Source organism: Moheibacter sediminis, assembly GCF_900176425.1.
GTDB lineage: Bacteria > Bacteroidota > Bacteroidia > Flavobacteriales > Weeksellaceae > Moheibacter > Moheibacter sediminis.
The window spans coordinates 1-57671 of sequence record NZ_FWXS01000006.1; the positions used below are offsets into that span (position 1 = coordinate 1).

The 57671-nt window shown below is 35.1% G+C and carries 41 protein-coding genes and 1 tRNA gene (1 of these 42 running past the window's edge); 24 read left to right on the forward strand and 18 right to left on the reverse strand.

Going from position 1 to position 57671, the window contains the following annotated elements; all coding sequences use genetic code 11:
* The first annotated feature begins 420 nt into the window (after positions 1-420).
* From murA to B8977_RS09650, 16 genes are all read left to right on the forward strand, one after another.
* The gene (gene murA / locus B8977_RS09575) at positions 421-1668 is read left to right on the forward strand and encodes a UDP-N-acetylglucosamine 1-carboxyvinyltransferase (RefSeq protein WP_084017496.1); all 1248 of its coding nucleotides are present in this window, start codon (positions 421-423) and stop codon (positions 1666-1668) included.
* Between the two features lie 2 nt (positions 1669-1670).
* The gene (locus B8977_RS15290; RefSeq protein ID WP_084017497.1) at positions 1671-2204 is read left to right on the forward strand and encodes a serine O-acetyltransferase; all 534 of its coding nucleotides are present in this window, start codon (positions 1671-1673) and stop codon (positions 2202-2204) included.
* Positions 2201-3505, forward strand: a complete 1305-nt coding sequence (locus tag B8977_RS09585; protein ID WP_084017498.1) for a flippase — start codon at positions 2201-2203, stop codon at positions 3503-3505. Before B8977_RS15290 ends, B8977_RS09585 begins: the two co-directional genes overlap by 4 nt.
* Entirely contained in the window at positions 3502-4356 is an 855-nt protein-coding gene (murB, locus tag B8977_RS09590; protein ID WP_084017499.1) for a UDP-N-acetylmuramate dehydrogenase, read from the forward strand. The genes B8977_RS09585 and murB overlap by 4 nt, the downstream gene beginning before the upstream one ends.
* Positions 4308-5267, forward strand: a complete 960-nt coding sequence (locus tag B8977_RS09595; RefSeq protein WP_084017500.1) for a glycosyltransferase family 2 protein — start codon at positions 4308-4310, stop codon at positions 5265-5267. The genes murB and B8977_RS09595 overlap by 49 nt, the downstream gene beginning before the upstream one ends.
* Entirely contained in the window at positions 5264-5779 is a 516-nt protein-coding gene (locus B8977_RS09600; RefSeq protein ID WP_084017501.1) for an acyltransferase, read from the forward strand. Before B8977_RS09595 ends, B8977_RS09600 begins: the two co-directional genes overlap by 4 nt.
* A 44-nt stretch (positions 5780-5823) precedes the next feature.
* Entirely contained in the window at positions 5824-7245 is a 1422-nt protein-coding gene (gene wzy / locus B8977_RS09605; RefSeq protein WP_084017502.1) for an O-antigen polysaccharide polymerase Wzy, read from the forward strand.
* A 12-nt stretch (positions 7246-7257) separates the two neighbouring features.
* Positions 7258-8373, forward strand: a complete 1116-nt coding sequence (locus tag B8977_RS09610; RefSeq protein WP_084017503.1) for a glycosyltransferase — start codon at positions 7258-7260, stop codon at positions 8371-8373.
* Complete coding sequence (locus B8977_RS09615; protein ID WP_084017504.1) at positions 8370-9557, forward strand: glycosyltransferase; 1188 nt, start codon at positions 8370-8372, stop codon at positions 9555-9557. The genes B8977_RS09610 and B8977_RS09615 overlap by 4 nt, the downstream gene beginning before the upstream one ends.
* 3 nt (positions 9558-9560) lie before the next feature.
* A complete protein-coding gene (locus tag B8977_RS09620; RefSeq protein WP_084017505.1) occupies positions 9561-10712 on the forward strand; it encodes a glycosyltransferase family 4 protein in 1152 nt (383 codons plus the stop codon).
* 2 nt (positions 10713-10714) lie between these two features.
* Complete coding sequence (locus B8977_RS09625) at positions 10715-11323, forward strand: sugar transferase (protein ID WP_084017506.1); 609 nt, start codon at positions 10715-10717, stop codon at positions 11321-11323.
* A 5-nt stretch (positions 11324-11328) separates the two neighbouring features.
* On the forward strand, positions 11329-11925 hold the full coding sequence (locus B8977_RS09630) for an acetyltransferase (RefSeq protein ID WP_084017507.1): 597 nt from the start codon (positions 11329-11331) through the stop codon (positions 11923-11925).
* Between the two features lie 64 nt (positions 11926-11989).
* A complete protein-coding gene (locus tag B8977_RS09635) occupies positions 11990-13099 on the forward strand; it encodes a DegT/DnrJ/EryC1/StrS family aminotransferase (protein ID WP_084017508.1) in 1110 nt (369 codons plus the stop codon).
* Between the two features lie 103 nt (positions 13100-13202).
* Entirely contained in the window at positions 13203-15029 is a 1827-nt protein-coding gene (locus tag B8977_RS09640) for a polysaccharide biosynthesis protein (protein ID WP_317043202.1), read from the forward strand.
* Positions 15030-15066: 37 nt separating this feature from the next.
* Entirely contained in the window at positions 15067-15837 is a 771-nt protein-coding gene (locus tag B8977_RS09645) for a polysaccharide biosynthesis/export family protein (RefSeq protein ID WP_084017680.1), read from the forward strand.
* A gap of 12 nt (positions 15838-15849) precedes the next feature.
* Complete coding sequence (locus B8977_RS09650) at positions 15850-18267, forward strand: GumC family protein (RefSeq protein ID WP_084017509.1); 2418 nt, start codon at positions 15850-15852, stop codon at positions 18265-18267.
* 4 nt (positions 18268-18271) lie between these two features.
* Here the strand turns inward: B8977_RS09650 and B8977_RS09655 are convergent, their stop codons facing one another.
* From B8977_RS09655 to B8977_RS09680, 6 genes are all read right to left on the reverse strand, one after another.
* Positions 18272-19492: a bifunctional folylpolyglutamate synthase/dihydrofolate synthase gene (locus B8977_RS09655; protein WP_084017510.1), complete on the reverse strand. Its 1221-nt coding sequence runs from the start codon at positions 19490-19492 to the stop codon at positions 18272-18274.
* A 1-nt stretch (position 19493) separates the two neighbouring features.
* On the reverse strand, positions 19494-20624 hold the full coding sequence (gene nhaA, locus B8977_RS09660; protein ID WP_084017511.1) for a Na+/H+ antiporter NhaA: 1131 nt from the start codon (positions 20622-20624) through the stop codon (positions 19494-19496).
* Between the two features lie 25 nt (positions 20625-20649).
* Complete coding sequence (locus B8977_RS09665) at positions 20650-22515, reverse strand: tetratricopeptide repeat protein (protein WP_084017512.1); 1866 nt, start codon at positions 22513-22515, stop codon at positions 20650-20652.
* Between the two features lie 284 nt (positions 22516-22799).
* Positions 22800-23330, reverse strand: a complete 531-nt coding sequence (locus B8977_RS09670) for a DUF6252 domain-containing protein (protein WP_084017513.1) — start codon at positions 23328-23330, stop codon at positions 22800-22802.
* A gap of 98 nt (positions 23331-23428) precedes the next feature.
* Positions 23429-24079 carry a response regulator gene (locus tag B8977_RS09675; RefSeq protein ID WP_084017514.1) on the reverse strand — a complete coding sequence of 217 codons (651 nt, stop codon included), beginning with the start codon at positions 24077-24079 and terminating at the stop codon, positions 23429-23431.
* Between the two features lie 20 nt (positions 24080-24099).
* Complete coding sequence (locus tag B8977_RS09680; RefSeq protein WP_084017681.1) at positions 24100-25152, reverse strand: anhydro-N-acetylmuramic acid kinase; 1053 nt, start codon at positions 25150-25152, stop codon at positions 24100-24102.
* Between the two features lie 93 nt (positions 25153-25245).
* Between B8977_RS09680 and glyA the strand changes: the two genes are divergently transcribed.
* Together glyA and B8977_RS09690 are read left to right on the forward strand one after the other, a co-directional pair.
* Positions 25246-26517, forward strand: coding sequence for a serine hydroxymethyltransferase (gene glyA, locus B8977_RS09685; RefSeq protein WP_084017515.1), 1272 nt, complete (start codon positions 25246-25248; stop codon positions 26515-26517).
* A 201-nt stretch (positions 26518-26718) separates the two neighbouring features.
* Positions 26719-27195: a hypothetical protein gene (locus B8977_RS09690; RefSeq protein ID WP_084017516.1), complete on the forward strand. Its 477-nt coding sequence runs from the start codon at positions 26719-26721 to the stop codon at positions 27193-27195.
* Positions 27196-27221: 26 nt separating this feature from the next.
* Here B8977_RS09690 and B8977_RS09695 read toward each other — a convergent pair whose 3' ends face one another.
* Positions 27222-28868, reverse strand: coding sequence for a helix-turn-helix domain-containing protein (locus B8977_RS09695; RefSeq protein ID WP_084017517.1), 1647 nt, complete (start codon positions 28866-28868; stop codon positions 27222-27224).
* Between the two features lie 221 nt (positions 28869-29089).
* Between B8977_RS09695 and B8977_RS09700 the strand changes: the two genes are divergently transcribed.
* The gene (locus tag B8977_RS09700) at positions 29090-32704 is read left to right on the forward strand and encodes a GEVED domain-containing protein (protein WP_084017518.1); all 3615 of its coding nucleotides are present in this window, start codon (positions 29090-29092) and stop codon (positions 32702-32704) included.
* Between the two features lie 55 nt (positions 32705-32759).
* Here the strand turns inward: B8977_RS09700 and B8977_RS09705 are convergent, their stop codons facing one another.
* Positions 32760-33113, reverse strand: coding sequence for a DUF4260 domain-containing protein (locus B8977_RS09705; protein WP_084017519.1), 354 nt, complete (start codon positions 33111-33113; stop codon positions 32760-32762).
* Positions 33114-33218: 105 nt separating this feature from the next.
* Between B8977_RS09705 and B8977_RS09710 the strand changes: the two genes are divergently transcribed.
* Positions 33219-36665 (forward strand): hypothetical protein, encoded by a 3447-nt coding sequence (locus B8977_RS09710; RefSeq protein ID WP_143736435.1) that lies wholly within the window; start codon positions 33219-33221, stop codon positions 36663-36665.
* A 172-nt stretch (positions 36666-36837) separates the two neighbouring features.
* Here B8977_RS09710 and B8977_RS09715 read toward each other — a convergent pair whose 3' ends face one another.
* The 6 genes from B8977_RS09715 to B8977_RS09740 form a co-directional block, all read right to left on the reverse strand.
* Positions 36838-37533 carry an IS1 family transposase gene (locus B8977_RS09715; RefSeq protein WP_084017521.1) on the reverse strand — a complete coding sequence of 232 codons (696 nt, stop codon included), beginning with the start codon at positions 37531-37533 and terminating at the stop codon, positions 36838-36840.
* A gap of 261 nt (positions 37534-37794) precedes the next feature.
* The gene (locus tag B8977_RS09720; protein WP_084017522.1) at positions 37795-38259 is read right to left on the reverse strand and encodes a hypothetical protein; all 465 of its coding nucleotides are present in this window, start codon (positions 38257-38259) and stop codon (positions 37795-37797) included.
* 26 nt (positions 38260-38285) lie between these two features.
* Positions 38286-38750 (reverse strand): hypothetical protein, encoded by a 465-nt coding sequence (locus B8977_RS09725; RefSeq protein ID WP_084017523.1) that lies wholly within the window; start codon positions 38748-38750, stop codon positions 38286-38288.
* Between the two features lie 5 nt (positions 38751-38755).
* Positions 38756-42415, reverse strand: a complete 3660-nt coding sequence (locus B8977_RS09730) for a DUF6443 domain-containing protein (RefSeq protein ID WP_159447479.1) — start codon at positions 42413-42415, stop codon at positions 38756-38758.
* A 44-nt stretch (positions 42416-42459) separates the two neighbouring features.
* Positions 42460-45369, reverse strand: coding sequence for a hypothetical protein (locus tag B8977_RS09735; protein ID WP_143736437.1), 2910 nt, complete (start codon positions 45367-45369; stop codon positions 42460-42462).
* 1 nt (position 45370) lies between these two features.
* Positions 45371-46990 (reverse strand): T9SS type A sorting domain-containing protein, encoded by a 1620-nt coding sequence (locus tag B8977_RS09740; protein WP_084017526.1) that lies wholly within the window; start codon positions 46988-46990, stop codon positions 45371-45373.
* Between the two features lie 435 nt (positions 46991-47425).
* On the opposite strand from B8977_RS09740, the gene B8977_RS09745 reads away from it, so the two are divergent.
* Together B8977_RS09745 and B8977_RS09750 are read left to right on the forward strand one after the other, a co-directional pair.
* Positions 47426-48607 (forward strand): helix-turn-helix domain-containing protein, encoded by a 1182-nt coding sequence (locus B8977_RS09745; RefSeq protein WP_084017527.1) that lies wholly within the window; start codon positions 47426-47428, stop codon positions 48605-48607.
* A 151-nt stretch (positions 48608-48758) separates the two neighbouring features.
* Positions 48759-53096 carry a carboxypeptidase regulatory-like domain-containing protein gene (locus tag B8977_RS09750; protein ID WP_084017528.1) on the forward strand — a complete coding sequence of 1446 codons (4338 nt, stop codon included), beginning with the start codon at positions 48759-48761 and terminating at the stop codon, positions 53094-53096.
* Between the two features lie 99 nt (positions 53097-53195).
* On the opposite strand, the gene B8977_RS09755 is transcribed toward B8977_RS09750, so the two are convergent.
* A tRNA-Leu gene (locus B8977_RS09755) sits at positions 53196-53279 on the reverse strand.
* 47 nt (positions 53280-53326) lie between these two features.
* A complete protein-coding gene (locus tag B8977_RS09760) occupies positions 53327-54109 on the reverse strand; it encodes an MBL fold metallo-hydrolase (RefSeq protein WP_185116606.1) in 783 nt (260 codons plus the stop codon).
* Between the two features lie 40 nt (positions 54110-54149).
* Between B8977_RS09760 and B8977_RS09765 the strand changes: the two genes are divergently transcribed.
* Positions 54150-55580, forward strand: a complete 1431-nt coding sequence (locus B8977_RS09765) for a nicotinate-nucleotide adenylyltransferase (protein ID WP_084017530.1) — start codon at positions 54150-54152, stop codon at positions 55578-55580.
* 68 nt (positions 55581-55648) lie between these two features.
* Here B8977_RS09765 and B8977_RS09770 read toward each other — a convergent pair whose 3' ends face one another.
* Positions 55649-56620 (reverse strand): DUF3078 domain-containing protein, encoded by a 972-nt coding sequence (locus B8977_RS09770; protein ID WP_084017531.1) that lies wholly within the window; start codon positions 56618-56620, stop codon positions 55649-55651.
* 60 nt (positions 56621-56680) lie between these two features.
* A complete protein-coding gene (locus tag B8977_RS09775; protein WP_084017532.1) occupies positions 56681-57250 on the reverse strand; it encodes a nitroreductase family protein in 570 nt (189 codons plus the stop codon).
* A gap of 165 nt (positions 57251-57415) precedes the next feature.
* Between B8977_RS09775 and B8977_RS09780 the strand changes: the two genes are divergently transcribed.
* On the forward strand, positions 57416-57671 hold the 5' end (the start) of the coding sequence (locus tag B8977_RS09780) for an aminodeoxychorismate synthase component I (protein WP_084017533.1). The gene runs 701 nt beyond the window's last position; the window shows 256 of its 957 coding nt (coding positions 1-256); the start codon lies at positions 57416-57418; its stop codon lies beyond the right edge, outside the window.

The following is a 57671-nucleotide window of genomic DNA, read 5'->3' on the forward strand; positions in this document are numbered from 1 at the left end:
ACTTCTGAAAAACAAAGTCGTATTTGACGGTCGAAATATCTATGATGCAGAATATCTGAAAGAAGAAGGGTTTGTACATTATGGAATTGGGATGGCTGAAACGAAATACGATTAAAATGAATTGCATTTAATCAAAATATTATATAATCATCGAAGGAAAATTTGCAGGTGATTTCATATTATGATGATAGACGATAATAGTAATGGCAACGATGTAGTTGAAATATTTTCGGTTTAAGAATTTAAAACTTAATAAGAAAGTATTACAATAAATTATTTAAAAATTTTCTACTCTAGAATATTTTAAACTTATAAAGTGGACTAGAAAAGTAAAAATGTCATGAATATAATAATGATTTAAAATCATTAAAAAGTATAGGGTTTTTTGAAATGGTATAAGGGTATTATAGATAAATATTTATGGAAAAAGATTTGGTAATCAGAAAAGCGGTTTTAAATGGAAAAGTAAAGATAAGCGGAGCAAAAAACAGTGCTTTACGTTTACTTGCAGCAGCAATGCTTACTGACGAAACGGTAGAACTGAACAATTTTCCCAATGGCTTGTTAGATGTTCAGATCCATCTGGATATGCTTAAAGTATTAGGAAAAGATATTTACACGATTGAAGACAATGTGGTTATAAAAGAGACGCAATCTGAAATAACTTCATTAGATTGGACAGAACGTTCTATAAGAAATACATTACTTATTTTGGGAGCACTAGTCACTCGTTTCGGAGAAGGAAGAGTTCCTTTACCGGGAGGATGTAAGTTAGGCGAAAGAAAATATGATTTACATGTTATGCTTTTAGAAAATCTTGGAGCAGAAGTATGGGAAGAAGAACCGGGATTTTTGTGTGCTAAAGTAAAAGTAGGAAAACGACTAACGGGTTCTGAAATTCATTTACCGATGCGTTCTACAGGAGCAACAGAAAACTCTATTCTCTGTGCATCTTTAGCCAAGGGAACCACTACCATTTGGAATCCGCATATTCGCCCTGAAATTATGGACTTAATTGATATGCTAACCAAAATGGGAGCTAAAATTAAAGTATATGGGCAGAAATGTATTGTAGTTGAAGGCGTAGAAAAACTTTCTGCTGTAAAACATGCCGTAATTCCTGATAATATGGAAGCTCTGACGTGGGCAATAGGTGCAGTAATTACAAATGGAGAGGTAGAAATAGAGAATTTTCCGTTTGAACACCTTGAAATTCCCATGGTTTATTTAAGAGAAAGTGGAATGAAGTTCTACAGAGGAGAAAACAGCTTGATTGTAAAAGGAGGAACACCTTATCCTGTTGAAATTAGTACTGGGCCTTATCCAGGAATAAACTCTGATATGCAGCCACTTTTTGCCGTATATGGAGCCATGTGTCAGGGAGAATCCAAAGTAGTAGATTTAAGGTTTCCGGGACGTTACGGTTACGCAGAAGAGTTGGCAAAGATGGGAATGAAATACCAGGTACAAGGTGATATGTTGGTAATTGAAGGGGGAACTTCGCTAAAAGGGGCAACCGTTACCGCTCTGGACTTAAGAGCAGGGATTGCATTATTGTTAGCAGGATTGACGGCAGAAGGCGAAACCATTATCGAAAGTTCATGGCAGATTCATAGAGGGTACGAAAATTTGTTTGGTAAGCTGAGGCAATTAGGAGTAAACATTTAAAGATGGCCTCAATAAAACAAACATTCAGAGATATAAAAAATGATTTTCCTAAAGGAAAAATAAGTTTGCGATTATTCATTACTTACTATTTATATAGTCCAAGATTCAGAATTTTACTTAACCATAGATTAGGAAAATTCTTTTCAAAAAGTAAGAATATTTTGATTAGACAAATCGGAAGTTATTATAAAACAAGAATGATTATTAAGAGGAATTGTGATTTCTCATATAATGCCAATATTGGTAAGAATTTTAAAATGCCACATCCTATAGGTATTGTTATAGGTGATGGAGTTATTATTAAAGATAATGTAATGATTTTTCAGCAGGTAACTATTGGAAGTCATGGGAAAAAAGACGAAGAAATGAAATATCCAGTAATAGAGTCTGGAGTTAAAATTTACGCAGGAGCTAAAATTATAGGAGGAATTAGAATTGGAGAAAATGCTATCATTGGAGCCAATGCTGTGGTGAATATTGATGTTCCCTCTAATACAACTGCCGTTGGCATTCCCTGCAAAATTATAAGGAAATGATAGTAAAGTCGTCATTTATAAAAGACGTTCTTAGGGTAGGTGTTTCCCAAGGTTTGATGATTATCTTTGGGCTTACTGCTTCTATAATTACTGCCCGTTATATAGGTCCGGAGGGAAATGGAATTATAGCAGGACTTGCTGTGTACCCCTCTTTGTTTATGACAGTTGGGTCATTGGGAATCAGACAATCAACAACCTATTTTTTGGGAAAAGGAATATTTTCTGAAGAGCAAATCAAAACAGCCATCACCCAAATATGGATGATGACAACAGTTGTTTCTTTGTTGGTCTGCTTTGTTTTGATGTACTATTTCAGTAACTCAGGCTCTAATTTGATATTGGTGATATTAGCTTTATTACCCATTCCTTTTAGCTTATTCAATACCTATAATTCGGGAATATTTTTAGGAAAGAACGATATTAAAACCTTCAATAAGATTAATTGGATTCCGTCCTTAATTGCTTTATTAGGAACTGCTCTTTTTGTAATATTACTTCAGTGGGATGTAGAGGGAGCTATGGTTGCCTCAATATGCGGACCGGTTTTTATGTTTGTAATACTGTTGTTTAAGAATAAATTTTTGCAATTCTTTTCTTTACAATATAATTGGGTAATTATTAAACAAATGCTTTCTCTTGGGATTATTTACGCCCTGTCTTTATTTGTTATAAATCTAAATTATAGAATTGATGTTATATTGCTAGATAAACTTAGCAACGCATACGAATTAGGAATTTATGCCAAGGGTGCAAGCATTACCCAATATCTATGGCAGATTCCAATGCTATTGAGCACTGTTGTTTTTGCCCGAAGTGCTGTATCCAAGAATGACAAAGGGTTTTCATTAAAAGTGGCTCAGTTGTTAAGAATTTCTTTTATAATTATTGGAATTGTTTCTATCGGATTGTTGTTGTTTTCCGAATTGATAATCGTAGTTATGTACGGAGAGAGCTTTAGAGATAGCTCTTCGGTATTGCGTTATCTTTTACCTGGAGTTCTTATACTTACTATTTTTAAGGTTATGAATATGGATTTAGCAGGAAAAGGTAAGCCTTGGATAGCCATGAAAGCTATGATTCCTGCCCTTATAATAAACGTGGTGATGAACATACTACTTATCCCAAATTTGGGAGCAGAGGGAGCCGCTATTTCTTCTACGGTAAGCTATGGAGTCGCAGGTATTTTATTTTTATTTTTTTACAGCAGAGCAGTAAACATAAGTATGAAGGAAATCATGGTGTATAAAAAAGCAGATTTTGACCCTATATTGGATGTGTTGAAAAAACTAAAGAAAAAATGAAAATTTATAATAATTTTGAACTTACCAATTATAATTCATACAATGTAAAATCACATTGTAAGACTGCTTATTTTCCCGAAAATGAAAATGATGTCATTTCTTTTTTTTCAAACCATAAGGATTTTATTTTATTAGGTAGTGGTCATAATATTATTTTCTCAAAAGAATATTATGAAAAATCGGTATTGATTTTCAATGGAAATTATAATGCAATTAGCTTGTCGGAAGACAGTCTTTTAGAAATAGAGGCCGGAGCCATGATGTGGGATGTTGCCAAATTTGCGCTTGATCATTCATTACAGGGTTTAGAAATATTCTGGGATATACCCAGCTCTCTTGGAGGAGCAGTTGTAATGAACGCAGGAGCAAGCGGAGAAGAAATAAAGGATGTTTTGGTCAAGGTGCGTTATCTGGACTTAATTGATTATGAAGTAAAAGAAATAGCTAAAGAAGATATCTCTTTTGAGTACCGTAATAGTTTTTTTCAAAAAAATACTGACAAAATAGTACTCAAGGCGTGGCTACAATTGCAAAAAGCAAATAAAGATGCTATTTATGAAAAAATGGAAACCATAAAAACACAACGTTGGGCAAAACAGCCTAAAGAATTTCCAAATGGGGGTAGTGTTTTTAAGCGACCAAAAGGGTACTATGTAGGAGCAATAATGGACGAGTTGGGATTAAAAGGTTTTACAGTTGGAGGAGCAAAAATTTCAGAAAAACACGGAGGATTTATTATAAACTATAATAATGCTACCGGACAGGATATTTTAGATATTATCAGAGAAGTAAAACGGCAGGTATGGGAGAAATATCAGATAGATTTGGAAGTAGAACAAAGAGTGATATGATTATGAAACCAAAAGTGGCGGTTATTACCTTATATTACAATAGAAGAGACCATGTCGTAGACTCTATCAATAGTTTATTAAACCAGACATATGAAAATTTAGAAATTATCATAGTAGATGATTGTTCTAAAGACGATACATACGAAATCATTCAAAAAACCGTAACTAACTCTTCAAGAGTAAAATGCTTAAAAAATGAACACAATAAAGGATTTACTCAGACTTTGATCGACACAATTAATAATACTGAAGCAGAATACATAGCGATTCATGGAGCAGGAGATATTTCACTCCCCACTCGTATCGAAGAACAAGTAAAACATTTAGAAAACAATCTACAAGTTGGAGTAGTTACGACTGATATAACCAATTCAAAAAAATCAAAATTTCATAAAACTGAAATTACACTCGATGATTTACTCCAAAAAAACCGAATAACCCACGGTGCTGTAATGTTTCGAAAAAAACCTTACGATGAGGTAGGTGGTTACAGAACATTTTTTACAACAAGACAAGATAAAGATTTATGGTTTAGAATGAGTTTGATAACAAAAATTCATTTTCTAAATAAAAAGTTATATGAGTTAGTAGAAATAAAAAAATCAGTATCTCAAACGGCTTCTTTGACTGGAATGCCCACACTCATATCAGGATTTGCAAAATTTTTGATACTTGAGAGAATAAAGACTGGGACAGATTCATTAGATTTGTTTGGAGCCAGTGGAGCTTTATACTATAATCCATCTACAGCAAACACACTTTTTTATAAAAATTTAAGAATAAATATACTTCAAAAGAATATAAATAATGTTATTTCATATTTAAATATTTTGATTAAAATCAATACCAATAGATTTTTAATTGCAGCCTATAAGATTTTTAGAAAACTTTTAATTTATTCGAAACGATGATAAATAGACTTTTAAATAAATACCGTAGAACCTTTTGGCCTGCAGAAAAATATGCACGTTTTGTAGGGGTGAAAATTGGAAAAGATTGTCTTATATCTACCAAGAATTTTCCAACTGAAGCTTATTTGGTAGAAATAGGGGACCATTGTAGGATAGCTTCGGATGTTACATTTTTTACCCATGGGGGATTATGGTCACAAAGAAAAAAACATAAAAACTTAGATTATTTTGGCAAGATAAAAATAGGTAATTATACATATGTAGGAGAAGGTTCTAAAATAATGCCAGGAGTTGTTATAGGGAATGATGTCATTGTGGGAGCTGGAACTATAGTAACAAAATCAGTTCCTGATGGTATGATTGCCGCTGGTAATCCTGCACGAATTGTAGGGGAAACTAAGAATTTTGTAGAAAAAATAAAACAATTCGATGTGGGGTCTAAAGGAATGAATTATGATGAGAAAAAAAAGTATTTATTATCGCTTTCTGAAGAGAAATTTATAAAAAAATAGAATCGATTTGTCACTGTAGTTAGAAAGCAATCTAAAAATTTAATATGTTTAAAAAGCTCCTTTTTTTTGGAATTGTTTTACTCTTATCTGTTTATTACTTCAACTCAAATGAAAACATGGATAAAGAAGTAATATTTATTTTACTTTCTTTAGTAGGAGTTACCACATTTTTATTTTTTTACAGAAAAGAAGCTGAACCAAACCTAAAAGGTCAATTTTTTAAACATTCTACCATTGCAGTTACAGGTTTATTGATAGTCAATTTCCAGTATTATATCGATTATTTAGTTGGTAATATACCTATTACTGATAGTTTTATTTTTGTAAATCAACGTATTGTTGTCAAGTCACTTACACTTTCTTTGATAGGATTGTTGATGTTCTTTATAGGTTACTTAAGCTATACAAAAAGAAAAAAAATATTTAAAGCTAGAAAGCGCATTTATCACACCAAATATTTAGAAATACTAGTAGTGGTTTTTCTCATTTTATATTTCTCAACCATTAACATAAACTATGTAATGGGTGGATATGGTAAGGTAGATAAAGGATCGGGCATTACTTATATTGATTTGTTATTTAAAACTTTTGTGATAAGTACCATTATCCAAAAAACAAGAAATCTGATTCTAAGCGGTAAAGAGAATATAACAATAAAAATATATTTGAAAAATCTAGGGTTACCTCTAAATATATCTTTGATTTTATATTTGCTGACGGTTCTATTAAGTGGTGACCGAGGACCTTTAATTACTTTTTTAATACTAGTTTTTACGGGATATTTATTTGTTACAAAGCGAAAAGTAAAAAAAAGGTATGGAATTTTGGCATTATTTGTGGGTGCGAGCTTAATTACAATATTAGGTGTGGCGCGCAGTTTCAGCTCAGATTTATCATTTACAGATAAAGTGCAGCTTGCATTTCAAGATGACCCATTTAGTCAGGAGAAATCATTCTTACCACAAACCAAAGAATTAGCAGGGTCTGTTAAAGCAAATCATCATGCCGTCGATTTTGTACCCGAACACCATGATTTTTTATATGGAAGATTTCAATTTCAACAAATTACAGTAGTATTACCTTTTTTTAATATTTTTAATGTTATCATTTTTGAAGATGTTTCAAAAAAGTATGCAGGATCAGCATCCTTTGTTACCTGGATTTTTCAAGGCGATAGACCTACCTATGGAAATGGGACGTCAGTCATTGCTGATTTTTATTTTGACTTGGGATTGATAGGTGTTGTAATAGGTATGTTTTTTTTCGGATATTTTATGCGGATGGCCGAAGTCAAAATGTACGTTGAAAAAATGCCAAGTTTATTTTCCCATACATTTTTTATGGTTTACATTGGGAGTGCATTATACATTGCACGTTCATCATTTTTATTTGAATTCAGAACAGTTGTTTGGGTTTTTGTTATATTATTAATCAATCAATACCTTTTTAATAAAAAATATTTGTAAACCACAAAAGATTTGAAAAATAAAAACAGCAATATATGCTTTTTTGTAACTACACTCGATAGTGGCGGTTTAGAAAACTATTTATTAAGATTTTTACAATATAAAGCTGAAAATTTTGGAAAAATAATAGTTTTTTGTAAAGGAGGTAAATCGGGACAATTAGAAGAAAAATATAAATCAATATCAGATTTAACTATTCATATTAAGGAAATAAGTTATTTTAATCCCAAAGATTACATCTATTTATACAAATTCTTAAAAAAAAATAGAATAAGTTCGGTCTGTGACTTTACAGGTAATTTTGCCGGATTAATTCTATTCACTGCCAAATGCGCCAATATTAGTAAAAGAGTTTCCTTTTACAGAGGCTCCTCAAATCATTTTATCGAATCCGGATTAAGATTGATGTATAATAAATTTGTCAAATATCTGACCTATAAGTATGCTACAGATATCTTGTCAAATTCCAAAGCTGCTTTTGATTTTTTCTATCCGGATATTTGGAAAAAAGACAATCGTTTTGAGGTGATTTATAACGGCATAAACCCTGCAACGTTTGTAAATGAAAATAAGAACCTGCGACAAGAACTCAATATTCCGGAAAATGCATTTGTGATAGGACATACAGGTAGGTATAATGAGGCTAAAAATCATAAAACAATCTTGAAAGTTGCACTTGAATTCTGTAAGAGAAACAAAGATTTTTACTTTTTGTTTTGTGGTAATGGTGTGAAAGATAATTTAGAAGAGATTATAAAAAAGCATCAATTTCAACAGAGAATTATAGTACTAAATAATCGTACTGATATACCAAAAGTACTAAAAACAATAGATTGTTATTATTTCCCCTCTATTACAGAAGGCCAGCCAAATGCTTTAATTGAAGCGATGATAATGAATATCCCTATTGTAGCCTCAGATATTCCATCTATAAAGGAATCTGTTCCTGATTATTTTGTAGAAGAATTAGTGCCTGCTGAATCAGTAGATGAAGCGATTGATAAAATATTACAGGTTTATACTACTGATAACTATCCTCTGTTAGGGAAATGGGCAATAGAAAAGTTTGATTATAAATTACTTTTTGAGCAGTTTTTTGCTGTTTTGAATAATAAAAAGATTAAATGAAAAATTTAGTGTTTGCCACAGAAGCTCGTTTTACAAAAGATTCTCAAGGGAATATCTATGGAGACGCGTCGTTTTCACACTCATTATGGGAAAGATATTTAAAAGTTTTTGACCGCATATTTGTTATAGCAAGAGTAAACACAGATGCCAACTTCAAAGGGGATTTTCTTTTTTTGTCTAATTCCGAAAATGTCATATTTATTGAAGTTCCTTATTATATAGGCCCCCTGGAGTATTTAAAGAAAAGAAAAATAATAAAAAAAATAATAAAAAAAAATGTTGAGAAACTAAAAGATGAAAGTAAGTTTATTTGTAGAATTCCCGGACAAATAAGTGATTTAGTTATTGATGTATTAAATAAAAACAAAAAAAAATACGCTCTGGAAGTAGTCGGAGATCCGGATGATGTATTTGCTCCTGGAACAATAAAACATCCTCTGAGAAGATATTTCCGGAATAAGATGGTGAAATCTATGGAAAATAACATCCGAAATGCTTCGGGAGTACTTTATGTGACAAAAAACACACTTCAGAGCAAATACCCTGTAAAAGAAGGTACTTTCACAACCTATGCTTCAAATGTGCAGTTAAACAGTTCCGAAACAATAGAAGTTCCAAAAAAATGGCAATCGAAAAATACGATAAATATAACTTCTATCGGCTCTTTAGAGCAAATGTATAAAGCGCCCGATGTCGTTCTTGAAGCCATTAAGATTGTGAATGAAAATAAAAAAGAAATTGAAATCAACCTTTTGTGGATGGGAGATGGGAAGTTTAAAGACAATATGATAGAACTGGCAAAGGAACTGGGAATTGAACAAAACATTGACTTTATCGGAAATGTAAATAAACAACAAGTATTTGAACATCTTTCTAATTCTGATATCTTTATATTGGCCTCAAGGACAGAGGGATTGCCAAGGGCCATTATTGAGGCTATGTCAATAGGTCTTCCTGTAATTGGAACAAATGTAGGAGGTATACCGGAATTGATAGAAGACTCTGTATTAGTAGAGAAAAACAATGCCATAGCCCTAGCAGAAAAAATTGAAGAAGTAATATCAAACCAAGTTTTTTATAACCAACAGGCCGCAAGAAATTTTGAAGAAGCTAAAAATTATAAAGACGAATTTTTAGCCGTGAAAAGGTTTGAATTTTATAGTTTTATTAATGATAATTTATAAGCAATGCACATTTTACACCTTATAAAGACAAGTGAAGGAGCCACTTGGGCAATTAAATTGTTGCAAGAAATGAAAAATGCATATAAAGAAATAACTTTTAGTGTTGTTATTCCTTCAGGCGGTAAACATTTCGAAGAATATAAAAATTTATGCAAAAATGTTTATGATTTTGACTTTAAATTAGACACCGGTATCTATAAGCAGGGCAAAATACTTAAAGATATTGTACTAAAAGAAAACCCGGATATCATACACAGTTGGTTTACTCAAACAACATTATATTCTAGGCTCTTTTTAAGAAATGTTGATATACCTGTTATTTTTCAGGTTGCAGGACCCGCTCATTTAGAAAATTCAATTTTCAAATTGGGAGATATTAAAAGTGCTCAAAAAAATGACTACTGGATTGCAACTTCAGAGTATATATACAATAAATACCTGTCTTCTGGAGTTTCAAAAAATAAACTTTTTTTAAATTATGCTTTTATTGATGCTAAAGCATTACTTCATTCAAAAGAACACATTGAACCTAGAAATATAAGAAAAGAATTCAATATCGATGAAAATATAAAAATCATAGGTACAGCATCCTATATTTACCCGCCAAAATTCTATGAAAAAACTGGAATTAAAGGGCATGAGTTTCTTTTAGAAGTATTTGAAAAATTATTGAAAAAAAGAAATGATGTAGTTTTACTAATAGCCGGGACTACATTTGGAGGAGACCCATCCTATGAAAATAAATTAAAGCAAAAAGCTAAAAATATAGCCAAGGATAAAGTTATTTTTACAGGCAAATATCACCATATATATGAGATTATTTCAAATTTTGATATTTTTATCTATTTGTCAAAATCTGAAAATTTAGGAGGTGTATACGAAAGTTTACTTTTTGAGATTCCGACTATTTCTTCAAATAAAGGAGCTTTGACAGAATTAGTTATCAATAACGAAACAGGTTTTAATGCCGACCCTAATGATACTGACAAGCTCGTAGAACACATATTAAGTTTATTAGAAAATGATAATAAAATATTAAAAACAAAAGGAAAAGACTTGGTCATGAATAAATTTAATAAAGAAGCAATTGTTCAGAAGACTTATGAAGTTTATACTAAAATTATAGAAGATTTTAAAATAAAACATTTCGATTAAATATGTATAAATACTTTTTAAAGCGTCTTTTTGACTTTTTTGCAGCTCTCTTAGGATTGATTTTACTAAGCCCCATTTTCATTTTTGTGATGATAGGGTTGTTTTTAGCCAATCAAGGAAAACCCTTTTTCTTTCAGCTACGTCCTGGGAAAAACGAACGCATGTTTAAGATTGTAAAGTTCAAAACCATGAACGACAAAAAAGATGCTAATGAAAATCTTTTATCAGATGCAGAACGATTGACCAAAATAGGCAACTTTGTAAGAAAGACTTCTTTAGATGAAGTGCCACAACTACTAAACGTTTTGAAAGGCGACATGTCCCTGATAGGCCCTAGGCCTTTGCTGACTCAGTATTTGCCTTTGTACAACGATGTCCAGAAAAGAAGACATGAAGTGCGCCCTGGAATTACCGGCTGGGCACAAGTCAATGGAAGAAATGCAATTTCATGGGAACAGAAATTTGAATTTGATGTTTGGTATGTAGATAATGTGTCATTCCAACTAGATATAAAAATATTATTTTTAACATTCAAAAAAGTATTTGTCAGGGAAGGGATTTCTCAAGAGGGACAAGTTACAATGACACCTTTTAAAGGTAACAATAATTAAAAAATATGTATTTATTTGGCGCCAGCGGGCATGGAAAAGTTATTGCTGAAATTGCGGAACTACTTAAAATAAAAATACAAGGCTTCGTTGATGCAAATACAAACATCAAAACCTTGTTGGATTATGAAGTTTCTCATAAAATTCCTGAAAATGCAAAAAATATTATCATTTCAATTGGAAATAATAATACAAGAAAGAAAATTTACGAAACACATACAAAATATACTTACCCTATTCTAATTCACCCAAACTCTAATGTGTCTCACAGAGCTCAGTTAGACATAGGTTCTGTTGTAATGGCTGGGTCAACTATAAACTCAGAAACTAAAATAGGAAAACATTGTATAATTAATACCAATGCATCCATTGATCATGATTGTATCATAGAGGATTTTGTACATATATCTCCAAATGCCGCCTTGGCAGGATCGGTTTATGTTTCAGAAGGAACCCACATAGGAATTGGTGCATCTGTCATTCAAGGATTAAAAATAGGAAAATGGGCAACTATAGGAGCCGGAGCAGTCATAATCAAGGATGTGCCTGACTATGCTGTTGTGGTAGGAAACCCTGCAAGAATAATAAAATTTCAACAGAAATAAAATTCTCTTAACCTAAAACCTATTATCTTTGCAAAAATTTATATCGCTAAGCTTAATAACTAAAATGAATTCAAAAAAAATATGGTTGTCCTCCCCACACATGGGAGGAAATGAGCTGAAATATATCCATGAAGCCTTTGCTGAAAATTGGGTAGCTCCCTTAGGTCCAAATGTAGAAGGTTTTGAAAAAGACTTAGCTGACTATTTAGGAGGCAATTCGTATGTTGCCGCATTGAGCGCCGGAACAGCAGCAATCCACTTAGGGCTGATTATGTTGGGTGTGGAAGCAGGCGACGAAGTAATCTGTCAAAGTATGACATTTTCAGCTTCAGCAAATCCCATTATGTACCAAGGCGCAACTCCTGTTTTTATCGACAGTGAGGCAGAAACCTGGAATATGTGTCCGGAACAATTAGAAAGAGCAATAAAAGACAGAATAGCTAACGGTAAAAAACCAAAAGCGATCATCGCTGTTCATTTATATGGAATGCCCTATAAACATGATGAGATCAAATCTATAGCAGAAAAATACCAAATCCCAGTTTTGGAAGATGCTGCAGAAGCCTTGGGAAGCAAATATAAAGGACAAAATTGTGGAACCTTAGGTGATATTTCTGTATTATCATTCAATGGAAATAAAATAATAACCACTTCTGGTGGAGGTGCAATGGTTGTGAAAGACAAAGCTCTGAAAGACAGAGCAATATTTTTGTCAACACAAGCAAGAGACAATGCTCCACACTACCAACACTCTCATGTTGGGTTCAATTACAGAATGTCCAATATCGTTGCAGGGATCGGACGCGGACAAATGGAAGTATTGGACGAAAGGGTAAAAGCAAGAAGAGCTAACTTTGAATATTACCAAAATAAATTTGAAAAAGACAATGGTATTACTTTTGTAAATGAACCCCAAGGATTTTTCTCGAACAGATGGTTGTCATGTATATTGACAGAATCATTCGAAAGAAGAGAACAGATCAGATTGAATTTACAGAATTATAATATAGAAACCAGACCTTTGTGGAAGCCTATGCACATGCAGCCTATATTTGAGAAATATCCTCAATATATGAATGGAACGAGCGAGAAATTGTTCGAAGTTGGTTTATGTTTGCCAAGTGGTTCTGATTTAACTAAAGAAGATTTAGACAGAGTAATTGAAGGGTTCTAATTTTTTGTTGTTCAGACAACAGTTGAAGAGAAGTTTACGGAGAGAAACTCCTCGCTGGGTAGTGTTTTGTATAGATTTATACATTACACTCAACACTTTTCTATTGGGATTTTTAATCGTTACAAATTTCAAACTCCAGATATCTGGAGTTGATTTGAAAATAGCGATGATTCAGTCGCCACAAGTTCTGTTTTTTGCATTTGTAGCATTTGTAGCAACATCTTCTTACAAAGGAATTGTTCGACATACGGGGTTCAAAGATATTTTAAGTGTTTTAAGAGCAAATGTACTTTTAGCATTTATGTTGGGACTTTTCTCTTGGTTAGTGAGTAAAGCATCTCCGGAATCAGTTCACATTATAAACGCACCCACTGTAATTATTCATTTTCTGCTCAACACAATGGCGTTGATTTTCTTGAGAATTCTTTACAAAAATCTCTATGATTATTACGTAGTAGGGACCCGTTATACAAAACGTGCAATGATTTATGGCGCAGGAGACTCGGGGGTAATTACCTATAAAGCACTTAAAAATGATGAAAGAAGCCGCATCAGTATTTTCGGATATTTAGACGATAAAAAAAGTAAGACCGGAAAAAAAATAAATGGCGTTACAGTTTATGATCCTAAAAAAGTAGATGCTCGATTCTTAGAAAAACACCATATAAACGAAATAATTATTTCTATTCAAAACATACGTCCTTCAAGACTTAGAGAAATAGTAGATTCTTTTACGGACTCACCTGTGACGTTGAAAATTGTTCCAGCGGTTAATAAATGGCTGAACGGTGACTTGAACCCACAACAAATTAAAGCGGTAAAAATCGAAGACCTTTTAGGACGAAAACCAATAAAACTTGATAATCCTGAAATTCGCGAAGAAATCCGTGATAAAGTTGTTTTGGTTACAGGGGCGGCTGGTTCCATCGGCAGCGAAATATCACGTCAGTTGATGGGGTATCCTTATAAAAAACTCATATTGGTTGATCAGGCAGAATCACCTCTTTATGACCTTCAGCAAACGACACAAGGTTTATGTAAAGGAGAATGTGAATTTGTGATGGGTGATGTGAGAGACCCTAACCGTGTTGATACAATTTTTAGGATTTTCAGACCGCAGATTGTATTTCATGCAGCTGCATATAAACATGTCCCTTTGATGGAAGATAATCCATATGAAGCAGTTCACACCAACGTCAAAGGAACTAAAATTGTAGCAGATAAAGCTGCTGAATATGAAGTAGAAAAATTTGTAATGGTTTCTACAGATAAAGCGGTTAATCCGACTAACGTTATGGGTGCAACCAAACGCCTGGCGGAGTTATATGTTACTTATTTAAACAAAAGAGTAAATACAAATTTTATCGTTACAAGATTTGGAAACGTTTTAGGTTCAAACGGTTCTGTAATTCCAATTTTCAAAAGACAAATCGAGGAAGGTGGACCGCTTACCGTTACGCATCCTGATATTACCCGTTTCTTTATGACAATTCCTGAAGCTTGTCAGTTGGTCTTGGAGGCCGGTGTTATGGGAAAAGGGGGAGAAGTATTTGTCTTTGATATGGGTGAATCTGTAAAAATTATTGACCTGGCCAAAAAAATAATAAGATTGAGTGGGATGCGCTATCCACAGGACATTGATATAAAGATAACAGGATTGAGACCAGGAGAAAAAATATTTGAAGAACTTTTGGCAGATGGAGAATCCACAATGAAAACACATCACGAAAAAATCATGATTGCTACTGTATGTAATGACGATTCTGATGAATTCAATGAGAAAATACAAGAATTAATCAAAGAAAATCACAACCCCAACCAAAGAGAAAAGAATTTACTTTTAGTAACTAAAATTAAGGAGCTCGTTCCGGAATATGTTTCCCAGAATTCTATCTATACCAGTATAGATGAACAAAAAAATAATGTTTGATTTTAAATTATATCTTTACACCACTTTAATCCACAGCATGAAAAATAGGATTTTAAACAAACCAATTCAATTTATCCTTATTTGCTTGGCACTCATTTCTTTAACCGGATGTGCTACAAGAGAACAAATTGTTTATTTTCAAGGAGACATCGATTCTATAGAGCAGCAGGTTGAAAAGTACTCACCCACCATCCAACCCGATGATTTATTAGTGATAACTATATCAGCGAGAGATTTTGAAGCTACAAAACCTTTCAATCAGGTAAACTACTATTACCAATCTCCAAATGAAGCAAGACTTCAAACTTATTTGGTGGATGAAGAAGGTAACATAGACTATCCGGTATTAGGTAAAATAGAACTTGGGGGTTTAACCCGTTCACAAGCTACAAATAAGTTGAAAAAATTATTGGAAGAGTACATTATAGATCCAGGAGCGACAATTAATATTACCAATTTTAAGGTTACTGTATTGGGTGAGGTAACACGTCCCGGAAGTTACACAATCCCAAATGAGAGAATTACAATCCTTGAAGCTTTAGGCCTGGCAGGAGATTTAACCATAAATGGAGTAAGGAATAATGTAATGGTAATCAGGGAAATAAATGGAGAAAAAACCTTTCATAGGGTTGATTTGACTTCCGGAAATGTAGTTAATTCCCCTGTGTATTTCCTGATGCAAAATGACGTTGTTTATATAGAGCCAAATAAAGCACAGATACAGTCTTCTGCATTTGGAAGAAATACCTCAATAATTATTTCTGTTGCAGGATTGTTAATAACAGTAATTTCGGTGCTTACCCGATAATACAAAATAGAAATGGAGAAAAGCGATTTATATAATTCATTTGAAGAAGAAGAGAATAACTTCAACCTAAGGGAAGTTTTAGAACAATATCTCTATTACTGGAAATGGTTTGTGCTGGGGTTTATAATTGCTATAGCAGGTGCATATATTTATTTGAGATACAGCACTCCCGCATATATGGTCTCCTCTAAAATACTTTTACTGGACGAAACCAATTCAATGTCTGGCGAACTAGCAGCCCTGCAGGATCTTTCAATACTTTCAGATGGGGGAAAAGCAAATGTAGAAGATCAAATTGAAATATTAAAGTCAAGGCGTTTAATGACAGAAGTCGTTACTCAGTTAAATTTAAATATACAATATCTAAGAGAGGGAAGATTTAAAACTACCGAGCTTCTGAATGAAAGTTCGCCCATTAAATTAAAATTATTGGAACAAAATTCAACTTTAAAAGATACGTTGAGTTCCAATTTCTTGGTAAAAATAATCTCTCCGACAGAATATGAAATAAAAGAGGAAGAAAAAGGTTTCAAAACAATAGCGAAATTTGGAAACAGAATAAAGTCTCCGGTTGGAGAAATCATTCTTATACCCAATGGAGAAAATCTAAATAAAAACGTAAACGACTTATTCTATATAAGAGTTCGACCTTTTATGAAAGTTGTTGAGAGCTATCGAAATAAAATCCAAGCGGAAGCTACAGGATCAGGCACCCGCAAAAACAATGTTATCACACTTTCAATGGTCGATAACGTAAAAGCCAAGGCAGTACGTATAATTGATGAGTTAGTAACACAATACAATGCCGATGCTGTAAATGATAAAAAACGCGTAGGTGAAAAAACAGCAAAATTTATCAATGAAAGATTAGATCTCGTAACTGCAGACCTTAAAGGAGCAGATGAGGATGTTAAAGAATTTAAATCCCAAAACAATGTTACAGATCTGGAAACTGAAACAGGAATCAATTTACAAACCTCGGCTCAAAATGATAGTAAGCTGTTGGAATATTCAACGCAGTTGAATTTGGTAAGTTATATGAACGATTATCTCAATTCCAACTCTAACGATTTAGTTCCTGCAAATATTGGTCTTAATGACGTTGCCATAAATACTTCAACCCAAAAGTACAACGAGCTGATTCTAGCAAGAGAATCCATGCTTACCCACTCGACAGAGAAAAATCCAATTGTGCAAAACCTCAATCAGCAAATTAATGATTTAGGGCAATCACTCAAAACAAGTTTGAATAACTACAAACAAACTACTCAGATTGCTGTAAACAATATAAAAAGAGAGGGTGGCTCTATTAATTCTAAAATCTCTGCTTTTCCAAACCAGGAAAAACAATTCAGAGACTTATCCAGACAACAGCAAATTGTAGAAGCTATTTATCTTTTTCTTCTTCAAAAAAGAGAGGAAACAGAAATTTCTAATGCCGCAACACCTTCAAAAATAAAAATCGTAGATACAGCTTATGGAAATGATACGCCAATATCTCCCAAAAAAAATATAATATATCTGGGAGCTGCTATCTTGGGACTTATAATTCCTTTTGGTTTTCTTTATACAAGATTTTTACTTGACAATAAAGTTCATACCCGTAAAGAAATGGAAGCAGTTGTAAAAGCTCCTGTTATAGGAGACATTCCAACTTCTGAAAATACTTTTATTGAACAAAACGACAGAAGTGTACTTGCAGAAGCATTCCGCATTTTACGTACTAACATGAGTTTTTATTTATCAGGAAATAAAAATGAAACAAAAAATATTTTTATAACCTCCACGATAAGCGGAGAAGGGAAAACATTTATAGCAACCAATCTATCAATAGTCCTTTCTTCATCCACAACAAAAAACAGAGTATTGATTATTGAAGCAGATATTCGTAGTCCTAAAGTATTGGATTATCTCAATATTAAAAATCTAATGTCCAACCGTAAAGGTATTACTCATTTCTTGATGGATGAAGATTTAACAATAGAAGATATTATAATAAAAGACTCTTCTTATGCATTTGACATCATTTCTGCGGGTGTTTTGGCGCCTAATCCTTCTGAATTATTGATGAATGGGAGATTCCAGGAAATGATTAGCCAGGCACAGGGAAAATACGATTATATAGTTGTAGATACAGCTCCTGTAAGTTTGGTGACGGATACACAGTTGATTTCTGAGCAGGCAGATTTATTTATTTATGTAACACGTGCAAATTATCTAGATAAACGATTGCTTAATGTTCCTAGAGAACTTTACCGTGACAAAAAACTTCCAAACATGGCAATGTTATTAAATGACGTCGGAGCGGGAAGAGGTTACGGCTATGGTTACGGCTACGGATATGGCTACGGATATGGTTATGGCTACGTTCAGCAAAAGAAAAAATGGTACGAAAAATTTTTACCTGAAAATCCCTTAAAGAGAAAATAAATTTTTAAATAATTTCAGCCACCACAAAGGTGCTTCCGCCAACATAGATGAAATCATCTGCGTTGGCGTTTTCTTTTGCGCTTTCCAAAGCATTTTTAATGGTTGAATGATAAGTAGCATCCAATTCATTTGGAACCAATTTCTTCAGATCCTCCAAAAGCATCTTACGTGGAACATCCGGCTCACTGAAATAATATCGTGCATCTTTAGGGAAAAGTTCCAGGATGGACACGACGTCTTTATCATTTACAAACCCCAAAACCAAATGGAGTTTTTCATACTCGGTTTGATTAATTTGTTTCATCACTTCACTCAAACCATGCGTATTGTGTGCCGTATCGGTAACGATGAGTGGGTTTCTCTGAAGAATGTCCCAACGACCTCGCAAACCTGTATTTTTAACTACATTTTTCAATCCTCTTTCGATTGAATTTTCATCAATATGAAATCCTTTCTTTTGTAAAATATCAACTGCCATAAGCACTGTTCTTCTGTTTTTTATCTGATAAATTCCAATCAAATCTGACTCATATTCCTTGAATGAATTTTCTTCAGTGAAGACAATTTCAGAATGGGTTTCTTTAGCTTTTTGTTCAAATACTTTTCTGGTTTCTGGAAGCGTCTCTCCGATTACGACAGGAATATTAGGTTTGATGATTCCTGCTTTTTCAAATGCAATTTCTTCAATTGTATTCCCTAAAATATTTATATGGTCAAATCCGATGTTGGTAATCACAGACAAAATAGGCATGATGATATTGGTAGAATCCAATCTTCCGCCCAAACCGGTTTCGATTACCGCAATATCTACATTTTCTTTGGCAAAATAATCAAAAGCCATCGCCACAGAAACTTCAAAAAATGAAGCCTCAAGCGATTCGATTTTAGCTGAATTATTTTCTACAAAATCGATGATAAAATCTTCGCTGCACATTTCGCCGTTGACTCTGATTCTTTCTCTGAAATCTTTCAGATGGGGAGAAGTCGTCAATCCCACTTTGTAACCTGATTCCTGCAAAATCGAAGAAAGCATGTGCGAAGTGCTCCCTTTTCCGTTGGTGCCAGCAACATGAATGGTCAAATATTTTTGGTGAGGATTTCCCAAATATTCGGTAAGCAATCTGATGTTGTGTAAATCTTTTTTCAGCGCCGCGCTGCCAATTCTCTGAAACATAGGCAGCTTTTCATAAAGCCATTCAACCGTCTGTGCGAAATTTTTTTTCATTTTATTTAGAACTAATTCGCAGCCAAATATAACCTATAATTCCAGCAAAAAATGAAGCGCACATAATCATAAATTTGGCATTGTTTATAATTTCCCAATCATCAAAGGCAAGTAATGTGATGAATATGGACATTGTAAATCCGATTCCCGCCAGAAATCCAACCCCGGTGAGGTTTGACCAATTCATTCCCGTTGGAAGTTTACACGCTTTTAGAATGACAGCAATCAAACAGAATAAAAGAATTCCCAAGGGTTTGCCTAAAATTAATCCACCTAAAATTCCCAAAGCATAAGGTTCTCCGAAGTTGCTTTCCCATCCTGGATTTATAATAATTGCAGTATTTGCCAAAGCAAAAATGGGTAAAACCAAAAATGCAACAGGCGCATGTAAAACGTGTTGTAATTTGTATGATTTTGAAAGTGAATCATCTTTGTGAAACGGAATTGTAATGGCAAGTAAAACGCCTGCAATGGTCGCATGAATTCCGGAATGTAACATGAAATACCACATAAAAATTCCTCCGATTAAATAAATCCAAATGGATTGAATTCTCATTTTGTTTAACATCAATAATAAAACAAAAATCGCCAATGCAATTCCTAAATTGATCCAATAAATGGCAGAGCTGTAAAAGATTGCAATAACCATAATCGCTCCCAGATCATCTATTACAGCAAGCGCAGTCAGAAATACTTTGAGCGAAAGCGGAACTCTTTTTCCTAACAATGAAAGAATTCCAATCGCAAATGCAATGTCGGTTGCCATCGGAATTCCAAATCCGGATTCGGTTGGTGTACCGGAATTGAAATTCATATAAATCAATGCCGGAACCAACATCCCGCCAATTGCGGCGATGATAGGAAGCAAAGCGTTTTTGAAACTTGAAAGTTCGCCTACGATGACTTCTCTTTTTAATTCTAAACCGATTAAGAAAAAGAAAATAACCATCAATCCATCGTTGACCCAATGGTCTAGATGATGTCCGAAAATTTCCGTTTTCCAAAAATTTTCATAGCTGATTCCTAAAGAAGAATTGGCAATAAAAAGTGAAACAATTGTACAAAAAAGTAAGATGACTCCACCCGCTTGTTGACTCTTGAAAAAGTTTATAAAAATCTTTTGTACCTTCATATTGCGAAGGTATTAAATCTAATTTTTAAATATTAATTTTTAGCTTTGTTCCTTTTCCTTTGTTATTGTTGATGGTCAATTCTCCGCCCAGTTCGGCGATTCGTTTGTACATATTGTGAAGCCCGTTGCCGAGTTTGACATTGTTTTCATCGAGTCCGATTCCATTGTCTAAAACGCAGATAACAAACCTTTCTCCATTTTTTTTGAACTTAATTTGTATTTCTGTCGGTTCTGCATGTTTGATGGAATTATTGATGGACTCCTGAATCACGCGGTAAATGTTAATTCCTTCAAGAGCAGAAAATGAAAATTCCTCATCGATTTTTTCATCAATTTCGAAATTGAAATCAATTCCTTTTGTTGCCAATTTTGCATTTTCGATGAAATTATTGATTCGAATTTTTAAATCAGCAAAAGAAATATTTTCCTTGTTCATGGCCCAAATGGTATCCCGGAGTTCGGTAATCGTGTGGCGTGTGAAATAGCTGATGTCTTCCAAACGGTCTGAAATTTCCGGATTTTCTTGGTTTAGGATAAATTTCAGATTGTCAATAGACGAAATGATGAATGTGAGCTGCGAGCCGATATTGTCATGTAGATCACGGGAAATCCTCAGACGTTGTTCATGTAATTTGTTTTGGGTTTCGATTTTGATTAGCGCATCTTTGAGCTGGTTTTCCTTTTCGAGTTGTTTGTTTCGGATCTTTTGAACTCTGTAAAACTGATAACCAATCATTCCTCCCAAAACTGCCAAACTGATTATTGCTAAAATCAATAGGTTTTTTCTCTCTATTTTCAATTGATTTTCTGCTATCTGCGCGCGTTGTACAAGAATTTGTCTTTCTTTTTTTTCAGTTTGATATTTGGTCTCTACATCATGTAACTGTTCCAAATTATTTTCTTGTCTTATACTGTCGGAAATGCTGTTATATTTTTTGTAATATTGATTGGCTTCTTTGAATTTTTGTTGTTGCTCATTATAGTTGATGTAATTTTCAATGCTTATAAGGTAATCTTCTGATATTTTATTTTTTTTAGAAAAGGAATAAGCAGAATCTATATAATTTTTTGCAGTGGTATATTCTTTATTCTCAATTAGCATTTGAGCAATATTGTTGTAAGTAGACGCAACTCCACCTAGATTTTTTATTGATTTCTCAATCGCAAGAACTTCTCTGAAAATTTTGAGCGCATCGTTTATTTTCCCTTGATAATAATAAACACCTCCCACATTATTCAATGATTCTGAAATGCCTTTTTTATCTTTAAGATTTCTTTCAATTTCCAAAGATTTTGTAAAATACTCTAAGGCTTCGTCCAAATTTCCTTCATTTACTACAATCATTGCATAATTGTTATATGCTTCAGATAATCCTTTTTTGTTTTCTGTTTTGGTAAACTTTTCGATGGCAGTCTGGTTGTATTCTTTTGCTTTTTCATACAGTTCCAATGAATTATAAACCACACTTAAATTACTGCATACGGTTGCGTATTCATTGTCCAGTTTGAGCTTATCATAGCCCTTCAAAGCATTTATGTAAAATTTCACAGCTTCTTCGTACTTGCCCATCGAGCGGTTGCAGGCACCGATATTATTGTAAGCGGAGGCTTCAAGTTTGATATCCCGGGTTCCTAAAACTTTTAAAGAATATTGTTTGGCCTTTTCGAATTCGCCTAAAAATCTGTAAACGATTCCTAGGCTGTTATTGGTTCGTTGGACATCAATTTTTTCTTCTGATAATTTTTGAGCTTCTTCTAATAACGATAACGCACGTTTTGCCTCTGTTCGGTAAATTTTCAGAGCGTCATCATTTAATTTCTCAATATTCTTTTTCTGAGCACAAAGAGTTGAGCAAAAAAATAAAACCAGATAAAATAGAAATGTTTTCATACCATTGTTTTTATAAATTAACCAAGGTATCAGAAAGGTTTAAAGATAATTGACACATTTCAAAAATGAATTGTTGAATTTCCTGATATAAAATTAGGAAAATAAATCGTCCGTTTTATAATCCTTTTAATTTTAATGCTTTATGTTATTTTTAATTGAAAATTAGCGTAATAGCAGTAAACTCAGAATAACTACATCGTTCCTGCCATTACGCTCTCTCACATGTTAATTAATCAATGTATAATAGTAAAGAGAACCCCTAAAAGGGGTTTAAATTGTTAGAATTAAAGTTGTATATTGAAGGAACCTTCAGTCACATTTTTCACGCTGTTGTCACCGTTTACATTTTTACAAGAAAAACTGAATGTGCCTTTTACATGAGTGGCCGTCATTTCTGAAATTTTGATTTCGCCTGCCTGACTTGAATCATAAGGTGCTTGCCAAGTGTGTGTTTGCGTGTTCATCGGATTGCTCATATCAACCACAATTTCCATATAAGAAGCGCTGTTCGCTATGTTAGCACCACCTCCGAGAGGATAAGTTCCCACACCGTCAATTCCATTGATAAGCAATGTAAGTGCTTTACTGGATGTTCCTCCTGTATTTCCCTGAATGGATAAAGTTCCGCTGACCAAGTTGGCAAAAGTTACCATCTCTAGAGTCGTGATGGTAGTTCCATCCACTTTTGCCACAATCGTTCCTTCAGCTGCTGGTCCGGCATTTCCACCATCATCATCACTTTTACAAGAGAAAGTAAAAATTGCAGATGAAATTAAAAGCAACATCATAATGTTTAATTTTTTAATCGTTTTCATAATTTTTTGGATTAATAGTTATGATGCAAATTTTCAAATTCAAATAAATTCATGCAATAAGGCATTTGCCCTATTTTGAAATTCTTAAAATGAAAAGATTAAATAAGCTTGATTCGTTCTGCTTTTTGGATGGCTTCCAGTTTATTATGAACCTGCAGTTTTTTGTAGATATTTTCGATGTGTTTCCTCACGGTACTTGGCGAAAGGAAAAGGTTTTCGGCTATATTATTGTAATTTAAACCTTTGCTTAATTGTTCCAAAACGTCTATTTCACGGGCAGAAAGTTTTACGTCCTCTTGTTCGGACTGATTTTTAAATTCAACCGGATTTCTAAGCAATTTCAGGGTTTTCAGGGCAATCGATGGCGTCATGGCTGCACCGCCATTGATGGTTTCGATGATGCCGTTGTAGAGGTTTTGGGCTTTTATGTCTTTGAGTAAATAACCGTCAGCCCCGGCTTTGATGGAATTGAAAATATTTTCATCATTATCAAAAACGGTAAGCATCACGATTTTGATGTGCGGGTATTTTTTTTTGATTTCTTCCGTGGCTTCAATGCCGTTCATGACGGGCATTTCTATGTCCATAAGAATCAAATCAATAACGGAGTCAGATTTCATTTTTTCGATCAAGTCTTTTCCGTTGATAGCTGTGAATTTCAATTTCAAATCGTCAAAAAAAGAGAGTTTTTCTTCGATGACCTTGGTCAGGAAGAAATTATCATCTGCTATGGCAATTCGTACATTCACATTTTAAAATTAATTCAAATTCAGGAATATACAACGCCTGAGCTGTGATTTTTTTTCGCCCCAGTAACAGATTTTAAGACATTGATTTCGTTTTCGTGTTTTAAAATTCCGATGAACGCAAAAACCAATGCTTCTTTGAAGTCGATAATTTCATCTTTTGGAATGATAATTTCCGTTTCGTCCATGGATCTCAACCTTTCGAGGAAGAATTTATTTTTCGTACCGCCACCGGTGATGAAGATATCTCTGAGTTGATTCTGATTAAATATTTTGCTGATTTGCTGTGCGAAATGTTCTGTAAAAGTTGCGAGTAGATCTTCTGTTTTTAAGTTTGATTTTTCAATCAAAGGAAAAACTTCTTCGATGCAGAATTCAATTCCTAATGATTTTGGAGGATTGAGTCTATAAAATTCTAGAGAATTTAATTCTTCCAAAAAAGAATTATTTAGAGTTCCATTTCGGGCTAAGTCCCCGTCTTTATCATATTTAAATCCTGACTTTTCTGCCAGATAATTTAAAATTATATTGAAAGGAGAAACATCAAAAGCAATTCGTTCATTTTCTTTTTTGAATGAAATGTTTGAAAATCCGCCCAAATTAAGACAAGCATCAAATTCTCTAAACAATTTTTCATCTCCAATTGGAACCAAAGGCGCGCCCTGCCCGCCAAGTGCTACATCCTGCATTCGGAAATCACAAATTGTTTTGATGCCCGTTTCGGCAAAAATCGCTGCACCATTCCCGATTTGAAGTGTATATTTTTCTTTTGGATTATGAAAGACTGTATGTCCGTGAGAGGAAATCAAATCAATATTTTTTACCTGATATTTTTGGATGAATTCATTTACTTTTTGTCCTAAATAAAATCCGTAATCTGCGTCTAATTTAGTTAAATCCAATCCTGAAAGATAAATTGAATTTTTTAACCTGGAAATCCATTCGTCTGAATAAGAAACAGTTTCCGCATGGATGATTTCAAAATGAAATGAAGGCAATTCAAATTTAGCATAACACAAATCCAACCCATCCAGAGAAGTCCCAGACATCAAACCGATTGCATAAAATGTTTTCATATGTTGAATTATTTTAAGTGAAATGAGCCTTTTGATTTCATCGTTTAAAAATAAGATAAATTCAGTACTTTTGGGACGCAAAATACTTATACAATGGCAAAAGACATAATTTTCGATTTGATTGAAGACGAAAGAGAAAGACAAACTGTCGGACTGGAGCTGATTGCTTCAGAAAATTACGTGAGTGGTGATGTGATGAAAGCGATGGGCTCAATTTTAACCAATAAATATGCGGAGGGTTATCCCGGAAAGCGTTATTATGGAGGATGTGAGGTCGTGGATGAAATCGAAACTCTTGCCATTGAAAGGTTGAAACATTTGTTCAATGCAGAATATGCAAATGTGCAGCCACACAGTGGTTCACAGGCAAATGCTGCTGTTTATCTGGCTTGTTTGAACCCGGGCGATAAAATCATGGGATTTGATTTGTCTCATGGGGGGCATTTGACTCATGGTTCGCCTGTAAGTTCTTCAGGGATTTTGTTTGAAACTTGTTTCTATGGTGTAAGCCAGGAAACGGGGAGAATTGATTATGAAGCTATGCGTCAAACGGCTTTGAAAGAAAGACCGCAAATGATTATTTGTGGAGCTTCTGCTTATTCGCGCGACATTGATTATACCAAATTTAGAGCAGTTGCAGATGAAATAGGAGCTTTATTGATGGCAGATATCGCGCATCCGGCGGGATTGATTGCAAGAGGGATTTTGAACGACCCGATTCCACATTGCCACATAGTCACTTCTACAACGCATAAAACTTTGCGAGGACCACGTGGAGGAATCATTTTGATGGGCAAAGATTTTGAAAATCCTTGGGGTCATGCTACACCAAAAGGCGAAATCAAAATGATGTCTCAATTGTTGAATGCTGCCGTATTTCCTGGAATTCAGGGAGGTCCTTTGGAGCATGTGATTGCAGCAAAGGCAGTTGCGTTTGAGGAAGCTTTGTCTGATGAATACTTCGAATACATTTTGCAGGTAACCAAAAATGCACAGGCTTTGGCTAAAGCGATGATTGACAAAGGTTATGAAATAATTTCCGGTGGAACAGATAACCATTTGATGTTGATTGATTTACGTAATAAAAATATTTCCGGAAAAGAAGCGGAAAATACTTTGGTAAAAGCGGATATCACTTGTAACAAAAATATGGTTCCGTTTGATGATAAATCTCCATTTACCACTTCTGGTATCCGTTTAGGGACGGCTGCAGTTACTACACGTGGACTAAAAGAAGCTGAAATGCAAACCATTTCGGATTTGATTGATGAGGCGTTGATGAATAAGGATGACGAATCGGTTTTGGAATCAGTTGCAGAAAAAGTTAATGAATTGATGCAGGACAGACCACTTTTTGTAAAATAATTCAGAATTTTAAGATACAAAAGCAGTATAATTTTCATTATACTGCTTTTGTGTTTAAATAACTTTTAATCAGGCTTTTGTAAAATGATTTCAAGTGTCTGTTTTCGGGAATTCGTACATTATAAATACTTGAAATTTAATGTTTTCTTAATATACTTGTCGTTGAATTTATAATATTTATTCGTGTCCAAATCCTAAATAATGAAAACCTATTCAAAAATCAGTAATAAGAATACCATAGGTCTTCGATTAAAAATAATCGAACTACTTATGTTGCTCCATCTACCCATTTTCTTTCTTCTGTTTTTTATTAGAATAAGTAATGCTTACAAGGAAGAATTTGGAATATTGTTGAGTATTTCTTTTGTGTTTTTAACCATTATGTTTTTTCGAGCAAGATATTTTGAACTTGATTCTTCAGGGGAAGTAATTTCAATTAGGAGTTATCATCCGATATTTAAAAATATGGAAAGACGAGCAGAATTTCCCAAACAAAAGTTGCAGGATTATAAAGTTGAAAAGAAACCGGGTGGTGCAGTGATTAAAGTATATCTGAAGATGCTTGAAAAGAAGAATACATCAGTTAAGTATTCAATTCAGGGATTGAGTAAAAATAATGTCCAAAAATTAGAGAAGTCCTTAGAGAAAACAAAAGAGGAATATAAATCTTATCTCTAAATCCGACTTTTAAAATTGTAAAGAAATTATTTATTTTCTTTCTGGATCTCTTTTAGAAAATAAGAAGGTCTGATTCCGGTTTGGTCATAAAAAGCTTTTGAGAAGCTTTGACGAGTATTATAACCAGCCAATTCTGCAATCGCGTCTATGGTATATGATCTGTATTTAGATTCCTCTTTTAAGAGTTGGATGATGTAATTTATTTTCAATTCATTGAGGTAATTTGTAAAAGTTTTTCCTTTAATATCATTTATTGTTTTAGAAAGGTAACTTGAGTTTGTTTTTAATTGCGAAGCAAGTTTGTTTAAAGTTAAATTAGACTGAAGGAAATTTTTTCTTTCTTCAAATCGTTGTAATTTTTCAAGAATTTCTCGTGAGGTTTCGTTGGCTATTTCAAAAGAAACTTTCCCTATAGGTTGAATGGTGGCAGGAATGTTTATGAGCAAATCGTATTTTTCTTTAAATGAACGTTTTTGTTGAATCAGTCTGACACTCCAGATAATTAGAAAAATCAATCCCAAGGCACCAATTATAATTACATATTGGTAGCTTCTGCTTTGTTTTTTATAATTTGTCTCTAATTGTTGTTTCTCTAAGATTAATTTATTGGTGTCATATTCTTTGTGGATTTTGGGAGAAATATATTCAAAATGTGCAGTGTTTATACTATCTAACTTGAGCAATTGATTCACATAGTAGAGCTGTTCTGACTGCTGCCCCAGAGATTTATGATGATTAATAAGTATTTCATACATAGGGCGAAATGTTTTGTCAGCATATTGGTATTCATTAAAAAGAGAATCAACCTTATTAAAATAATTGAGGGCTTTTTTCTTTTCATCTAACTTCCAGTAACTTCTCCCTATGTGGTAGTATGAAATCCCAATCCATGTAAAATCCTCAGTATTTTCAAGTATATATTCTAGTCCTTTTTCTACAGTTTCTATGCAGGAATTATATTCCCCAGCCATGTATCTTTCATATCCAAGAACAATTAGAGAGTAGTTGAAAAATTGTTGATCCTTCAATCTTTCAGATTCTTTGAGTAAAAGCCTGTTATTTTCAAAAAGTTTTTTATAATTATCAATCCTATAATAAGCCATATTGATTCCTGAAAGAGAAAGCAGATAAAGTCTTTCACTTTTGTAATCATTTTGAGATTTAAAGTAAGTTATACATTTACTAAATAAATCAATAGCTTCTTCAGATTCATTGAGATAGGCTTTGATAGATGCTATGTGCAGCAAAGTGCTGTATTTAAGAAGTGAATTTTTGGAATTTTCCAAATATTTGTCTGCAATCAAATAATTATTGAGTGCATCTGTATGGTCTTTTTCTATGTAAAACAATCTTCCCTTTGTCAAATATGCTTCTCCTATTAAGTCTTCTTTCTTAGATAATTTTGCATAGTAGAGAGAACTGTCGAGCACGATGAGGTTTTTTTCTTTATCATACAAAGTCCATTGTAAACGGTAGTAATCAGAAAGAAATTCATAATCTTTTTCTTTTTTGGCTTTTTCAAACCTGTCACTCAGTTCATAAACTTCTTTTAGGTCAGTCAGTGAAAATTTTTTATCGAAATTGGAAATTTTATTGATGTCAGCATCTTTCTGGCTAAATACAAAATGTGTAGAAAAAATAAGGGTTAGAAAGAGGATTTTTTTTGCTACCATATATTCCAAATATACAAAACAATGGTTTCAAACCTTAAAATAATTCTACGTTAAAAAAAACTTAATATTTGATATTTTAAAATGATTAAATTGTTGATTTTCAATTTTTTGTAAAACTATAAAATAAGTAATCATTTATAAATCACTCCCGGTATTAATTTTTTTAACCATTCCACTTCGATATTTTTGACCAGGATAATTTTAAAAAATTAATAAAACACATGAGAAACATTTTATTATTTGCACTGGTTTACTTTTTGTATTCAAATGCGTATTGTCAGGAAAACTGTGATTATGATTTTCCCGGCAATGGTACTTTTAGTTATGTAATTGGCATTTCTACTTTTGAGCAAGCAGCTGATTTTGATGTAGAACCTGCGGTTCAGTTTACACTTCAACAATATGAAGTAAATTTAAACGCAGAGATTACTACAGCTCAAATCAAAGTTTATGGCGATAACACTACAAACCCCGGGAGACCTGGAGCCGTATTAGCAACATTTGCTTCAGTAGTACCAGCTTCTCAAACAAATTTGGGAAATGGGTTTTACAATACTGTTTTTAATCTACCACAAGATGTAATCTTGGCAGGCGGACAAACTGGAAAAAAATTCTGGATAAGTATCCTTACAACCAGTGGTGAGGTAGAAGCACAAGAAACCCCAACCGGACCTGGAGTTAAAACCAATTTAGGGGGTTTTTGGTATGATTTTTTTAGCGGCGACATTGCTTTTAATGTTTCAGGTGAGTGTGAAGAACAAGATGTACAATTTTGTGAAGCCGGTTTTTCAACTATAGAACCTATAACAAGAGTAAATTTTGCAGGAATAAACAACCCATCCAGCGCAACTTCAACAGTGGGAAATGAATCTTTCACAAACATACAAGGAGCCGTAAATCAGGGAGGTAATTATGATATTTCAATAGAAGGAAATACAAATGGTAATCAAACAACTTATGTGACATTATTTGTGGATTGGAATGCTAATAATTTATTGGATGACGAGGGTGAACGTTATGAAATAGGAACAATTACAAACTCTACAGGAACTGATGGTGTTACTGCAGAAGGAAATATTACAGTTCCGGAAGATGCTACAATAGGAAATGCCCGTATGAGGGTAATTAAAAGCTCTTCGGCTTATGCAACAGATCCTTGTGGAAGCTACGCAGGGCAGGCAGAAGACTATACACTAAATGTAGGATTGTTGTTGCATGTAAATTGTGAAATAGGAATTTCGGGAACTGTAACGCCTATTTCATTGATTAACTTTGCAGGGATTTACAACCAATCTTCTTTATCAAGTAATATTGCACATGAAAAGTTTTACGATATTCAAGCTACTGTAATTCCTGGAAATGCCTATCAATTAAAAGTGAGAGGGACAACCAATGGAACTTATGAAAACATTGCGGTATTTATAGACTGGAATGCAAATGACCGTTTCGATGAGGGAGAAATGTATTTATCTCCAAACGCATTTAATTCAAATGGTAATGATGGGCAAGAAGCAATAATTAATGTAGGAGTGCCATCAAATGCAGCGTTAGGCTTGACGAAAATGAGAATAATAAAAGCAACCGGCGGATTTCCTACCAACCCTTGTGGAGATTATGCGCAGGGACAAGCGGAAGACTATACCATATTGATACAAAATAATGTAGATGATTATTGCGAGCCAAACTTTACTGGATTCTTGGACAATATGGAAACCATTTCTTTTGCAGAAATTGAGTATACAATTTCCAATTCTCCTTCTCCATTGGAATATGAATTAGACTTGGTGGCTAATGTAATGCAAGGGCAAATAGTTCCAATTATAGTACAGAAACCCAATAATAGTTCGAATTACATCACAGCCTATTTTGATTGGAATAACAATAATGTATTTAATTCAAATGAGGTGTACACTTTAGTGGGTATAGGAGATGATGTCTATCAACAGAGTATCTATGTACCAGCAAATGCGCAATTGGGCGAAACAAGAATGCGCGTAATTTTAGGTTCAAACGATTCGACAGATCCTTGTGGAGAATACATTCATGGACAAATGGTTGATTTCACAGTCAATGTAAGTGTAGGAAGTGGAGACCTGAGCGCTGACTGTTTCCAAGGAAATCCAAGCAATGATTTTGAAATGGGAGCAGCAATGGGGCGTTATGCGGAAGACTTTTTTGTGTCTGCAGGAAATAATTTGGTTGCTGAAACCATTGAATTAAATGTGCTTTCAACTTTTAGCGTTGGTCCTGTAACATTGAAATTCAGAGATGATGTGAACGGAAAACCAGGAAACATCATTCATCAGGTTACAGTAGCCCCAACTTCCCAAGAAATTATTGGGCTGAGTTTTGGTGTATCTGTGCGGAAATTAATTTTAGATATTGACCCGATTTATTTTTTCGGTGGAAACAACGGAAAGAAATATTGGATACAACCATCTGGTCTGGATAGTAATAATAATCTCTATTTCTGGGAGTTTACTTCTGAAAATTTAGGAGACTCACCAATTCATTATGATGTAAATAATTGGGATATTTTTGAACCGGTAGAAGGTTACAATGGTGTATTTAAAATTAATTGTACAGATGGCATTATAGGAGAAGCAGATTGCGGCCAAGGAAATGAAAGCAATAATTTCGAAGAAGGTTATAATGTTGCAGATGAGAATAACAGCGTGTTATTAGCAGATGACTTTGCAGTCTCTCCAGGAAATACAATGACCGTTGAGAAAGTAGTAATCAATTTAATTGCTGAATTTCCTGCACAGGATGTGACACTTAGGTTCTATGAAGACAACAATGGGAAGCCGGGAACAGTTATAACTACATTGACTGATATCGTTCCAGTTTCTCAGGAAATAATTGGCCAAGCATTTAACCGCAATGTATATGAAGTTGTTTTAGACATAGACCCACAAAGCTTCTCAGGCGGTGGAACAGGTAAAAATTATTGGTTTAGTCCTCAAGTAACTTCAACTTGGAGTGGTACACCTATTTATTGGGAAGTTAGTTCTCAACCGGGTATTGGAAGCGATATGCATTACAGCTTGGTAGGTGGACCATGGGATATGCAGTCAGGATTTAATGGTGTGTTTACATTATTATGCGAAGATGAACCTCCATTCGTTGATACATATTGTACGCTGGAATATATCGGAGGAGTTGTGCCTATGACACATCTTATTTTAAGCGATGTAGATAATATTTCTACGCCAAGTTTGAGCGCACCACTTCAGGAATATTTCCTTGATCCGTTGGTAAATGTTAATCAAGGAGAAACTTACGACATTACTTTCCAAGGAAATACATTAGGAGAATACACCTTCTATTTTACAGCATTTATTGATTGGAACCAAAATGGAGTGCTAAATGACGAGGGAGAAGTATATCAATTAGGAACTGTTTATAATTCTTCGGGGACCGATGGTGTTTTTGGTACAAATACTATTCAAATTCCAAATGGTGCAATTTTAGGTGAAACAAGAATGAGAATTATCTATAATTATGATTATTACCACATGGATCCTTGTGCCGATATAGAAGTAGGTCAAGCAGAGGAATACACTCTAAAAATTGGAGAAGAGATGGGAATTTCAGATTTACAGAAAAATAAATTCTCTTACTATCCAAACCCGGTTAAGGATGTTTTAAATCTGAAATCAGATCATCAGATTTCTGAAATCCGCATCTATGATCTTACCGGTAAAGAAGTGTTTGCTCAAAGTATTCATTCCAATTCGAAAGAAATTACTTTATCTCAATTAGAAACTGGAATTTATGCAGCGAGGATTATCATAAACGGTAAACCAGAAACATTTAAAATTATCAAAAAGTAACTTATTCTCATAATTAGTTAATATTTAATAAGAAGGTACTCTACGGAGTGCCTTTTTATTTTTTTCCAATTCTGCCTAAATGGGTATCGTGAAATCCGGCAAAATGTTTCAATCCATATCCAAAAATTCTGTCCATAACCGAATGGGCAAATAAAATAATTCCAACCAATTGAATGAATTCATTCTCGAAATAAACTCCTGATAGATAAACTAAAATAGCCAATCCCTGATGGTGAAATAAATTATAAACAATGGCTCCGAATTTATTTCCACAGGCATATCCAAGCATACTTAAATCTGGCAAAAGAAGCAATGCCGGAAACCACCACCAACTGAATTCCAGCAAGGAAAATAAATAAATCGACAGTATAAATAACCCTAAATTTTCTAAACTTACAACAGCTTTCATTTTTCAACTTTACTTATAAGTTTAACTTGGACGAGGTTTGTTACAAATCCTGCACACGACAAACATCAAATTTCCGTTATTTGTACATAAATTCTATTGTTGCAGTTGCGGTATAAAATAGTATTACTTTTTTGTTCGGTTTTGATTTCGTTTGCATGGGGGCAGGTTCCTTCGTGGCAAAATGACAATTCCCGAAAAGATTCTATCGTAATTTCAGATACGGTTCAACTCAACGCAAATGTGATTTTGCCGGAAAAATTTTTTGTTTTTGATGAATTGGGTCAACCCATTTCTGATTTATTTTACCGCGTTGATCATGCTTCCGGAAAAATATATTTTGACGAGTCTTTAAAAAACCAAAAGGCAACCGTATACTATTTCATTCATCCCGATTTACAGCAAACTGCGTATTATTCAAAAGACACAGCGCTGATAGTCGAACGCGAAAAAGAAAATATTTTTTATTCGTTCGGAGACGAAAAAATAAAAGAAAAAAAACCATTCGACGGACTCAATAGCCGTGGCTCTCTCGTTCGGGGAATCCGTTTCGGGAACAACCAAAGTGCTTCTACGCAATCTTCTTTGGATTTGCAATTGTCAGGAAATTTAACCGAAGAAATAGGCATCAATGCGGTGATTTCTGACAACAATGTTCCGATTCAAGCGGATGGTTATACGCAGCAACTCCAGGAATTTGACAAAGTTTATGTCGAATTGTTCAATAAAAATTCAAGGGTTCGTGCGGGACATATTGATTTGGTTCAGGACAAAGATTTCTTTGGGAATTTTACACAAAAAGTAACAGGATTGCAAATCGGAACTGAACTCACGCACGCCAACGATTCCAAAACCAGAATCCAAGTTGCAGGAAGTACAACACGAGGGGAATTTGCCACGCGGAAAATCATCGGTCAAAACGGAAATCAAGGTCCATACCGGCTTTCAGGGAATAACAATGAATTGTTTATTATCATCGTTTCAGGAAGTGAGCGTGTTTACCTCGATGGTGTTTTGCTGACGCGTGGCGAAGACAATGATTATGTAATTAATTATAATACAGGAGAATTAACTTTTACCAGCAATCGTTTAATTACTGCGAATTCAAGGATTACGGTGGAATACCTTTATGCAAACAGAAGTTATTCTCAGTTTTTAATTTATGGAGGAATTGAACATGAGTCGGAAAAATTTAAGATTGCAGGACATTTTTATTCCAACGGTGATTCCAAAAATAATCCTTTGAACGATAATCTGAGTGATGCGGATAAACAAATTCTAGCGGATGCCGGAAACAACACGGCTGAAATGTTCAATACTACTGCCGTTCCAACAGCGTATGACCCTGATCGGAATTTGTACCGAAAAGTTTTGATTGATGGTGTTGAAATATTTGAATATTCGGATGATCCGGAAGAAGAATTGTTTTATGTAACTTTTACTTTGATGGGTAATAATCGAGGAAATTATATAAAAAGTGACATTGAAGTGAATGGGAAAATTTTTCAATATGTTCCGCCTGTTGGAGGCATTCCGCAAGGAAATTACGAACCGATTCGCCAATTGGTTCCGCCCAAAAGACTGCAGCTTTATACGATTAATTCTGCTTATAAGTTGAAAAACAATGGTTTGATTGGATTGGATTTGGCGATGAGCAATGAAGATTTAAATCTATTTTCGGACATTGATGACAATCAAAATGTAGGTTTTGGAGGAAGAGTCTACGGCAACAGAAAATTCCAAATGAAAGATTGGGGGCTCAATCCTTTGTTTGAACTATCATACATCCAGAAAAATTTCCAATCGATTCAGCGGTTGAGAACCGTGGAATTTACGCGTGATTTCAACCTCGACCAAGAACTCTCCGAAGTCAATCAAACTTATTTGAAAGTCGGTTTGCAAGCCAATTACAGAGATTCATTAAACTTAAATTATAATTTACATTATTTAAACAATGAAAACCAGTATACGGGTTTTAAAAATGATTTGAATTTGAATTATAAATCCGGAAAGAATTTTGCACAAGCGAATTTCTCTTTGTTGAATTCAGAAAAACATTCTATTCTTACCCCTGATTTAGATCCCGACAAATCGCAATTTTTACGCTATCAGGCCATTGCAAAGAGAAAGGTTTACAAATCTTTTTGGATCGGTGCGCAATACATGGGAGAGCGAAATGAAATTGAAGACAGAATCAACGCTCCGGAAGGAAACAATTTATCTGATTTGTCTTTCCAATGGGATGAAATCCAAGCATTAGCGGGAATTGGAGATTCGACCAAGATGAATGTTCAGCTTACTTTTTACAACCGCCGTGATGATTCCATTCGTTTGGGCGTGATGGAAAGAATCTCAGTTTCAAATGGTTTAATTCTTCAGTCTAAATTAATTAATAAATCTGACCACCGACTCGATTTGACAGGGCATTACCGTTCCGTAAAATACGAATTTGAGGACATGGCAAACGAAGATTACATCACCGGAAACATTCGCTGGTACAAAAGTTTTTTCCGTGGCGGAATGGTCGTAAATGCTTTTTATGAACTGGGAAGCGGAGTAGAGCCGCAACGTGAATTTGAATATGTGAAAGTGACGGACGGCATGGGAATTTACAAATGGACAGATTACAATGGTGACGGCATTGAACAATTGGATGAATTTGAAGTTGCTGAATTTCAGGACCAGGCAAATTATGTCCGCGTTTTTACCAATACGATGGAATATATAAAAACCAACAAAAACGGATTTAACTTCTCTGTCAGATTAAAACCCAAAGAATTAATTAATTCTGAAAATGAATTCCTGGGAAGATGGACACTTCAGGGGTCTTTGCAATCCAACAATTCACTCAAAAAAGAAGGAAAAACCCTCGAATGGAATCCTTTTACAAGTTCAGAAGAATTGTTGAGTAAATCCCAAACTTTACGTACCAATTTGAATTTCAACCAAAGCAGCAAATACAAATGGTCTTCTTCCTATACTTATTCACAACAAGAATCCAAAAGTTTCATCTTCACCGGAGGCGAATCACGCGATTCCCGAAGCCATTTGCTCAATGCGAAATACAAACCTTGGGAAAATTTCTTTTTCTTAGCTGAGGGTGAAAATATAGTGACAGTAAGCGATTCGGATTTGTTTGCTTCCCGCAGATTTACCATAGATGCATGGCGGGTGAAGCCACAGATAACATATCAGGTTGAAAGCAAGTTCAGCGCATCGGCTCATTTTACCTACCAAAATAAATCGAATCGAACCGGAGAAGAATTGCTTAAACAGTCCAACATGGGAGCGGAAGTGCAGTGGAATGACGGTGCTAAATCTTCTTTGTTGGGAACTTTTAATTACATCAAAAATGATTTTACCGGAAATGGTCAATCCGTTGTCGGAAACCAAATGATGGAAGGTTTGAAGCCGGGTGACAATTTCGTGTGGCAATTGTTATTGCAGCGTCAGTTGAATTCATTCTTAAGTGTAAATGTAAGTTACGACGGACGTAAAACGGAAGAAAATAAAACTATCCATACCGGAAGCGTGCAGATACAGGCGAGGTTTTAATCTTTTTTAATTCATTTACTTCGTTAAATTTTACATGAATGATGGTCGATCTTGGGATTTTATTGTTTAACAGAACATAAAGTAACAGTGAGCAAAACGGAAGATGAAGTAATGTGAGCGGAGTGCGCAGTAGTGGGGGGCATATTTATAAAGCTGATTGATTATATTGTTTTCATCCCCAGAAGTATATTTTCATTATTGAATTTAAAATAATTGTACTTCTGGAAAAACAAATCGTTCTCCGGTTGAGCCTTTTTAAATGTGTTCGGAGCGTCAAATGTTTTCTTTCAATGGAATTTGTCCCAAAGCGTTTTACTTTATGAATATTCTTCTCAATCAGAAACTTATAGTTTTTTAATTCATCAGTGTAAATAAACTTAGCCTTGCTTAAATTTAAAGTACTTATAACAGATTTCAGCGTTTGATTGGTTCTTCTGCCTATATTGAATGAAACAATCCCTTTGCTGATTCTCTCCAGTGCACAAACTATCCAGATCCTTCTTTGTTTGCTGCCGATGTAAGTACAGAGTTCATCGACTTCATATTCTTTTCTCATGCTGATAATAGGCGGTTTGATGTTGCGGGAAATGGAAAGAATTCTTTTCAATAAAGTGGTGGTTGAAATATTTAAAACTCTGGCAGTACTTCTGATTCCCAAACCTTCTTTGGTAAGAATAATAATTTGTTGATTTAAGTCGGTTTGGTATGCATTGTAAGTATAAAAATCTATAAACCGTTTCTTGCATGATTTACATAAAAATTGCTGTTTGCCCGTTTTTGTTTTACCATTCTTTATAATTTGATTTGCTTTACAATTAGGGCAGATTACTGTATCACTAACTTTGAAACACTTGGTCTCGGTTTTCATATTTTCAGGCGGTTTAAGATGCTAAAAATAGAAAGAGTGGACATAACGTCCACTCTTAAATTAAAATATTATGAAAATTATTTTCTGATTTTCAGTGATTTAAAATAAATATTTATTTCATCACTAACTCTGATACATCGCCCATATAATGTCGCCAGCCAAAGTCGTACATACCGGTCTCCTGCAGTCTCTTTGTTGTACTTGTATTAAAGAACGTCTCGTTTTTAATTTCTGATCGACTGAAAATCAATATTAAATTTATTAATCTGGAATGCAACTGTTTTTAAGGTAATCTCGAACAGGAAACTTTCTGATGCTATGCACATCAATGGTATCTCCATTATCTATTTCTATAATTTTTTTATTATTATCAAGATTAATTACAAGTTTGGAGCCTATCTTATACTGATGATGGCGAGGTCTTCTCAAATCTTTCACAGAGTAAATCATTACTGCTAAAGAGTCTTTTACTCGTATAAAAAATCTATTATTGTCGATTTGATTATAATCTTTATAATTTGATTCTTCTACTCTTAGACAAGCTATTCTTAGAGATGTATCTGATTTTATTTCAATAATTTCCCCCTTCAATTCTAAATCAAAATTTTCGATAAAATTCTGATGATCTTTATGCATGGGTGTTGATTCTACGCCCTTAATGATGAGAAATATTATTAATATAAAAGCTAAAAAAATCCCTAAAATTATTATTATAATTTTTTTCATATATACTTCCTATTTCCATTAATAAATTAGTTTGGGATGCAACTGTTTTTAAGATAGTCTCGAACTGGAAAAGTGTCGATACCATATATATCTATGGTATGTTTTTCTTCCAGTTCAATAATTTTTTTGTTATTATTATGATTAATCAAAAGTTGTGATCCAATTCTATATTGATGATGTCGAAACTTGTTTACATCCTTTGTAGAATAAATCATAACTGCTAATGAATCTTTTACCCTCATAAAAAACCTATTGCCTTCAACTTTATAGTATTCTTTATAATTTGAATGTTCTACTTTTAAACAAGCAATCCTTAATGAACCATCTGACTTAATATCAATAATTTCACCCTTTAATTCCAAATCGAAATTATTTACGAACTTTTGATATTCTTTGTACATTGGTGCAGATTCAACTAGTAAATTGAGTAGAAATCGTACTATTCCAAATAATACTATTAGCACCACTATTATTAGTACTATTTTTTTCATATATTTTATTTCCAGCCACTTCCTAAAGGCCCCTGAACAACATCATCTACATTAACTTCGACATTAAATCTAAATATTCCTGCACGCACATCACCTCCTAAAATAAACATCGGAGTTTTACCTCCATTATTGTTTAGGTCAACCATTCGGTTAGCTGGGTATATCGGACTGTTAAGCGTAGTTCCAGAGAACCACCCATTTTCTTTGCTATAGACACTTCCACTGGCTGCTTCTCTACTCACACCAGACAAGCTTCCACTAACAGTAGCTGTTCCAAATTTAATGTTATCAATGAAATTGGTTTCGAAAATATTAATAGAACCCTCAGCACCAACTCCAGCTATAGAGCCACCTAAATCAAATTCACCTATCGCCAAATTTAAATCTCCCTCATTTTTGTCGTAAGTAAGAGAAAATGCAGTAACACCTAAAGATACATCTATCGCATTTCCTATTTTAAAATTTTTAACTCCAACTCCTAAACCTATACCAAAATCATTTAAATTAAGAAAGTCTGGTTCAGTCAAAGCAACTAGATCTCCGCTTTCTGTAAATGAAGAAACCGCTCCATCTATTATAATTCTAGGTTTAGGTTTATACCCAAGGAATTTCCTGATATTAGTCCATGTTCTACCAAACCAAGATGGTCCGGGATTATAATTACTATAGTAAGTAGTTACAGGACCATCACCAAAGCTACCTCCACTTTCCAGATGAGATAACAGACTGCCATAACTTCCGCCCTCTGCAAAGTATCCTAATACTGATTGTATCTCTGAGCCTGTAAATATAAAGGCATCATCCGTTTCTGTATATCTACCGTCAGGATCTCTGAAAGAAACAGGATTATTTAAAACATATCCGTAGGGAGATGTTGAGTGATACATTTCCGATAGCTGATCCATTCCGTTCCATCTTCCGATGTCCGGCATATAATGTCTCCATCCGAAGTCGTACATTCCTGTCTCCTGAAGCTCTTTTCCGCTGTATTTGTAATTGTAAGGCACGGAAAGCGGACTGTAACCCGGCATGCTTAGCTGGTTGAGGTGGTTCATGCCGAAGGCATAGTATTTATTGTTGTCCAGTACTCTGGCAGCCCCCGTCGTTGTATGTCTCGTATAGCTCATGCGTACGTTCCCGGTCTGGTCTTTGTACTGGTAAATATAACGTTTATTCTCATAATCATAGAACCCTTCGGAAGTAGGGAAGAAGACGAGGTCGAATGTCAGCGGATCTCCCCCTCCGGGGTTTCCGGGCGCTTTTTCTGCAAAGGTAAATGCTTCCGGTTCCGATGCGACTTTGGCTGACTCTAAGGACTCGCTTTCAGAAGTACGGAACATACCTGCGATCAGGTCTGAGTTGGGTGTGGAATACTGAAAACCGTCCAGGTAAAGCGTAGTGATGTCCACGTTGCTGCCGTTGTGGTTGATTGTCAGTGTCTTTCTTAGTTTTGTGCCGTCCGCACTGTAAAGAAAAGTTGTAGTATTGCCATCTGCAATGGTGGTGGGGAGGTTGAGGAAGTTATAAGTAATATTGGTAATTCCCTTGTCGGGCATCGCTGTCATGTTGCCGTTGATGTCATATTGTATGGTTCCGTTTCCTCCTTCGTAACCGTTTGCATTTCCCGTTTGGTCATTGATATTGGTCAGCCTGTTTCCGTCATAAGCGTAGAAAAGATTGTCTATAAGTCTTGCCACGGTTTCCTGCGGATGCTTGAACGAGGTACGGTACATGGATTTGATGTTTCCGCGGTTGTCATAGCTGACGATCTCACTATTGCTTTTTTGGTAAGGGTCACCATGCGGCTGGAAAAGCCCGGCTGTCAACCTGCCTGCTGCGTCATATACATATCCGTATCTTTCGATGATGCCCGATGATGTTGCCCATGAAGTTTCTGCGATGGTTCCGTTGTAGCGTGGTTTGACTTTTTGTGCGGAGAAGTTATTATTGGGAGTTTCCACACCTTCTCTTTGGTTGTAGTTGATCTTGAAGGCAAAGAGGTCTGTTCCCAGATTTGCAGGATTGTTGACCGAAGTCAGCCAGCCGCGGATATTGTAAGTATAATCTAACTGCTGCAGGTTGTTTCCTACTTTTTTACTGGTTATGCGACCGAGGTTGTCATAAGTGAGTTCTGAAAGCAGCTCTTCCGGATGGTTGTCTACTTTGTGGAAGTGATGGGTCAAGAGGTTTTGTGCAGAGTAGATGTAGCGCTGCTTTATTTCTATTTCTGCAGCATTCGTTGTTCTTTTATGGTTCACTTTCGATTCCCTGATATTTCCGGGAAAATCCAGTTTCATCTCTGTCTTGCTGTAGCCGTTAAGGTGGTTGGTCTTGTGGCTTCCGATAAGGCGCTCTTTGGCATCATACCAGAAAACAGTCTTGTTCCATTTTTCATCTTCCATATTTCTGACATATGATGCAGTAAGCATTGATTTGGTGCTGTGGGTAGATGTAATATCAGAGGATAGTGTTGATTGTTCGTAAATCTGTGCAGGTCTGGAAGGTACTCCTGCCGGGTATTCATCATAATAATTGACACTCAATACATCGGTAACTGAAGTAGGATAGGCATTTTTAGTATAGTAAATCAAAGTGAAAGAGTTGTTGAACCCTGTTGCACTTTTGGATTCAAACACAGCAATTGAGCTGTTGGCACCTGCCTGTTCCGTATTTCTTTCTCCTCCGGTGCACAGTCCGGTGTAGATAACTCTTCCCAGTTTGTCGTATTTCACAAATGCCCATTTGCCTTCCGATTTCATTTTGGTATCGGTGGACATGATTACGCGGTCTTCCCTGTCATAGACATAAAATTCTTTCTCTTTTCCCGGAAGCTTTTTTTCAATTAATCTGCCCATTGCATCGTACTTATACTGGTACAATACTTTGTTTTTAGTGTCAGTTGTCAGAGGGTTTTCTCCCGAGTTCAAAGGTGGGATGATGTATGTCAGCTGGTTGTACTGGTTATAAACATAATAAGTGTCCAGATTGACAGCCCCGTTTTTTATACGTGTCATCAGAACTTGTCCGCTTCCGTTTTTGTATTCCATGGAAATGTTTCCGTCTTCGTCCTTTGCGGTCGTTTTATGAAGTGTATTTACGGCATAGAACCCACTTTGTGTAAGGGAATTTTCAAAAGTAGAGGTATTCAGTGCCGACACAAATTTTTTGACAGTGTTGGCTTCATTAAATCCATATGTAAATTCTTTGGTATTCTGCCCGTCCATCTTCCAGTCAGTTCCGGGGTTTGCTGTTTTTATAACACGGTTTTGAGGGGAATCATCATATTTTACCTCTGCATAAGCATTTGTAGTACCATGATATAGATTGATGCCCGATTCCGAAACAGAATGAATCGCTCCGTTCTGGCTGTTTACGGAAATTGGAAGATATTGCTTGGTCTGCTTTGCGCCCTGCTCAGAGAAATAGGTACTTACAAGGTCTTGTCCGGGCTGGATGCCGTTAATGACTATGTTTTGTTTTACTCTTCCCAATCCATCGGTATAGGTTACATTTTGGATCGATTGCCCACTGTTCATATTACTTACAGTTACGCCTTCCAGAAATACTCTCGTATATGTGTAGGTCTGATTAGGACTGAAGTTCTGTGAGTATAGTTTACCGGAGATGCTCAATAGCATCAATAAGGTGATATATAGGTTTTTCATGTGATTCTTTTTTATAGATACTTGATACGATAGGATTTTATACATTACTGAATGTAATTTTTGTATTTATTTTCCTTGATCACATTGTGGTTGATGTCTTCTACTCTGATCAGGCGGTTGGCATTGTCGTAATAATAGTATTCCTTGTTTCCGCTCGGTGTGGTCATGCTCTTGATTCCTATTAACGGATCGTATGTATAAGTGGTAATCTGATAATCTTTGAAATTGGAATTGAGCCTGAATGTGTCCAGTCTTATTCTGAAAGCTTCCTCTGTGGCATCATTTATATCAAGATTTGACCTGGTGTAAATATCCAGACTTTTATAAGCCTCCGAAGTATTTGGCAGTCCATAAGCCTGCATCACCTGTGCATAGGTTGCTCCTTCTATTTTAGCGATCAATAATGTACTGTTGTAACCATAAATGAATGTGGTTGCAATTCCGGTTTTGCTTGTGGTCTGCAGTACGTTGCCCATCGTATCATATAGTTCATTTTTCTCTTCTGAGTTCAGCGCATTATTGATTCCGAATTTCTTGATAGATGAAGGGAAGAAATTATCTGTATGGTCAAATTTCATCTCTACCTTACCTGTTTCTATGTTGTTTTGCTTTTGAACAACCTCGAGGGGTACAGAAAACATACTTGCATTTAAAAGTTTTGTATTGTTTTTTTCAAGCGCATATTTGTAGGTAACTTCAGATACGGTTCCGTCTGCAGTGGTTTTCTTCTCTGACATCAGGTTATTGTTTTGCAGGTTGAACCCTCTTTCTACTGTAACTTTCATCGAGTTGCCCTGCGCATCGTAGTCATAGTCTTCGGTTTTTATCTTTTCTGCGAATAATTCTTGGGTGTACATCATATACGGATCTCCAGCCGGATGAGCATATGGGCAGTTCTCACATTGTACTTCATATGGATAAAGCTGTGAAACATTATAAGATGGGAGCGTATAGTCAAATACTGTAGAGTGTTTGATTATATTATTTGCATTATAGATTTCTTGTTTATCAAGGATTCCTTTCTTTCTGAGGTTATAATTTGGCCATATCGTTTTGTTCATCAATGTAGGATGGGGATCAGTAGGGAAGTCAAAAGGTGTTTTATAGTAATATTTTGTATAGCCTCCCTTGTCACTTTCCGTAACCTTTATATTTTTATAAATGATTGCTTCTTTCTGGTCATCTCCTACTGCTACACCACTTGATATTCCAGGCTCGTCAAAACGGGTGTAGTCATAGTTTACTATTTTAGGATTAGTTCCATAAGAATTGCCTTCCCAACTATTGTAAGTGATTTTTTCTATTCTCACGCCTGAATTGGGAAGCGTTTTCTCATTGATGTAAGGAGGAGAAGTATAATGCTTTTCAAAAATATCGAAATATCCGTTGCCTCCTGAACCGGTTATTTCTATGTATGCACTCCCATTGGAAGGAATAACATAAAATTTACTATTAAGATCTTCGGTATCATTATGAGGTCCGTAAGAATTATAGATAGCGTTTTTTACGTTGTAAGCAAGTCTCGGAGGAGGGAAAACACCAGGTTGCAAAGGTTCATGCTCCTGCTCTTCGTAGGGGTATGTTTCATATTTTACAAATCTAATGTAAATGCGTGTATTAGGTGATTTTTGGAATCCTGTTAGGGGATATATCTTAGTGTTCCTAGTATCAAAATCAATAGATTGTACATGTTCTAAATATTGAATTTCAGGGTCAGAAAAATCCATCGGATTTTGCATTTTTTGAATGTAAGCAGTCGTATTTTTATCTTCAGACTTTAACTTATTTACCCGGAATTGATAATCAATTTTAGCTTTGGTGGGCAGAATAACGGATTCCAACACACCAACTAAAAGAGAATTAGGATCATCATCTGTATAATATTTGTGGTTAATTGGAAGATAATCTTTCCAAATATTTGAGGGGCCATAAATATTAGTGGTCAAAAGGCGATAGTTTAGCGTAGTTCTTTCAAGAAGATTGGAACTTTGATCTAATCTATTTATTCTTGTTAGTATTCGAGAATTGAAAGACCTTATTTCAGGGAAATCATCATATTCACTATGTAGATCATAGAAGCTGTAACCAGAAGGTTCAATGTTTAAGCTATATTTTGAAACAAAATTATCTTTATGATCTTTTAGGGTAAAAACATTTAAAAAGTATTTATCATGAAAATCAAATGTATACCCCCCGTCTCCATGATCTATGGTAATTGAACCATAATCTGTTTGTATTTTTTCAGGTAAATAAATCCATCCGTCAATAATAGTATTGTTGCTATGTTCTTCATAACTGGTATATTTTTTATTAGTGTAAGTTACTATCTGCCTATTTTTAGCATCAAGAATCTTTGTTATATAAAAAGTATTTCTCATATCACGCCCTTGCTCTACAGAAAGTTTATAGTAATCGTGGTCTTGAAAATAGTATTTATAGCCTTTACTATCTGTAATAGTAAAAGATTTTACGGGTTTAGTACTATAACCTACTATTTCTCTCTCAAACTCAATTTTCACATTGCTTGAGGTTAGTTTTACGACATGGTATGTATCATTAGGAAAAGTTCCATGTTTCTCAAATTTAAAGCTGCCCTGCTCTCCATTAAGTGTATAGAAGTAAATATCATCCCAGTTCCCGTCAGCAGGATCAACTTCATCTATCCAGCTGCTCATGACTTTTCGGGTGATTGTAAAATTGCTACCTGACAGTATCCAGTTTTTGGCAACCTGACCGCTGTATTCGCCCATCCTGAATGAATTAGGATTGTAACTAAGACCCAGACTTATATTGAAATCTTTGGTGGCAGGTAAGTCAACAAGTGGGAATGATATGTCAGGAACACCTGTTTGGTTAGCGACAGGAGTGAGCACAGATGCCGAATTGGAATTGTCCTGGCTTTTCAAGGACATACTAATTACAAAAGCAAATAGGATATATAGATTTTTCATCATTTTATTTCTTTACTAATTTTGAATTCACAGTTTTATTGGATGTTTTTACAGTAACTATGTAGACGCCGGCAGGTAAGACTTTGGTATCTACTTTTGTTACTGCATTTTTTGTGTTGAGCGTTTGTATCTTTCTTCCGCTCATATCATGAAGAAATATCTCTGCTTCTTCATTTTTTTCAAGTTCAAAGCCCAATTCTACATAGCAGTATTCATTTGCAGGATTAGGGTAGATGCGGATATCATATTTCTCTACAAGCTCAGACAATTGCTTGTCTCCTAGTTTCAATATTTTCCAGTTTTCATCACCGGTTATATCTCCGCTTGTGCCTGCCAAGATATATGTGCCATCATTTTGCAACTTCGCTGTTACCAGATGTTCTTCTTTTTTTGCAGATTTGCCTTCTGTATGTTTTCTCCATTCTTCATTTCCCTTACTGTCAAGATAAAGCATCCAGAACTGTTCATCATTTTTTCGGACTCTCTCTTCTGCCTGTGTATAACCTCCCAGCAGATAACCCTTATCTAAGCTTTGGTTGTCCTGATTGGTTGTTCTGATTACATGCATGCTCATCAGTATGTCTTTCCCTCCTAAGCTGTAATTCTTCTGCCATATTTCGTTCCCTGAATGGTCCAATGATATCAACCACAAATCTGTTCCGTCAACAGCATCTTCTTTTTTATTGCCTGATGAGCCGCTTTTGCTTTCTCCTCCAATCAGATAACCTGTTTCTGTAAATACAATACTCTTGGGATAATCGTCTTTTTCTCCACCATATATTTTTTGCCATTCTATATTGGCATTTTCATCCAGCTTCACAACCCAATAGTCACCCTCGCCGAAGCTATCCTGGCTCTTACCTCTAAGATTTTCTATAGAAGAAATAAATTCATTCCCGTCATTACGGTTCAAATTATCAACGTCTAGAACAATATCAGCAGACTTCATAGAAGTAGAATAAATGAGAATAGCAGCTCCGCCATCAGGTGTAGCTATCATATCTGTCACCTCATCTATAGTATCACCTCCTAGTATGATTGTTTTTATAAGTTTTCCTTGTTCATTCAATTTTGAAACAAAAATGTCTTTTGACCCAAAAAAATGATTATTTGATTGAATGCTTCCTGCAAGAAAAAAGCCCTGATCGGTTGATTGGATAATACTCGAAGCTTCTTCATTATTCTGGGTGCCTATTGTTTTTTGCCACAATTCTTCTCCGCTTTCATCCAATCTTAAAATCCATACATCTGATCCGCCGGCATTCTTTTCTTTCTTATCGTGTGACTGATTTGAAAAAGAGGTTCCGGCTAGAATAAGCCCTCCTTCATTTGTAGAAACCACAGAGTGTAGGTAATCATTCTTGGCTCCTCCAAAGTATTTTTCCCACGATATCTCTCCATCCTGTAAAAGTTTTACAACATGATAATCATATCCATTATTTTCATTTTCAGAATTTTGATGGATAGAACTACCCGAAAGAACCATCTGGCGATCAGGGGTAAATGTCATGTCAGAAAGAATATTCTGCGTTGATGATGCTATGTCTTTTTGCCAGAGAACTTCTTGGGCTGAAAGATTTAGTAAAGTACCTAGATATAATAGGCTTAAATATCTTTTTTTCATAAGTTATAATTGAATTAGAAGAATTTTAAAGTTGAAAATTGATTGTCATATAATAAATTCTTATAGAGTAGCTGTTCGAAATAAGTTCTATAAATAGAATATTTCAAAACATAATTATCAGTGATAGAGTAAGGAAAATGAATCGAATAGACGATGCCTCTTGTAAAGATAGGTCTGGTTTCATAGGTTTAAATTTGAGACTACAAACTTAAATATTTTCGAATAATTAAAAAATACTAAGAACATGGTATTTTTAATTAATTTTTGAGATGTTATTCAAAATGAATTCTGTTATTGCGACTGCAATAACGATTCAAATGACATTGCGTAATTTTCCACAAACAATCTCTGCAAGCAGAAAAATTATATATCTTTGGCTGAACCGACTTAAGATGTTGAAGGAAATTTAATTTATTTCAAGACACTCTGTTGAATATGTTATCTGCAATTGAATCTTACTTTTCGGTTTTAATGCTTTTTGGTGCTTCACAGGCTGTGTTGAGCATTTATCTTTTAACCAAAGACAAAAACCGGCCTTTCTCAAATAATATACTTGCCTTACTTCTGTTTGCGTGGGGCTTTTCATGTTATTGGTTCTTTGCATTTATTGCTAAGGGAGCTTTGTTCAGTGTCACACTGACGACATTCATCGGCCCTATGCTTGCACTGACATTATTTCCGCCAATTTATCTTTATATAAAATATTTGTTTAACGAATCTAAAGGATTTCAGAAAGAAGATCATTTACATTTTTTACCCATCTATATTTATTTAATTTTTACTTTCTATCTTTATTTTGACAGCGATTTTTCCATTGCCAATATGCGCCATCATGAATGGTTTAAGATACGGAGGATTGTATGCGCCTATTTCGCAACCATCCAAGGTCCGTTTTATTTTTTCAAAACCAATTTTTTATTAAAAAAGTGGCAGCAGAAAATTGAAAAAGATTACTCAGAAATAGAAAGCCGCAAGCTTGAATGGTTTAAAATCATCAATTACAGTTTTGCAATAGTGTTCATCGTTGGCGGTATATCAACCATTGTAAGAAGTACTTTAGTTGATGCATATTATTTGTACATGGGATACCATGCTGTGATTGCAGTAAGCTTATTTTACATAACAGTTATAATTTATAAATATCCTCTTCTATTTACAAAAAATGAATCTCTTCCTGAAGTTTTTCAGATAAATGAACCTTTGATAACAGATTTGAAAGAAGTTGAAAATTTGTATGAAATCAATTCTTCGGATGAAAAAACGGATGACAAAGATTTGATGATCATTGCCAAAATTGAATTGGTCATGAAAGAACAAAAATTATATAAAAATCCAAATTTCAATCTAAATGATTTGGCAGAATCCATTTCAGAAAGCCGAAATGCCATTTCTTTTGCGCTTAATAATAGTTTGAATAAAACTTTTTATAATTACATAAATGAATTGCGCATCGCTGAAAGTAAAATCATGCTTTCCGATAAAAATATGCAGCATTTTTCTATTGAAGGAATTGCTGCCCAATCCGGTTTTAAAACCATGTCAGTGTTTTACAGGTTTTTTAAAGACATAGAAAAAGTAACTCCGGCTGTTTACCGTAAAAATTCTCTCAATTCCTAAACAGCTCATATTTAGCGTTGTCACACAATGTCATCTCCGTTTGGGACGAAAAGGAGTTATATAATTTGCCCAGGAGTCATTAACTGAGTAGTTTTCGTGTTGATTATTTTCACAAATTAATTAAACATAAAAAAATTTTAAAACACGCAGAATGAAAAAAACACAGAGACTTTTTTTACTAACCATGCTTTTCGCTCTTTCGGGCTGGCTTCATGGTCAATTATTACAACCTTTCAAAGACGACGTCGAGTCGCACGCTGACTTTCAGCAAAACGGTCTTGTAGGATGGACTTCACTTGATGTAGATGGCCTGGTTACAGCAGGCCCATTTCAAAGTTTCCCAGGCAAGGGAGGTCCTTTGGGATTTATCGTTTATAATCCTTCTCAGACAGATCCTGTCAATACACTTCCGGGTTATGACCCTCGTTCCGGTCAAAAATATTTTGCAAGTATATCTTCTTATTCCGGCCCGAGCAATGACTGGTTGATTTCAAGTGAATTGGCGGCGCATACGGGTGGTACTTTTTCTTTTTATGCTAAAAGTGCTGCAGATTTTGCAGGTTTAGACAGGTTTAAAGTTGCGTATTCAACTACCGGTTCAAATCCCGCAGATTTTACATTTGTCAATGCTACACCCACTACAACTACAATGAATTGGGCAAGGTATCAATTTACGATTCCAAATAATGCAAAATATGTGGCGATAAACTGTGTTTCACAAGCCTTTATGATGTTGGTAGATGACATAGAATTCACGCCAACTGTAGCGGGTACAGCACCCAATACGATTACCAATTTCTCTTCTGAAACTCAGATGAATTCTGGATTTCAGGCTGTTTTCAACTGGACAAATCCAACTCTTGACAATGCTGGAAATGCTTTGAGCAGCATGACAGGTGTAAAAGTTTACAGAGGAACGCATCCTATGAATTTGGTTGAAATTGCCAATCTTCCTTCAGCTGTAGGCCAAGCGATGACTTATACCGATAATTTACCGGGAGAAGGTTCTTATACCCACAGATTTGTTCCCTATAATGCTTCCGGAAATGGTGTTGCTTACAATACGCCCATTACATTTTTCGGATATGAAACCGTTCCTGGAGCACCGGCTAATATAACTTTCACACAAAATGGAAGCTTGCAAACTGTAATTTCTTGGAATGAAGTAAATTATGGCCAAAATGGTGGGGTTTTACAAAATCCGGTAGTAGGCTATAAAATTACCAGAACTTTAGGAAGCAGTACCGTAACTTTAGCAGAAATGCATACAAGTACTACTTTCACGGAAACAACCATTCCGGCATTTAATTTATACACTTATACAATCACTGCAATGACCAGCCCGACAAATCCGGGAATACCTGCTGCTGTTCCGGCTTATTCGGGAATGAATGCAAATCAGGTTTCAGTCACAAGCGGAAACAGCCCTTCAGATCAGCCATTTGAATTGAGCCGAGGTTCTATCATCTCACAGAGTATTTACAAGCCTGAAGAAATTGGCGGCAGCGGATTGATTACTTCTATTTCCTATTTTGGGAACTTGGGAGCCACCAGCACTGCACGTTATAAAATTTACATGAGTACTACGAACCGTAATACATTTGGTACAACTACCAACAATGCAGTTTGGGAATATTTTGGTAATCAAAAACTTTTGTTTGATGGAAATATTCAATTTGTTGCAGGACGAAATGCGACGACCATTGAGTTCGATCAGCCTTTTTATTACGATGCCAGCTCTAATCAAAATGTGATTATCACCATTGTGAAACCATTATTGAATAATCCTCCTTCTGTCAATCCTCGCGAGTTTTATAATACTCCGGTGGAAGGGATGCGGACTTATTTTTCTATTGGATATTCTGTAGATTTAAGTGTGATCACATCTCAGCCTGCGGCATGGACGCTCGAAGAAGTTATTACAATTCCAAGTATTGTGGTTGAAAAAACTACTGATTTCGCCAGTGTTTCCGGAACAGTTACATTATTTTCAGATGGTTCTCCAATGGAAGGCGTAACAGTTTCCATTACTCCAGAAGATTCAAATGCTTATCAAACAGAAACAACTATAACCAATGCGTCAGGTGGTTATCAAATCCCTGCATTGATTCCTGGAAATTATGTGGCAACTTTCAGCAAGAATACATTTAATACTGTTGAAATTGAATTCACTGTAACTCCAAATCAACAATTAGTTTTAGATGCTGTTCTTGACAATTCACTTCCAATCTTGATTTCCGGAAGAGTCGTTGATGTTAACGGAAACGGTTTAGAAGGAATTAATTTGAATTTAACTGGATTCTCTGAATTTAATACTGTAAGTGATGCCGCAGGGAATTTCACATTAGAAGCATTTGCAGATAAACAATATGAATTGGAAGCGGCTCATCCGTTATTTATTTCTGAAACTGTAACATTTACAAGTGAAGATAATGACCACACAATTGACACTATAACATTGGAATTGGCATTGAACAAACCAGGAAATGTCGTTGCAGTAAATAATGAAGGTGTAGGTGAAGTGGAATGGAGAGTGCCGGTTGGGCAATACAATGAAACCATGTTAGGTTGGGGAAGCTTCATTACAACCGGAGATGCTTGGGGTAATGGCGGCGATCCGTTTATTGCTGGAGTTAGATTTGAAACTTCTGATCTCCACGCTAAATTAACTGAAGGTGCAGAATTGACACACGTAAGAGTTTATTTTGCCAACAATGCCAACGCTGTCATCAAGATATTTGAAGGTCCAAATGCAGAGCAACTTGTACATTCACAGCCGGTTTCAATACCAAGTGAAGATTGGTATGTAATTGAATTGACGCAATCCTTGGCAATTGATTTTACCAAAGAATTATGGATTGGAGTAGAATTCCTTGCGGGACAATATGGTGCTTATCCGATTGGATTGGATGACGGGCCAAATGCGCCTGGCAGAAAGGGAAGTATGAAATACGAAAACGGCGCGTGGCTTGGTATGAGTTTGACCAATAAAAACTGGAATATCTATGGTATAGCCAATAACACGATGGAGGCAGATCCGGCGGGTTATAAAGTTTACAGAAGTCCTGCTACTGAAGAAAACTGGACTGAACTTACTCCGTCGCCAATTACATCAACTACTTACAATGATACAACTTTGAATGATGCTGCGCCAAATATGTACAAATATGGAGTTGAAGCAATTTATGGTGATAATTTAATTTCAGAAAAAGGGATTTCAAATGAGATTGAACACAATATGTTCTTTGATTTCACTTTAAATCTTGATACAGATTTCGGAAGTGCAGAAGGAGCTTATGTTTCCGTTTGGAACGATGAAAATTTTGCTGAAGCATTTGTGCCGGCATCAGGATCTGTTACCCTGAATCAGTTAATGCATGGAAATTACAACGTAAGAGTAGAGTTAAACAATTATGAAATTGCAGAACTTTCTAACGTTGTTGTAGAAGAAGGAAGCAATGTCACAGTTCCGTTAAATCTACTGAAAGTTCAACCTTCTAATCTGACTGCTGATGTAGAAGGGAATTCTGCAAGACTTGACTGGACGCTTCATGATACGTTCACTGATAAAATCGAAAAGTATGCGGACTTTGAACGCCAAACTATCGGAAATTACATTATGAAAGACTTGGATGGGCTTGGAACTTATACGTACAATAATTTCAGCTGGCCAAATGCAGGTATTCCAATGGCATTTATGGTATTTAATCCTCATGCAACGACACCACCTGTAAATATTCCTTCTCTTTCCGGACGTAGATTTTTAACTGCATTTGCAGGTCCGGATGGTGCTAATAATGACTGGTTGATCATCCCGGCTGGAAGTGGAGAATTTTCTTTCAATGCAGCCTCGTTAACCAATGAAATGCTGGAAAGAATGCGAGTTCTATACTCGACAACAGGAACTGAAGTATCAGATTTTACAGCATTTGGAAATCAAATCACAGTGCCTGCAACATGGACGGAATATTCATACGATGCACCGGAAGGAACTAAATATGTGGCTATTAATTTTGTAAGCAACGATAGTTACATTTTGAAAATTGATGATTTGACTTATGAAAAAGAATATAATCATGCGCTTTATTACAGAGTTTATCTGGATGGTGAATTGGTTGTAGATAACTTGACGGAAATGAACTATTTGCTCGATGGTCTGATTACACAACCAACGCACATTGCTGAAGTGGAAGCTGTTTATAACACAGGAGCTTCTGAGAAAACGGAAATCATTATTTCAAGGTTGAATACGGAAGACCATAATTTAAGTGAATTTGCAGTTTATCCAAACCCTTCTTCCGGGAAATTCTGGTTGAAAGTTGATAAAAAGGCTGCTGTCAAGATTTTTGATTTGAATGGAAGAATCTTGTATTCTGGCGAAAAAGAAGCCGGAACATCTATGATGGAACAGAAATTCTCAGCAGGAACTTACATCATTCAAGTTCAAACTGAAAAAGGAATTACTTCCAAAAAATTAATTTTCAAGTAAAATTCCTTTTAATTTATAATGCAACCGCCTCATTGTTTCAATGGGGCGGTTCTTTGATTTTATAAAACAAAAAAAGCCTCAAATTTCTTTGAAGCTTTGTACCCGAGGCCGGAATCGAACCGGCACGTCCTTGCGAACACAGGATTTTGAATCCAGCGCGTCTACCAGTTCCGCCACTCGGGCTGGTAATTGGACGGCAAATATATAAAGTTTTTATGATTAATTCAAAATTAAATTTGAATTTCTAATTTGTCGTATGCTAAATACACATTTTCAGGCAGTTCCGCCTGCACTTCATTATGAAAGCCCAAAGAAACGCTGATATGAGTGAAATAAGTTCGTTTGGATTGAACTTTTTCAGCAATTTCAATGGCTTCTTCGAGGGTGAAATGTGAATAATGTTTCTCCGTTTTTCGCAAAGCATTTAATACTAAAACATCTACCCCTTGTATTTTTTCCAAAGTTTCCTCTGAAATGTAACTCGCATCTGTGATGTACGCAAATTTATCATCAACCAAAAATCCATAAATCGGCAATTTTCCATGCATGATTTCCAAGGGCTGGACTTTAAATCCGACAACTTCAAAAGTATTCCCATCAATCAAATGTTCATTTAAACTGGGTGCGCCGGGATATTTTTCATCCGCAAAAACATACGGAAACCTCACTTTGATTTCGTTTAAAGTTCGCTCCCGCGCATAGATATCCATCGGTTGTTGGGCATAAAAACTAAACGGGCGCGTATCATCAATTCCCAAAACATGGTCGTTGTGTTCATGTGTAAAAAGAATGGCTTCCAATGTCTGAACGTTTGCTCTGAGCATCTGCTGTCGAAAGTCCGGACCGCAATCGATGGTTATGTTTTTGTTGTCTTTTGAAATCAAAACCGACGACCGAAGTCGCTTGTCTTTAGGGTTAGTAGAAAAATTGACCGGATGCGTACCCGCAATAATTGGAATTCCCTGCGAAGTTCCTGTACCTAAAAACTGAATCTTTAGCTGTGTATTCGACATAATTTTGGTAAATTTACGCCGTAAAATTTAAATTAAACTTATGAGTTTTGATCAGGTTCTTTCTGCGAAACAAAAAGCATTGGAAATAAATCTAGACCCGAACATTTACGGAAGCTTTGCCGAAATCGGCGCAGGACAGGAAACAGTCCGTTTTTTTTACCGTGCAGGCGGTGCTTCAGGGACTTTGGCAAAAGCAATGAGTGCTTATGACAAAGACTTTTCGGATGCGATTTATGGAAAAGAAGAAGCCGGAAGATACGTGACCGAAGAGCGTTTGAAAAAAATGCTCGACCATGAAACCAATTTGATGGAAGAACGTCTCAACCAAGATACTCACAAAGACAAATTGTTCTTTACATACGCAAATACGGTTACGACAATTGATTTTACCAAAACTTACAAAGGTCACGGTTGGGTTGGAATCCGTTTTCAATTAGACAAGAATCAGGATTACAACGAGATCGTTTTTCACGTTCGGTTCAAAGAAAACAATGCGCAGCTGCAGCAGGAAACTTTGGGTGTGATGGGCGTGAATTTAATTTATGGCGCTTATTTCTATAATGACAACCCACGCAGATTGCTTCGATCATTGTATGACGGGTTGGACAAAGATCAGGTTGAAATTGATATGGTTAACTTCAGCGGACCTCGATTTGCTTACGTTGACAACCGTTTGATGAGTTTGCAATTGGTGAGAAACGGGATGACCGATGCGGTGATTTTTGGACCACAAGGACAAAATTTCCTTCCAGCAGCTATTTTATACAGAAAAAACATTTTCGCTTTGCGGGGAAGTTTCCGCCCGGTAACGAATGTAAACATGGACATGCTGGATTCAAGCCTGGAAATGTTTATGAATCAGGAAGATGTGGCGGAAGAAAACACGGAAATCCTTTTTGAAATTACTTTGAGTAATTTGTCTTCAGATGGTGAAATTGACGAACGTGATTTCCTTGACAGAGCCGATATCATCGGGAATTTAGGGTACAATGTAATTATTTCCAATTTTTCAGAATATTATAAACTCGTTCACTACTTTACTGAATTCACCAAAAATTCAACTAAAATCGGATTGGGAATGGGTGTAAATAATTTGCTTGAAGTATTTAATGCGGATTATTACGAAAATCTTCCGGGGGGAATCATGGAGGCTTTTGGTAAATTGTTCAAGAAAAATGTGATGGTTTATCTTTATCCATATCTGGACAAACAAGAAAATAAATTGCTTACTTCTGACAATCTGAAAGTAAGTGAAAATCTGAAAGAATTATATAAATTCTTTAAATTCAACCAAAGAATTAAAGATGTGGAGGCCTACAATCCTGAATATTTAGGAATTTATTCCAGAAAAATTCTAGAACAAATCGTGAAGGGAGAAGAAGGTTGGGAAAAACATGTTCCGAAAGAAGTTGCCGACATGATCAAAGATCGCGGCATGTTGGGTTACACGAAAAGTTTTGCTTTCAACTGACTGACTAAATTAGAGTTAGAATTAGCGTAAAATAAAAAAGGGATTCAAATCGAATCCCTTTTTTTTATCTAGTTACTGCCTTCCTGTATATTTTCCGGTCTTATTTTCAACTCTGCTGTATTGTCAAATTTATAAGCCAAACCAATGCCCAAAGTTTGTTTCAACTGTGTCTTTTTGATTTGGTCTTCATCATAAAATAAGTTGATGGTTGCCTGCGCCGAAATCAAATTATTTACTTTTAAATCCAAAACGCCCTGATAAGCGATGTCCATATTTTGCGGTGTATTCAAATAGTTGGAATAAATCCCTAATCGGCTGTCGTAAGAAATATTTTGCATGACATTAAATTTGTAACGCGCTCCTAAATAAGCACCAAATTCATAAAAGTAAGAGTCACCATCTTCTTTCAAACCAAAACTTCCAGCAAACTGTAAATCAGGATCTTTCACAAATGTAAATCTCGATGTAAACGGGTGAAAGTTTACTTGCAGATTGTCACTCGGTTTGTAATCGATACCAATTCCCAGTGCCCACTGTCCCGGTGCCATGAAATTTGAAATTTTCTTGTAACCTCCTGAAATTGTATCGGGCACATTATAATCAAAACCTGATGAAAACTGCGTTTTGAAGTTGGTGGAACCCGCAAAATACAAATGTCTTACAAACTCATAACCGTAAGATGAGGTCAAATCAATCACGTCATTTGATTTTCTGTAATCTTCGCCTTCATTTCTCAAAATTCCATAAGCTAAAATCACACGGTTATCCCAAATGTGTCTTCCACTAGTCAAATTAAATTCATAATCGACATTGGCATTCAACGCATAAGAATTCACCCCGCCCGCAATCCAGTTCGAAAATGCAGCCTGATTAAATTGTAAGGAGTTATTCCCTTTTATCAACCAACCCTGAAGTCTTTCCGCACCAATATCTTTGAGATATCGGTGGCTATTCGTTTTTAGATTTCCGCTCCCGTCAACAGTTTGTGAAAATGCGATTGCACTTGTCACAAACATCATCAACATGATTATTTTTTTCATTCTTACCTTTTTAAGTTAGATTGCAAAGTTAGAATCTTTCAGCGAAAGATGAAATTAACGTTAATTTTCTACAAATTGAACTTTTTCAGAAATAGGCTTTCTGTTGCCTTCTACCAAGTCAGATTTTAGTTTCCCCATGTAAAAAATTCCGAAGCATTTTTCATTTTCTTCCAATGGGATGAATTCATCCATCTGAGAAATTGTAGACGGAGAAGACCAGTAAGAGCCAATGCCCATTGCAGTTGCCATCAGCCACATGTTTTGTACAGCCATAGCAGTTGCCGCCAATTCTTCCCATTCAGGAAGCATCCCAGAGGCTTTCATATTAATCAAAATAATGGTGTGAGAAAGGTTGCATTTATCGATTACATCCAGTTTTTTTCTTTCGGTCTGGCTTTCTGCAGGAGTGTTGTCCATATATTTTTTTACCATGAATTCTGCAAATCTTGTTTTTGCATTTCCTTGGATTACTTTAAATCTCCAGGGCTCAGTACGCTTGTGGTTCGGTGCCCAGTTTGCACTTTCAAGGATTTGACCCAATTCTGCTTCGCTGATTTCAATATCGCCGTACTGTAAAGGATTTACGTTTCTTCTTGTTTTTATAATTTCAAATAATTCGTCTGATTTCATTTTAAAGTTTTTATATTCGAAACAAATTTAAGCCTTAAAAATTTAACTCGAGGAAAAGTGAATAGAATAGATACCATTACCGTCGAAGCAAAAATCCGTCATGGATATAACTTTGATTACGAAACTATCCTGAAATTGAATACATCAATAACAATTTAATTAAAAATGCTCAGATATTCAGAAATTTTTGAAAGAATGAATGAATTAGGAGCAGAAAAAACTCCTTTTTTATTCATAATTGATTTTCTGAAAAATTCAGGAAAAGTGATTCCTTTAGATGAATTAAATGATGAAGTTGAATTTAAAATCCATGCTGAATCAGAAGAATTTAATTCTGAAATTAAACTGAAAAAATATCCCATTTCATTTGATCAATACGAACCTCAATTCAATTTAGTCAAAGAAAATATTTTACTCGGAA

Excerpts from the sequence above, each read along its gene's own strand:
- murA (WP_084017496.1), top strand. The coding sequence starts at position 421 with ATGGAAAAAGATTTGGTAATCAGAAAAGCGGTTTTAAATGGAAAAGTA.
- B8977_RS15290 (WP_084017497.1), top strand. The coding sequence starts at position 1,671 with ATGGCCTCAATAAAACAAACATTCAGAGATATAAAAAATGATTTTCCT.
- B8977_RS09585 (WP_084017498.1), top strand. The coding sequence starts at position 2,201 with ATGATAGTAAAGTCGTCATTTATAAAAGACGTTCTTAGGGTAGGTGTT.
- murB (WP_084017499.1), top strand. The coding sequence starts at position 3,502 with ATGAAAATTTATAATAATTTTGAACTTACCAATTATAATTCATACAAT.
- B8977_RS09595 (WP_084017500.1), top strand. The coding sequence starts at position 4,308 with ATGGGAGAAATATCAGATAGATTTGGAAGTAGAACAAAGAGTGATATG.
- B8977_RS09600 (WP_084017501.1), top strand. The coding sequence starts at position 5,264 with ATGATAAATAGACTTTTAAATAAATACCGTAGAACCTTTTGGCCTGCA.
- wzy (WP_084017502.1), top strand. The coding sequence starts at position 5,824 with ATGTTTAAAAAGCTCCTTTTTTTTGGAATTGTTTTACTCTTATCTGTT.
- B8977_RS09615 (WP_084017504.1), top strand. The coding sequence starts at position 8,370 with ATGAAAAATTTAGTGTTTGCCACAGAAGCTCGTTTTACAAAAGATTCT.
- B8977_RS09620 (WP_084017505.1), top strand. The coding sequence starts at position 9,561 with ATGCACATTTTACACCTTATAAAGACAAGTGAAGGAGCCACTTGGGCA.
- B8977_RS09625 (WP_084017506.1), top strand. The coding sequence starts at position 10,715 with ATGTATAAATACTTTTTAAAGCGTCTTTTTGACTTTTTTGCAGCTCTC.
- B8977_RS09630 (WP_084017507.1), top strand. The coding sequence starts at position 11,329 with ATGTATTTATTTGGCGCCAGCGGGCATGGAAAAGTTATTGCTGAAATT.
- B8977_RS09635 (WP_084017508.1), top strand. The coding sequence starts at position 11,990 with ATGAATTCAAAAAAAATATGGTTGTCCTCCCCACACATGGGAGGAAAT.
- B8977_RS09645 (WP_084017680.1), top strand. The coding sequence starts at position 15,067 with ATGAAAAATAGGATTTTAAACAAACCAATTCAATTTATCCTTATTTGC.
- B8977_RS09650 (WP_084017509.1), top strand. The coding sequence starts at position 15,850 with ATGGAGAAAAGCGATTTATATAATTCATTTGAAGAAGAAGAGAATAAC.
- B8977_RS09655 (WP_084017510.1), bottom strand. The coding sequence starts at position 19,492 with ATGAAAAAAAATTTCGCACAGACGGTTGAATGGCTTTATGAAAAGCTG.
- nhaA (WP_084017511.1), bottom strand. The coding sequence starts at position 20,624 with ATGAAGGTACAAAAGATTTTTATAAACTTTTTCAAGAGTCAACAAGCG.
- B8977_RS09665 (WP_084017512.1), bottom strand. The coding sequence starts at position 22,515 with ATGAAAACATTTCTATTTTATCTGGTTTTATTTTTTTGCTCAACTCTT.
- B8977_RS09670 (WP_084017513.1), bottom strand. The coding sequence starts at position 23,330 with ATGAAAACGATTAAAAAATTAAACATTATGATGTTGCTTTTAATTTCA.
- B8977_RS09680 (WP_084017681.1), bottom strand. The coding sequence starts at position 25,152 with ATGAAAACATTTTATGCAATCGGTTTGATGTCTGGGACTTCTCTGGAT.
- glyA (WP_084017515.1), top strand. The coding sequence starts at position 25,246 with ATGGCAAAAGACATAATTTTCGATTTGATTGAAGACGAAAGAGAAAGA.
- B8977_RS09690 (WP_084017516.1), top strand. The coding sequence starts at position 26,719 with ATGAAAACCTATTCAAAAATCAGTAATAAGAATACCATAGGTCTTCGA.
- B8977_RS09695 (WP_084017517.1), bottom strand. The coding sequence starts at position 28,868 with ATGGTAGCAAAAAAAATCCTCTTTCTAACCCTTATTTTTTCTACACAT.
- B8977_RS09700 (WP_084017518.1), top strand. The coding sequence starts at position 29,090 with ATGAGAAACATTTTATTATTTGCACTGGTTTACTTTTTGTATTCAAAT.
- B8977_RS09705 (WP_084017519.1), bottom strand. The coding sequence starts at position 33,113 with ATGAAAGCTGTTGTAAGTTTAGAAAATTTAGGGTTATTTATACTGTCG.
- B8977_RS09715 (WP_084017521.1), bottom strand. The coding sequence starts at position 37,533 with ATGAAAACCGAGACCAAGTGTTTCAAAGTTAGTGATACAGTAATCTGC.
- B8977_RS09720 (WP_084017522.1), bottom strand. The coding sequence starts at position 38,259 with ATGAAAAAAATTATAATAATAATTTTAGGGATTTTTTTAGCTTTTATA.
- B8977_RS09725 (WP_084017523.1), bottom strand. The coding sequence starts at position 38,750 with ATGAAAAAAATAGTACTAATAATAGTGGTGCTAATAGTATTATTTGGA.
- B8977_RS09730 (WP_159447479.1), bottom strand. The coding sequence starts at position 42,415 with ATGAAAAACCTATATATCACCTTATTGATGCTATTGAGCATCTCCGGT.
- B8977_RS09735 (WP_143736437.1), bottom strand. The coding sequence starts at position 45,369 with ATGATGAAAAATCTATATATCCTATTTGCTTTTGTAATTAGTATGTCC.
- B8977_RS09740 (WP_084017526.1), bottom strand. The coding sequence starts at position 46,990 with ATGAAAAAAAGATATTTAAGCCTATTATATCTAGGTACTTTACTAAAT.
- B8977_RS09745 (WP_084017527.1), top strand. The coding sequence starts at position 47,426 with ATGTTATCTGCAATTGAATCTTACTTTTCGGTTTTAATGCTTTTTGGT.
- B8977_RS09750 (WP_084017528.1), top strand. The coding sequence starts at position 48,759 with ATGAAAAAAACACAGAGACTTTTTTTACTAACCATGCTTTTCGCTCTT.
- B8977_RS09760 (WP_185116606.1), bottom strand. The coding sequence starts at position 54,109 with ATGTCGAATACACAGCTAAAGATTCAGTTTTTAGGTACAGGAACTTCG.
- B8977_RS09765 (WP_084017530.1), top strand. The coding sequence starts at position 54,150 with ATGAGTTTTGATCAGGTTCTTTCTGCGAAACAAAAAGCATTGGAAATA.
- B8977_RS09770 (WP_084017531.1), bottom strand. The coding sequence starts at position 56,620 with ATGAAAAAAATAATCATGTTGATGATGTTTGTGACAAGTGCAATCGCA.
- B8977_RS09775 (WP_084017532.1), bottom strand. The coding sequence starts at position 57,250 with ATGAAATCAGACGAATTATTTGAAATTATAAAAACAAGAAGAAACGTA.